The following is a 46329-nucleotide window of genomic DNA, read 5'->3' on the forward strand; positions in this document are numbered from 1 at the left end:
CCTCGACACGAGCTTCGGCGGACGAGGCACGCGCATGGCGATGAATGTTCGTCACCGCCTCGCGCAGGATGAGCGCAAGACCGGCTTCCAGGCGCTCGGGAAGCTCGGGCAGGTTGCTCACGTAATCGAACTGCACCATGGAAGCATTGAGCAACAAACGGGCGGAAGCGAGCTCACCAGCAAGACCCGTGGCGCGGATGCCCGTCACCGCCGAGCGCACTTCGGCAAGCGCATGCCGGGCCACGGATTCGGCCTCCTCCATTTCACGGCGCGCCGCATCCGTATCGCGATCGATCAGGCGGCGCGACAGCTCCAGCTTGAGCGTGATCAACGAAAGCGTATGGCCGAGAAGGTCGTGCAGATCGCGCCCGATGCGTTCGCGCTCGGCCATTGCCGCGAGTCGACGCACTTCGTCATGCGAAAGTTTGAGCTCGGCGTCACGCTGTGCATTGAAGCGGTAAATGACGTTGATCGAACCCACCGAGAGCGCGATGAAGCTGATCGTCGCCAGGATGGATGGCGGCCAGGTGTAAATGAATGTGCCCGCCAGGGCGAAGCCGCCGATCACGAACCCCATGCCGGTATAGCAGCGCTTGGGCGAACCCTCGAAACCCATGATCGCGCACGCATAGATCATGAAGCACGCGCCGCCGCTCGCGTTGATGCCCATGATCGAGTAAGCGAGCAGGGCGACGGCCGCGGCAAACCAGGGTGCCTGGCGAATCGGCCGGATATAGCTGATCGCATAGATGGCCAGGAAGGCGGGAAAAGCCATCAAGGTCGCCAGCCACCAGTGCGGGTTGAGTTTCTGCGCGAAGACCAGGTCGCCGAAGACATAGACTGTCCACACCAGGTTGAACAGGCTGGCCACGCGCAACCGAGGCTTCTCGCGGAAGCGGTTCCACAGCGAATCCGGTGTCGGCTGAAACCACGAGCGGGCCATGCGGGTATCCGAGGAAAGGCGTGCGTTCATGCTACTTCAACCGTAGCGACGCAGGCGGCGCGCGGCGAGCAGGAGGAAGGCCGTGGTGAAGCCGAGCAGCACGAGCACGTGGATCAGGATGCCGCCCTGCCCGAGCCCCACGACCGACAGCGCCAGCTGGTCGAGGTGGTAGGCCGGCCAGATCGGGGCGATCGACTGTATGAAGGACGGCATGATCGACAGCGGAAACCACAGCCCGGACAGGAAGGCCATCGGCAGGTAGATCAGGTTGACCACCCCAGGGGCGCCCTGCCCCTTCACCAGCGTGCCGACCAGCAGGCCCAGCGCGCAGAACGGCAGGACGCCGAGTACTTCGAGCACGAAGAACGCGGCAAGTCGCGATGCCGGCAACGAGACACCCGCAAGGAACACCGCCATGCACATCAGGATGATCGAAACCGTTGCGGCCACCAGCATCGCCATGCACATCTTGCCCAGCAGGTAGGCGCCCGGCGGCATCGGCATGGCACGCTTGAGCGTGAGCAGACCTGTGTCCCGCTCGAGCGCGAGCGACACGCCGAAACCGAACAGCCCCGGCGCCATCACACCGAACGTACCGTACGAGGCGAGCAGGTAACGCGGCGCGTCCGCACTGTTCGAGTGGGCGAGGAAGATGCCGAACATGAGGTAGAACACGGAGGGAAACAGGAGCGTCGGCAGGAGAAAACCCGGATTACGCATGTAGCGCAGGCATTCCGACTTCGCTTCCTGCACATAAGCGTTGACCAGCCGGCCTGTGGTCATCACCGGCGTGGCGATGCTGTCGATGGTGTTCATGCGGCCTCCTGGGAAAGATCGGTCGACTCGGTTTCGCGGGTGATCTCGGTGAAGGCCTCGGCCAGGCCGGCACGCTGCACTTCGAGCTCGCTCAGGCTCGCGTCGGTGTCGAGCAGGCGACGCACCACGCTCTCGGCTTCGGCGGTGGCGATGGCCAGACGGCCTTGCACGCACTCCGCCGAAAGCACGTGCGGCCACGCGGCGACGGTTGCCGCGGCGGTCGACGTGATGCAACGGATGCGACGTACCGCAACATGCGCACGCAGGGCATCCACGGTGCCTTCGGAAACCACGCGTCCCTTGGCGATCACGCACACACGATCAGCCAGTGCCTCGGCTTCTTCGAGGTAGTGGGTGGTCAGGACCACGGCGCAGCCTGCGGCGACGGCTTTGCGCATCGCGGCCCACAGTGCCTGGCGCGCGACGATGTCCATGCCGACCGTCGGTTCGTCGAGGAAGAGGATTTCCGGTCGCCCCGCCAGCGCCATGGCGAACTGCACGCGACGCTGCTGGCCGCCGGAAAGCGTCGAATAGCGCCGGTCCAGGAGATCGCCGATGTCCGCAAACGCCGCGCACTCGGCCACCGTCCTCGGCGCCGGGTAATAACTGGCCGTGAGACTGATCAGCTCACCCACCTTGAGGGTCGGCGGCAAGGCGGCCGACTGCAGCATCACCCCGATGCGTCGGCGTGCCTCGATGTCCTGTGGATCGCGACCAAACAGGCTGACGCTACCGCTGTCCGCCCGGTGCAGGCCGAGCAGCAGGCCGATGCTGGTGCTCTTGCCAGCGCCGTTGGGGCCCAACAGCGCGAGCAGCTCGCCGCGGTGGATTTGCAGGTTGATGCCGTCCAGCGCGACGATGGCGCCGTAGCGCTTGCCGACCTGGTCCAGACGCGCAATGCAGGTGTCGTTGTTCATGGTGTCCTCCCTTGCGTCGCACCATATTCGGTCGCAACCCCTTGGCGGCAGTCGCTTGCGTCATTGTGCGGATGTGACAAGCGTCACCCGGGGGTTACGCGGCCAAAAACCGCGTGATATGCTGGGGAAATAATCCCTTTACATATAGATACTTAGCGGCGTCTTAAGGGATCGGTTCGAACAGTGCCGCGTCATTCGAAGTGAGGAGTGGGTTATGGACGTCATCGGTCTTCTGCGCGAGATGCGCGACTTTGGCGGTACGCCGCGTACGCACGGCCTGGCCGACGCCACGGTCGAGCGATTTGCCGGCATCGACCCCTCCCTGGTCCAGGCCATCGAAGAGGCTGTCGGCTATCACAAGGCGCTGCGCGCCGAGATGGGCGATTTCCTGCGCATGGACGAAGCCGCGCAGATCGACCACCTCCAGTGCGGCCTGGTGAACTTCTACCCCGACGACGGCGTGAACCCGTACGTGCCCGCCGCCGCGCGCGGTCCGTGGGTGGTCACGCTCAAGGGCGCCGTGATTCACGACAACGGCGGCTACGGCATGCTCGGCTTCGGGCACAACCCGCAGCACATCCTCGATGCCATGGCGCGCCCGCAGGTCATGGCCAACGTAATGACGGCGAACGTCTCGCAGGTGCGCCTGTGCGACGCGCTGAACAAGGAGCTCGGTCGCAACCGCGGCGGTAGCCCGTATTCGCACTTTCTTTGCCTGAACTCAGGCTCGGAGTCGGTGACCCTCGCCGGCCGCATCGCCGACGTCAATGCGCGCGTGATGACCGACCCGGGTGCACGCCACGCCGGTCGCACCATCAAGCGTCTCGCCGTGAAGGGCGCCTTCCACGGCCGCACCGAGCGTCCGGCGATTTACTCCGACTCGTCGCGCCGCAACTACCAGCAGCACCTGGCCAGCTTCCGCAACGAAGACACCCTGGTCACCGTCGAGCCGTACAACGTGGCCGCGCTGAAGGCCGCTTTCGCCGAAGCGGATCGCCAGGGCTGGTTCATCGAAGCGATGTTCCTCGAGCCGGTGATGGGCGAAGGCGATCCGGGCCGCGCGCTCACGCCGGAGTTCTACGCCGCCGCACGTGAACTCACGCGCGAGCACGGCACCCTGCTCCTGGTCGACTCGATCCAGGCCGGCCTGCGTGCGCATGGCGTGCTGTCCATCATCGACTACCCGGGCTTCGAAAACCTCGAAGCGCCGGACATGGAGACTTTCTCCAAGGCGCTCAACGCCGGCCAGTATCCACTGTCCGTGCTTGCCGTGACCGACCGCGTCGCCGGCCTGTATCGCAAGGGCATCTACGGCAACACGATGACCGCGAACCCGCGTGCCCTCGACGTGGCCGTTGCCACGCTGGCGGAGCTGACCGATGAAGTCCGCGCGAACATTCGTGACAAGGGCCAGGAATTCCTGCAGAAGCTGGAAGGCCTCAAGAGCGAACTCGGCGGCATGATCACCAAGGTCCAGGGCACCGGCCTGCTGTTCTCCTGCGAGCTGGCGACCGACTACAAGTGCTACGGCGAAGGCTCGACCGAGGAATACATGCGCGAGCGCGGCGTGGGCGTCATCCACGGCGGTGCCAACTCGCTGCGCTTCACGCCGCACTTCCGCGTGACGAGCGCCGAGGTGGACCTCATCGTCGAGGAAATCCGCCATGCATTGAAGGAAGGCCCGCGGCGTTCGGCCTCGTCGACCAAGGCGGCGTGAAGGCCTGAAGGCTGAGGACCGCTCTCTGTGGGCTGTCCTTTGTGGGCTGTCCTTTGTGGGCTGTCCTTTGTGGGAGCCGCTTCAGCGCGAAGGGTGCTCGCCAAAGCATCGCCGGCATAGCCGGCTCCCACACAAGGCCGGCATAGCCGGCTCCCACACAAGGCAGGCATAGCCTGCCCACACACAGCGGGGTAAGCTCAGACGCGCCGGATTCGCCCGGCGTCACGTAGGGGTTTGCCATGTGTATGCAGCTTCGTGTCCTTGCCGTTGCTTCCCTGCTCGCCTTTTCCGCTAGTGCGATGGCCGCACCACAGGCCGCCAAGAAAGAACTGACGCCGCAGCAACAGCGCATGTCGACATGCAATACACAGGCGACAGGCAAGAAAGGCGACGAGCGCAAGACCTTCATGAGCAGTTGCCTGAAGGGCGATACCGCAGCGCCGGCACCGGCCAAACAGACCCAGCAGCAGAAGATGACCTCCTGCAACAAGGACGCCTCGGCCAAGACCCTGAAGGGTGACGAGCGCAAGACCTTCATGAGCACTTGCCTCAAAGGCTGAGCGATCTGTGGGAGCTTTAATAGGGGCTTTAATAGGGGCTTTATGTGGGAGCCGCTTCAGCGGCGATGCCTTGGCTAGCACCCATCGCCGCTGAAGCGGCTCCCACACACATCTCGCATGCGACAATCGGCGGATCCTGCCATCGACTGCATGCCCATGAAAATCGTCGAAGTCCGCCACCCCCTCATCCAGCACAAACTCGGCCTCATGCGTCGGGCCGGCATCAGCACGAAGGAGTTCCGCGAACTCGCTTCCGAAGTCGCCGCCCTGCTCACCTATGAAGCCACGGCCGACATGGAAACCGAGTGCAAGATGATCGAGGGCTGGGCCGGTCCGGTCGAAGTCACGCACATCAAGGGCAAGAAGGTCACCATCGTGCCGATTCTGCGTGCTGGCCTGGGCATGCTCACGGGTGTGCTGGAAATGATTCCCGCGGCCAAGGTGAGCGTCGTCGGGCTGCAGCGTGACGAAGAAACGCTCGAGCCGGTCGCCTATTACGAAAAGCTCAGCGGCGGCATGGACGAGCGCACGGCGATCATCGTCGACCCCATGCTCGCCACGGCCGGCACCCTGGTCGCCACGGTGGACATGCTCAAGGCGGCCGGTGCAAAGAAGATCAAGGGCCTGTTCCTGGTGGCGGCGCCCGAAGGCCTCAAACGCATCGAAGCCGCGCACCCGGATATCGAAATCTACGTCGCCTGCATCGACGACCATCTCAACGAGCTCGGCTACATCCTCCCCGGCCTGGGCGATGCCGGCGACAAGATCTTCGGGACCAAGCAGAAACCTTCCTGAGTCGTCGGGTGTGTCACATCCCCCTGTCATAAAATCGCGGCACACTCTGCCGGCGGACTCGACAGGGGGAACGCCACGCAGGGGATTGCGCGGTGCTTCGGGTCGCATACAACTCAACGACTCGAGGGGATATTCGAATGCGTTTGACTACATCACGGCGCGCCCTATGGGCGGCGCTGGCAGGCCTGATGGCCGTTCTCCCGCTGCAGGCAGCGGACCTCACCCTGACCCAGTTCCGCGTCCGCGGACCCGCTGGCGGCAACGACGAATTCGTCGAAGTGCAGAACACCGGCACGGCTGCACTGGACGTTTCCGGCTACAAACTCAACGCGTCCAACACGGCGGGTACCACCGGGACACGCTTCACCTTCCCGGCCGGCACCTCCGTGGCGCCGGGCTGCTTCCTGCTCCTGGCAAATACGGCTGCCTCCGGTTACTCCGGCAGCGTGACACCCGACCTGAAGTATTCGACCGGCATTACGGATGATGGTGGCCTCGCCCTGCTCAATGCCTCCGGCGCGCTGATCGACCAGGTCGGCCTGAGCGCCGGCTCGGCCTACAAGCTGGGCACGCCACTTACCAGCCTCGGCAGCACCAACGCCGATCAGGGCTATGGCCGCAAGACGAACACGGCCGGTTTCCCGCAGTCCAGCGGCGACAATTCGGCGGACTGGGTCAAGGTGGCACCGACTGCTCCGCGCGCCAGCACCTCAGCGTGTGTCGCGCAGGGGCCGAGCCTTTCCATCGCCGACGCCACAGTGAGCCTGCGTAACGGCGACGACGTAACGATGCCTTTCACCGTCACGCTCAGCCAGCCGGTCACCACCGAGGTGACCGTGCACGCCGCCACGGCAGACGACACCGCCACGGTTTCCGCCGGCGACTACGACGCCGTCGACACCACGCTGACGATTCCGGCGGGTGGCAACAGCAGCACGCTCAACGTGACCGTGCACGGCGCGAAAGCAGCTGGTCCCGACAAGGCGTTCCGCGTCAACCTGAGCGACGCCACGGGCAATGTCACTATCGCCAAGGGCGCGGCGGTGGGTGCGATCCTCAACGAGATCCCGGTCGCCGCCGAGATCTGGCAGGTCACCGGCACCGGCCAGGTCTCACCGTTGGTCGGCAAACGTGTCGCGACGCACGCGAACGTCGTCACGGCCGTCGGTCCGGCCGGGTTCACCATCCAGACGCCGGATAACCGCGCCGACGCCGATCCGCTCACCTCGAACGGCATCTATGTGTTCACCAGCACTGCGCCGACGGTGAAGTCGGGCGACGTGGTCGACGTCGAAGCAACGGTGGACAATTACTTCAGCCTGCCGGAACTGAAGAACGCCACGATCACCACGAGCATGCACGGTGCGCACCTGCCGAAGGCCGTGGCGTTCGGCAACAGCACTCCGTCGACCGATCCGAACGCGCTCTCCTGCGGTACGACGAACTACCAATGCTATGTGGGCATGCGCGTCACGATCGACAACGGCATGATCACCACGGGCAACCTGCGCTTCAGCAACGAGCCTTTCGCCGAGGTTTACATCACCGCGAACGGCACGCGTTCGCTACGCAAGCCGGGCGTGCGTTACACCGTGCCCGTGCCCGACGGCGTGAACCTGCCGAACTGGTCGGGCAACCCCGAAGTATTCAAGATGAATACGGCCGACTTCGGCGCAGTCGCGGCGAACACCCCGTTCAACGCCGGCACGACCTTCAAGGCCGAAGGCGTGATGTCCTACGCGTTCGGCATGTACACCTTCATTCCAACGAAGATCACGATCAAGAAGACCGCCACGTTGCCGCGCGCCGTGGACTCGCGTCCGTTCTATGCAACGCGCGTGGGCGCGTTCAATATGGAGCGTTTCTGCGATTCGGACTTCAATACGGTCTTCACCTGCAGCGGGGGCGACACCGAGCCGACGCCGGATCAGGTCAAGCTGAAAACGCAGCGTCTGTCGGCGTACATCGGTAGCGTGCTCAAGCTGCCGGACATTCTCTCGGTCGAGGAAGTGAAGAGCCTGGCAGTGTTGCAGGGTCTGGCCAAGCAGCTGGGTGACGACTACCCGGCGCAGTACGAGGCCATTCTCCAGCCGGGCCATGATCCGAGCGGTATCAACGTCGGCTTCCTGGTTCGTACGGACCGTGTGCGGGTACTCGACGTACGTCAGCTGGGTGCGGACGAAACCTGGGACGACGAGGGCTCCGTCTCGTTCCTGCACGACCATCCGCCGCTCCTGCTCACGGCCGAGGTCCCGTCGATCATCGGCCGCATGCGCGTCAACGTGATCGCCGTGCACCCGAAGGCCCGCCAGAACGTGGACAAGACCGGCGACGCCGCCGATCGCGACCGCGAGAAGCGCTTCCTCCAGGCCAAGTCGCTGGCTACCCAGGTGCAGGCGATCCAGACGGACCGGAAGAACCTGCTCGCGCCGCTGCTCGTGGTGGGTGACTTCAACTCCTACCAGTTCAGTGATGGCTTCACCGACGTGGTCGGCCTGATCGCCGGCCGTTACGACGACAGCCAGAACCTGCTGAAGCTGGGCAATAACCTGGTCAAGCCGACGCTGTGGAATGCCGTGGATTCGGTGCCCGAGCAGGACCGCTACTCGTTCCTGTTCACCGAGAACTTCGGCAACATCCAGGGCCAGGCCCCGCGCCAGGTGCCGACCCATCAGGTGCTCGACAACGCCCTGCTCAATACCGTGGCGCGTGGGCTGTTCCTGAAGATGCAGTACGGTCGCGGCAACCTCGACGCACCGGTGCAGACGCTGGACGATTCGGCCACGGCCACCGACGCGAAGAAGGCGATCGGTTCGTCCGACCACGATGGTTTCGTGGTGGATATGCTGACGCTGCCGCTGGGGTTGTTTTGAGGTAGGCGGGCGTTTGTTGATGTCAGGTGTCCGGCTTCGGCCGGGCGCCTATCGCCGATGAATCGGCTCCCACAAACAGCCGCTTCTTCGATGCGGGCCGGCTGTTTGTGGGAGCCGATTCATCGGCGATGCTTCTTCTTACCCGGTGAAATGGTCCGTAGCCCGCACCAGCTCCCGCACGATCCCCGGCTCGAACGCCGAATGCCCCGCGTCCTGCACGATCCGAAGATCGGCTTCCGGGAACGCGCGATGCAGATCCCACGCGCTGCGCACAGGACAGACCACGTCGTAACGCCCCTGCACGATCACCGTCGGAATGTGGCGAATCTTGTCCACATCACGCAGTAGCTGGCCGTCGACTTCGAAGAAGCCCGCGTTGACGAAGTAGTGGCACTCGATACGCGCGAACGCCAGCGCGAACTCGTCCTCGCCACTGGACGCGATATGGCCTTCGTCCTGGTAGAGGTAGCTGGTGGCACCTTCCCACACCGACCAGGCGCGTGCAGCCGCGACGCGAACCTTAGGATCGTTGCTGGTCAGACGGCGATGGTAAGCGCTGATCAGGTCGCCGTGTTCGGCCTGCGGAATAGCGGAGAGATAGGTCTCCCACGCGTCCGGATAGAGCATGTCGCAGCCGCCCTGGTAGAACCATTCGAGCTCCGAACGACGCAGCATGAAGATGCCACGCAGCACGAGTTCGCTGACGCGCGTCGGATGCGTTTCCGCATAGGCGAGCGCGAGCGTCGAGCCCCACGAGCCGCCGAACACCTGCCACTTGTTGATGCCGAGGTGCTCACGCAGGCGCTCGATGTCGGCGACCAGATCCCAGGTGGTGTTGTCGGTCAGTTCGGCATGCGGTGTGGACTTGCCGCAGCCGCGCTGATCGAACAACACGATGCGGTACTCCTTCGGGTCGAAGAATCGACGGCAGCGCGGGTTGGTGCCGCCACCGGGGCCGCCATGGAGAAAGACCACCGGCTTGCCCTTGGGATTGCCACTCTCTTCAAAATAGAGCGTGTGCAGTGGCGAGACCTTGAGCGTGCCGCTGTTGTAAGGCTCGATCGGCGGGTAGAGATCGGGGGAGTCCAGGGCCATGGGGGTGGTCTTTGATGTCGGGGAGATGACAAGGCTAATGGGGAGTCCTGCCAGACGCCACACCCATGTGGGAGCCGCTTCAGCGGCGATGTGGGAGCCGCTTCAGCGGCGATGTGGGAGCCGCTTCAGCGGCGATGTGGGAGCCGCTTCAGCGGCGATCCCGCGGCAGCGGGCCAGGTTGAGGCAAGCTCCCATCGCCGATGAATCGGCTCCCACAGGAATCGGCTCCCACAGGAAGCTGCTGCTCCCACAGGAATCGGCTCCCACAGAAAGCTGCAGCGGGGCGGTTACAGGAGCTTGCCGGGATTCATGATGCCGTTCGGATCCCAGACGGCCTTGATGCCACGCATCAGCGCAATTTCCGCCTCGCTGCGCACGCTGCCCAACCACGGCTTCTTCACCAGCCCGATGCCGTGCTCGGCGGAGATGCTGCCGCCGTGGCGTTGCAGGGTGTCGACGAGCAGCGAGGTGACGTGTTCGCACTGCTCGACGAATACGGCGTTGTCGAGATCGGCCGGCTTCAACACATTGATGTGCAGGTTGCCGTCGCCGATGTGGCCGAACCAGACCACGTCGACATGCGGGTACTCCGCCGACAGCAGGGCCTGCATCTCGGCCATGAAGGCCGGCACGGCCGAAATCCGCACGGAAACATCATTTTTATAGGGCTTATGCGGCGCGAGGCTTTCGGTGATGCCTTCGCGCAGGCGCCAGAGCGCGGCAGCCTGGGCCTCACTTGAACTGATCGCCCCGTCCACCACCCAACCTTCGTTGAGGCAATGTTCGAAGAAGGAAAGCGCGGCGGCCTCGGCATTCTCGTCGGCCGCGTCAAATTCGGTGACGACATAGAACGGATGCGTCTCACCGAACGGTCGTTGTGCCCCGTGGGCCAGCACATGATGCAAGGCACGATCGGTGAAGAACTCGAAGGCGCCGAGCGTCAGGCGGCGCCGCGCCTCGGCAAACACCTTCATCAATGCATCCATCGCCGGCACGGCCAGCAACATGACCTGGGAGGGCGGCGGTGGCGAGGTGAGGCTGAGCGTGGCTTCGACGACGATACCGAGGGTGCCCTCGGAGCCGATGACGAGATGGCGCAGATCGTAGCCGGAGGCGTTCTTGACCAGACCCCGGTTGAGATCGAGCAAGTCACCGGTGCCCGTGACGACCTTGAGCCCGGCGATCCACTGGCGCGTGTTGCCGTAGCGGATGACGCGGATGCCACCGGCATTCGTCGCGATGTTGCCGCCGATCTGGCAGGAGCCCCGGGCGGCGAAGTCCACGGGATAGAGCAGGCCGCGCTCGCGGGCCGCGTTGTGCACGGCCTCTAGGGCGATGCCCGGTTGCACGGTCAACGTGCGGTCGATCGGATCGAAGTCGAGCACGCGGTTCATCCGGTCCAGGCTGACCACAATCTCACCATGTGCCGCGACCGCGCCGCCCGATAGCCCGGTCCGGCCGCCTGACGGAACGACGGCCACGCCTTCGCGGTTTGCCCAGCGGACAATGCCCTGCACCTCTTCGACCGAGGCCGGAAAGGCGATCGCCAGGGGCGCGGGCGTCCAGCGCCGGGTCCAGTCGCGACCGTGATGCTCGAGGTCGCCGGCATCGGTGGAGAGCTTCAGCCCGGGCAGCAGGCGGGCAAGGTCGGACAGGCGCAGGTCGGTCATGGGGCTCTCGCTCGGGTGTCCTGGCAGGGTGCCAGCGCGGCGACCATGCGTCCACTGCGCTGCAACATGAACGCCTTACTCTGGCATAGTGAGCGTCTCGCCTACGGATCTGAAGCCCGGCCATGAAGCGCACGTCGTACCCGAAAGAAGACATCAAGGTCCTGCTGCTCGAAGGCGTGAGCCGCAGCGCACTGGACACCTTCCGCCAGGCCGGATACTCGCAGATCGAGTTCCATGAGAAGTCGCTCTCCGAGGACGATCTCAAGGAACGCATCGCCGACGCGCACATCGTGGGCATTCGCTCGCGCACCCACCTCACAGCCGACGTACTGGCCGAAGCACGCCGCCTGATTGCCGTCGGCTGCTTCTGCATCGGCACCAACCAGGTCGACACCGCGGAAGCCGAGCGCCTGGGAGTACCGGTGTTCAATGCGCCCTACTCCAATACGCGCAGCGTGGCCGAGCTGGTCATCGCCGAGACGATCATGCTGGTGCGCCGCATTCCGGAGAAGAACGCCGAGTGCCACCGCGGTGGCTGGTCGAAATCGGCAGCCGGCAGCTTCGAGGTTCGCGACAAGGTGCTCGGCATCGTCGGTTACGGCCACATCGGCACCCAGGTCGGCGTTCTTGCCGAATCGCTCGGCATGCGCGTGATCTTCCACGACGTGGAAGCCAAGCTATCGCTCGGCAACGCCCGCCCGGCTTCCAGCCTCGAAGACCTCCTCGAGCGCGCCGACGTGGTCACCCTGCACGTGCCTGAAACCGCACAGACGAAGAACATGATCGGCGCGGCCGAAATCGCCCGCATGCGCCCTGGCTCGATGCTGGTCAACGCCTCGCGCGGCACCGTCGTCGACATCGATGCGCTCGCCGCCGCCCTGCGTTCGAAGCACCTCGCCGGAGCGGCCATCGACGTCTTCCCCGTGGAACCCAAGGGCAATACCGATCCCTTCATCTCACCACTGGTCGGCATGGACAACGTCATCCTCACCCCGCACGTCGGCGGCAGCACTGCCGAGGCGCAGGAGAATATCGGCATCGAGGTCGCGTCGAAGCTGGTGCGTTACAGCGACAACGGCAGCACGCTTTCCGCGGTGAACTTCCCGGAAGTGTCCTTGCCCGGCCACCCGACCAGCCGTCGCCTGCTGCACATTCACCGGAATATTCCGGGCGTGCTGTCACGCGTGAATGAGGTGTTCTCGCGCGCTGCCGTGAACATCGACGGCCAGTATCTGCAGACGTCCGGCCAGGTGGGCTACGTGGTGATCGACGTCACCACGACCGAAGAACACGCCGCCTCGCTACGCAACGAGCTGGCGGCGATCGATGGCACGCTGAAGGCACGCGCGCTTTACTGAGGGCGCCGGGACTCGATCATCTTCCAGCCGTTGCCCGAGGGGTCGCGGAAGTTGGCGTCCACGGCACCGTAGCGTTCTTCCGGCGCCTGTGTGAACTCGACGCCGCGGGCGCGCATGCGCTCGTAGGCGTCGCGGCAATCGTCCACGTTGAGCACCAGCGGTGGCATGGCGCCCTTCGCCACCACTTCGCTCATGGTCTGCGCCGTGGCCTCGTCGAGCACCGGCGCCTGCGGCTTGAACAGACCCAGCTGCAGCGAAGGCTGGTCCGGATGCTGCACGGTGAGCCAACGGAAGTCGCCGTTCTGCGCGTCGGTATGGACGCGAAAGCCCAGCTTTCCGACATAGAAATCGAGCGCTTCGTCCTGATCGCGAACGTACAGCCCGACTACTCCGATACCCTGACTCATAAGAACTCCGGTTTGTTGGGAGCCTCTTTTTTACCAGCCTGTTCCCGGCGTCGCTTCTCCGAAACTGCGGTTGTCATGCCCGGCCGGTAGGCGGCACTGACGAAACAGTGCGGCACCGTGGCCAGTTCGTGCCTGGCGGCCTGCTCGAAGGCGCGCCAATCGCTGGGGCTCTTGCCGGTTACGTCGCGGAACACCCGACCGAAGGTGCCCAGGCTGTTCCAGCCGGTTTGCAGGGCGATCTCGAGAATCGGCAGCTCGGTGTCGCGAAGCAAGGCCTTGGCGCGCTCCAGTCGACGGGTAAGCAGATAGCGGTGCGGAGGCAGGCCGAAGGCTTGTTTGAAGGATCGCGCGAAATGCGCCTCTGAGACGTGGCTTACGCGCGCCAGTTGCTCGACCGGCCAGGCCTCGTTGGAGGCTGCATCCATTCGGTCTTTGGCGCGTAGCAGGCGGCGCAGCAGCTCCGGGTCCACCTTCTCACCCTCGATGTGGGAGCCGCTTCAGCGGCGATTGCTAACTGTGTCGCGAGCACCCATCGCCGATGAATCGGCTCCCACATGTATCTATTCGCCGATGAATCGGCTCCTACCAAGCCGGAGCCGGTCAGTCGCCGCCCTCGGCGACGACGCGCGCGCGGCCGCGTTGCTTGGCCAGGTAGAGGCGACGGTCTGCTACGGCAATCGCCGGCAGGATGTCGTCGCCTTCCCTGGGCACTAGTGTATGTACACCCGCACTCAGGGTCACGCGCTTGCCGGGGCCGAGCCCGCCGTGCGGAATCGTCGCCTTCTCGACCAGGTCGAGGCAACGCCAGGCCAGGGCCAGGGCAGTGGCCTCGTCGGTATCCTGCAACAACAGCACGAACTCCTCGCCACCGAAGCGGCACAGCAGGTCGTCCGGGTTTCGCACGATGTTCGAGAGCGCCGAGGCGACGCGCTTAAGGCATTCGTCTCCTTCCAGGTGACCGTAGTGGTCGTTGTACTGCTTGAAGAAATCGATATCCAGGACAACCAGCGACAGGGTCTGGCGGCTCTCCCGCGCTTCTCGCCACGCCATTTCCATGACCATGTCGAAGCGACGACGGTTGGCGACGCCGGTGAGGCCGTCCTTGAAGGACAGCTCCTCCAGCTCACGCTGCATGTCCAGCAGCTTCTCTTCGGTTCGCTTGCGTTCGCTGATGTCGAACATGAAGCCAATGAGCGCATTCGGCGAGCCGTCCGGATTGCGCACGACATGGACCACATCGCGAATCCAGACGTATTCGCCGGTCTTGGTCAGCGCGCGATAGTCGGCTTCGTGGTCGACGCCGGCCATGGACTGCGAGACGCAGAAGTCGAAGACCCACGCGCGATCTTCGGGATGCATGCGATCGGCCCAGTCCTGTACGGTCGCCCAGGATTGCGGCGCCCAACCCAGTAGTTCTTCAATCTGGGGGCCGATGTAGGCGAAATTCAGCGTCGCCCATTCAATTTTCCAGGGAATCGCTCGTGTGGATTCGAGAAGGGTCTTGTAGACCCCGATGTCTTCCTCACCAATGACGTCTTCGATACTCATGGCCTGCCCTATCCCCCCACTGACGGCTTCGACAGTGTAGCGGCGGAACGGAAAAAAGCTTGAGTCGCATCACCCCGGAGACTACGCCGGCTCTCCAGAAGAGACATCCGCGGTCTTTACCAGCTCCGCCAAAGCTCGGCCGTACAGAGCCATGACCTGCTCCGGCTCGTCGTAATCGATACGCAGGCCGCGACGGAGTTCCCGGCGCATCAGGCGAATCATCATGGTGATCACATCGTCGGCATATGCCTCCGGCAGCTTGCCGCTCACCTCGGCAAGCCGGCCACGCACGGCTTCGACATCGCTCACGACAGGACAGATGCGATAGCGATAGACGCCGCCGATGCGGTCCGGCGGCAGATCCATGAAACGGTCGGGGCGTTGACGGAACGCACCCAGCGACAGACGGTAGGCGTTGTGACCGAAGATGGGGAGGTCGTCGGGCACGGGGCCCGCCTCGTCCAGTACCTGCAGCTGCGTGGCCAGCGGCAGGAGTTCGTCCATGCGGTAAGTATTTGCGACCCCGGCGTTACCGGTCCTCACCAGATTGGCCAGCAACTCGCCGAGGGAGGCATGGCCGATGACGGCGGCACGCTTCGGCAACCCACCCCAGGCACCGTCGGCACCGTTGAGCAGCGCTTCGATCATGGAGGCGTTCTCGAAGCCCGCGCCAGAGTGGATATGCATCAGCAGTTTCATGGACGGCGGCAGGATCGCTCGCGCGGCAGCAACGTAGGCCCCCACCTGGAAAGGCATATAGGTGCCGCGGTCGTCCTCCATGGTGACGCCCTCGAGCGGCAGGCCGGCGAGCAGCTCCATGATTTCGAAGGTAGCGTCGCTGGCCTCGGCGAAGGCATCGCAGCCGTCGACGATGTTGATGAAGATTCGCGGCGCGCCACCGTCCTCGCCCTTGATGTTCTCGCTCAGCCACTGCACGCTCGCAGGCAGGCTGCGCTTGAGCGTCGGGATGTCGTACATCCCCTGCATGCCGAACGAACTGAGGTAGATCTCGCTCACCGTATTCGGCACGCGATAGTCGCGCAGCTTCAGCTGCGAGGGATCAGGCGTGAACATGCCGTCGGGCGAGGCGATGCCCATCGCAGTGAAGGCGAAGCAGCCGGTCATGTCCGCGCCGGTATCGCGCAGGTGGATCATGAAGTCGTCGTCCACTTCCAGTTCGTCGGGCATCGCATAGTCCAGCGTGCCCAGCGAGATGTTGCGGAAGCCGAACTCGCGCAGCCTTGGCAGGATCGCGAGCTTTTCGTCAAGGGTCTGGCCGACGCGCGAGCCCACGGGGTTCTCGCGCAGGGACAGATCGATCATGAAAGGCTCGATGCCGGCAAGGCGGCTAGCCTTTACCTTGGCGTCGTTCAATGCGGCGCGTGCGCGCTCGCGAGCTTCCAGCGTCATCGTCTTCCCCTTTGATGGCCGCGGGCGGCGGACACAATGGCTTTCGGCGGATAACTGGCGATCTTGAGGGTTCCGGCCCTGGGCTCGCCCTGAGGCTCGGCCGTACTTCCGCGAAAATCACGGTGCGCAGGCTGCTTACGGCAATCGACGACGTCTGCGACACCGGCAAGATCGGCGACAAGCTCACTTCCGAAGGCATCGATCCGGACTCGGTGACGATCCCGGGCTGCGTCATCTTCAACCCGGGCCTCTTAAGAACAACATCCCAGGGATGGGAACCAACAAGCTGATCCCCAGATCGCCGCCTGCTCCCACAGGCGGCATTTTTTTGTCCGCGGTGAAACTTTTTGGGGGGTCAACCTAATTTCCTGCCCCACGTTGGACATTCCATACCCAAGGCCAGGACGAACTCGATGCCCCGTTGCTATTCCACCGTGGCCCTGCGTGGCTTGACGATAGCCTGCATCGGCGCGCTCGCCGCCTGCGCCAGTGCCGGTATCAGGCTGGCCGCCGCCCCCGACCATCCGCGCTCGTTCGACGGCCACTGGGTCGTCGACGTTTCCCACAGCGAGGATCCCGATGCCGCGCCGGCGGCCGGCGGATCCGGTCGCAGCGGCGGCATGGGTGGCGGCCACGGTCACGGCGGTGGTGGCGGCATGGGGGGAGGTGGCATGGGTGGCATGGGTGGCGGCGGCCGACATGGCGGTGCTGACGCGAGCAGCGGCGCCGCTAGCACTCGCAGCGATGCCAGTGACAGCGAAAACGGCGACATGATGCGCCGCGCCCTCCTGCTTCCCAACACGCTGGACATCGCCATGCAGCCGGGCAATCTCTTGATCACGCCGGACGGCCATCCGCGGAGCGTCCCAATGGTCACCGGCAAGGACACCGGCGGCGACGTCACACGGGCCGGCTGGGATGGCGACAGCCTGGTGGTGGTGATCCACATCGACGACAAGCGCGGGGACATCGTGCAGCACTACGACGTCGCGGCCGATCATTCGCGCCTGGTGGTCACGACCGAGTTCAAGAGGAAGTCCAGGAAGGTTTCCGTGGTAAGGGAATTTACGGCGGCGGCAACGGGACGGTGAACCACCCCATGCACGCCACCCCGCTGACCTTCATCGGTGCATCGGTGAGCTGGGGAAAGCTTAGGTCCGCCGTGACGACATGGCAGCCACTGGGGGTCGTCAGCACGATTTCGGTGCGAGCTCCCTTCCTGAATACCATCAGGCTATCTTCAAGCATCCACCACACTGAAGAAACTGACGTGGCAGCAATAGATCTTGACGAAGCGAACCTCATTCTCGACATCCTGCATCGGTTCCAAGAAGAGCTGGGAGCGATCTCGGACGCAGGAGACAGACTCAAGCAGTCGCGCTCCCCAGAAGTTGATGAGTACCGGCGCCGGCTAGTGAACGTGAAGGGCGAACTCAAAAATGCTGCCAAGAGCGGGACGCTTGACGGGGTAAAGCGTCCACAGACAGAACTGGAGCGATGCTTTTACGGCCCAGCGGTCCAGCATGCGGCTGCACACTTCCGTCTTCGAACTGACGCACCGCCAAGTATGTGGCTATCAGGCCTGTACGACCCGGCCGGCGACGTCTCTTATTACACGCATGGACTGCGGAAGCTCGTCGATGAGGGTCAGATCATTTAGCTCTTCTGTGCTGTTCCAGATCGCCGGGCGTGCACTTCGCTGGGTGCACCACCAACCTGGGTCGGGGCAGGTATTTGTACGTAGCGTGCTTGAGCTTGAAAAAATTCCTAACTGCAGACCCGTCGGGCGCCACATCTATGGAGTGCCCGGCCTCGCGGGCACATGGGAGAAATGTCATGACAACGAATTAAGAGTGGCAATGGCTCGAAGGGACTGACGGACTATCGTGCTTCTGGCACCGGGAAGTTTGTTGCACCCGGTACCGCGAAGAGCAATCCGAAGGGAACGGAAGCGGAGAACAACCGCACGCCTCCGAAAAAGAAGTAACTGCGCCCGTCGGGTGAGTCGGGCGTGCATGGGACCTTCCGCCAGAAGCATGGGCGGTAGCTCCCGCTAAGAAGTGCGGCGGCATGACGAAGAAAACCTAGACGCGTGTAATAAATCTGGTGAGGAACGGCCTCAACTGGCTCACCTGATAGGACGCCAGTGCCATCGTCCGGCTGCTCATCTCCGAGTTGCCGAAACACGTCATCGCCTGGCTGCCACAGATCTCCTCCAAACAACCAGTTCGTGCACCGAGCTATTACTGCGAATCTTCTAGAGTTGGTCATGACCTTAGTTCCCGGAGACAAGCGTCACGGACGTGGTGGGGCCGTATGGGGAGCAACCAACCGCGTTGCAGGCGCGAACGGAGTAACGCAACGTTCCGGTCCAGTACATAAGGGAGCTCATCGTCGTACCGCTACCGCCCCAGATGTTTTCGGAGTAACCGTACTGATTGGTCGTCTGCACATCGTATGTTGTGGCGTAGGCTGCCGCCGCCCAAGAGGCATGTACCACCGGTTTGGCCGAGGACCCCGTTTGCGACAGCGTCGGGCGCCCTGGCGTTATGGGGAGTAGTGTCACATTCACGGTGGTTGTCCCGCTCCACGGGCCGCAGCCCCCGCATGTTGGCCTACGAAGATATCGAAGGACGCTATGTCGCATGTGAGAAGGGAGCCGACTCGCTCAATCTCGACGGTGAAGCGAGAGCCGCCTACATTGCCGAGTGCAAGAAGGTCTTCGCCACTGGTATCAAACGGGCACCCGGCAATGTAGGTACGATCTTCGCTTGCAATGCCGACTTCGAAAAGTGCGCAAACGAGCCTCCCGGTTATCCGATCGACCGGCCTGCGGATATCAAGTGCGTGGTTGACCATCTCCAGTGCCTCAAGAAGGAGTACCAGAAATGAAGACCTTCCTTCTGCTATTCGCCGGGTTTCTACTCGGAACTACCGCCATGGGAGCGCTCGACCGCTACGCGTCTCGGGTTTACGCCGAGGCCATGGCAATGCAATCCGCTCAGGTCATGACCGACAACGCCGTTCATGCATATGGCGAGGGAAAGCTTGAGCAAGCCGCCGCGTTTGCGCAGGCGTCAAATGCCATCGCGCTTATCAGCAGGCAGCCTTGGGATGTCGACTGGCCTTTCCAGGTCGCACGATGGACGCTGGACGGCCGGGACAAGACCCGGCTCGATGCCAACTACAACGCCTACCTGACGGCGTACTTATTTAGCAACATCGGCGACAGCAAGACAGCCGATGCCTACTACAAGCTTTTCGAACGGACGCCATGGACGCGGGAGCGCCTGGACGCGTCGGCCAAACGCTACCTGGATACGTCATGGCAGGCCATTCGCGAGAGCGAACCTCAAGAGAAATCGAAGTAATTCAAGACCGATTGCATGCGCGGGGTGAGGCTGTGGACGAACTCGCGTCCGACGGTAATGCTCGGATCGGTGCCAGTATCTGTGTGGTGTCCAGCCGCTCATGGCCGAGCAGCTCCTGAGAAAGGAAGCGCGCTGGTCGGGAGGTACGATCAACGCTCTCAAGCAATAGCCAGGGGTCCGTCAAGGCGCACGAGAGTGAAGACGAAGCCCTCGAAGTCGGGCTCTGGTCCGGTATCCGAGTGCGAGAACCTCGACTCCTCAGCCCTTAAGGCCGCGCGCGGACGGCAGCACCCCAACGCGAACGGCCATCCGCATGGATGGCCGTTTTGACGATGACTTTCTCTTCAATCAACTAGTTGAGCTTGGGGCATCTGCTACCAAATAGCGATGACAACGAAAAAAGGCGCCCCAAACGGGACGCCTTTTCGAATAATGGTCGGGGTGGCGAGATTCGAACTCGCGACCACTACACCCCCAGCGTAGTGCGCTACCAGGCTGCGCTACACCCCGACAAGCAAACGATTGTAGCAGCAACGCCGCGACCTGCGGAAGCCGGTCAGCGACGAAGGAGGGTCAGTACTTCTTCCAGTTCGAGGCGCACCTGACGAACGATCTGGTGCGACATGCTCGCTTCCATACGAGCCTGCGGGCCTTCCAGACGGGCGCGAGCACCCGTGATGGTGAAACCCTCGTCGTAAAGCAAAGAGCGGATCTGGCGGATCATGAGCACGTCGTGGCGCTGGTAGTAGCGACGGTTGCCGCGACGCTTGACGGGCTTGAGGGCCGGAAACTCCTGCTCCCAATAGCGAAGGACGTGTGGCTTGACGCCGCAAAGCTCACTGACTTCACCAATGGTGAAGTAGCGCTTCGCCGGGATTGCCGGAAGTTCGGTGTTATTCCCTGGATCCAGCATAGCCCTCCACTCTTACCTTGAGTTTCTGACCAGGACGGAAGGTGACAACCCGCCGGGCCGAGATGGGAATTTCCTCACCGGTCTTGGGATTACGACCGGGCCGCTGATTCTTCTGCCGCAGGTCGAAATTACCGAAGCCGGACAATTTGACCTGCTCGCCTCGCTCCAGTGCCTCGCGCACGACCTCGAAATACGCGTCCACGAATTCCTTGGCCTCACGCTTGTTGAGGCCCACGTCGAGGAAAAGCCGCTCGGCCATCTCCGCCTTGGTCAGCGCCATCTTATCCTCGCAGTCTTGCCTTGCATGTCTTCTCCAATGCCCCCACCGCTTCTGCCACGCGAGCGTCGGCATCTTCGTCGGTAAGGGTGCGTGAAGCGTCCTGCAAAATCAAGCCCATAGCGAGACTCTTTCGTCCTTCGTCGATCCCCTTCCCGGCGTACCGATCGAACAGCCGGATCTCCCTGAGGACCTCGCCGAGTGCTCCGCGGACGGCGGCCTCGACGGCGGCCCAGGACACCTCTTCCGGCAATTCCACGGCGATATCGCGACGAACCGCAGGGAACCGCGCCACACGGCCGGCGCTGGGAAGACGGCGGGCGAGGATCGGCTCGAGCGCCAGCTCCATCACATGGACGTCGGACCCGAGGTCCAGCGCCTTGGCCAGCGCAGGGTGCAGCGCCCCGAGGAAGCCGGCCGGCTGGCCATCGCGGAGCACGCGCGCAGCGCGGCCCGGGTGCAGCCAGGACGGCAACTCATGGGAATCGACCGACCAGCGCTGCGGCTCACCCGTGTGGGCGACCAGCGCATCGAGGTCGCCCTTCAGGTCGAAGAAGTCGACCGGACGGGTCGGCTCGCCCCACTGCTCGGCGCGGGCGGCGCCACTGGCAACGAGCGCCACGCGACCCACCTCGTCGGGCGCGCCACCGGTCGCATGGAAGCTGCGGGCCAGCTCGAACAGGCGGACGCGCTCTTGCTGGCGTGCGCGGTTATGACGCAGCGCTTCGATCAGGCCCGGCAGCAGCGAGGTGCGCATGACGGCCAGATCCGCCGAGAGCGGGTTGGCCAGCGGCACCCAGCCCTTGTCCACGCCCCAGGTAGTGAGCAGGTCGGCGTTGACGAAGGAAAGCGTCACCGCTTCAAAATAGCCGCGTGCAGCGATCTGGTCGCGCAGGGCCATCTCGCCCAGGCGCGCTTCCGGCTCAGCCTGCAGGGCAATCTGCCCGGCCGGAATGTGGGTAGGGATGCGGTCGTAACCATGGATGCGCGCGACCTCCTCGATCAGGTCCTCTTCGCGCTCGATGTCGAAGCGGCTGCTCGGCGGGGTAACTTCCCAGCCGTCCGCTACCTCGTTCACGTGCATGCCCAGGGCGATGAAGATGCGGCTGACCTCGCTGCCGGCCACCTCGATACCAAGCAGGCGGCGCAGGCGGGCGTGGCGCAGCATCACCGGCGGATGCTCGGGCAGGTCTTCCCGGCGCTCGGCCACCGTGAGCGGGCCGGCACTGCCGCCGGCGATCTGCAGCAGCAGTTCGGTCGCGCGCTCGATGGCACGCTGCGGAAGTGCCGGATCGACGCCGCGCTCGTAGCGATGCGAGGCATCCGTATGCATGCCGAGCTTGCGGGCGCGACCCATGATCGCGGCCGGCGCGAAGTGTGCGGCTTCAAGGAAGACGGTGCGCGTGGTGTCGGTCACGCGCGAGTCGAAGCCACCCATGATGCCGCCCAGGGCAAGCGCCTTCGCCTCGTCAGCGATAACGACGAATGAGGGATCGAGATTGACGTCGCGGCCATCGAGCAGCTTGAGGACTTCACCCTGCCCCGCGTGACGCACGATGACGGCACCGGAGAGCGTGTCGTTGTCGAACGCGTGCAGCGGGTGGCCGAGTTCGAGCATCACGTACTGCGTGATATCCACGATCGCGCTGATCGGTCGGATGCCGGCGCGACGCAGGCGCTCGGCCATCCACAGCGGTGACGGCAGGCTGGCGTTGACGCCCTCGATGATGCGACCGATGTAGCGCGGCGCGTCGGCGCCCGCTTCCAGACGGACTTCGCGGGCCGCGCTGGCGGTGACGGGCGCACTGGCGGCGCCGATGGCCTTCACGCGGCTACCGAACAGCGCGGCCACGTCGTGCGCGAGGCCGTTGAGGCCGAGCACGTCCGGGCGATTCGGCGTGATCTTCAGTTCGATGCTGGCATCGGGCAGGCCGAGGTAATCGGCGAGCGGTGTACCGACCGGCGCATCCAACGGCAGCTCAAGCAGGCCAGACGCATCGGCATCGATGTCGAGCTCCTTTGCCGAGCAGAGCATGCCGAACGACTCGACGCCACGCAGCTTCGCAGCCTTGATGTCGATATGATTGGGAAGCTTCGCGCCGACCTTGGCCAGTGGCACACGAATGCCTACGCGCGCATTCGGCGCACCGCAGACGATCTGCAGGAACTCGCCCTGCCCCGCGTCCACCTTGCATACCTGCAAGCGGTCGGCTTCGGGGTGCTTCACCGTCTCGACGATCTCGCCGACGACGACGCCGTCGAGGTGCCCACCCAACGGGGTGACCTCTTCGACTTCCAGACCGGCCATGGTCAGCGCGTGAACCAGCGTCGCGCGATCCGCGTCGATGGCAACCAGTTCACGCAGCCAGTTTTCGGAGAATTTCATGGGAGCGACTCGTTAACGTGGGATCGACGGCAATCAGGCGAACTGGCGCAGGAAGCGCAGGTCGTTCTCGAAGAAGGCGCGCAGGTCGCCCACGCCGTAACGCAACATGGCGAAACGCTCCACGCCGAGGCCGAAAGCGAAGCCCGTATAACGCTCCGGATCGATGCCGCAGTTCTTCAGCACGGTCGGGTGGACCATGCCGCAGCCGAGCACTTCGAGCCAGCGTTCGGTACCGTCTTCGGCATCCCAGCGGATGTCGACTTCGGCCGAGGGCTCGGTGAACGGGAAATAGCTCGGCCGGAAACGCATCTCGAAGTCGCGCTCGAAGAACGCGCGGATGAATTCCGCCAGCGTGCCCTTCAGGTCGGCGAAGCTCGAGGTCTCGTCGACCAGCAGGCCTTCGATCTGGTGGAACATCGGCGAATGCGTCTGGTCCGAATCGCTGCGATAGACCTTGCCCGGCGCGATGATGCGGATCGGCGGCTGCCGGCCCTGCATCGAACGGATCTGCACCGGCGAAGTGTGGGTACGCAGCAGGCGTCCGTCACCGAAATAAAAGGTGTCGTGCATGGCACGCGCCGGATGGTGCGGCGGGAAGTTGAGCGCCTCGAAGTTGTGCCAGTCGTCCTCGATTTCGGGACCGTCGGCACGCTGGTAACCGAGACGGCCGAAGATATCGGCGATGCGCTCGAGGGCGCGGGTAATCGGGTGGATGCCACCGTATTCACCGTCGCGGCCCGGCAGGGTCACGTCGATGCGCTCCGAAGCGAGACGGCGATCCAGCTCGGCTTGTTCGAGGGACTGCTTGCGCGCCGCGATGGCGTCGGTCAGGCGTTCCTTGACGCGGTTGACCTCCGCGCCGCGCGCCTTGCGCTCGTCACCCGACAGCTGGCCCAGCGCCTTGAGCGCTGCAGTCACCGCACCGTTCTTGCCGAGCAGACTGACGCGAACGGCGTCGAGTGCCTCGAGCGAGGTGGCGGCTTCGATGTCGCGCAGGGACGCGTCGATATGCTCGATCGATTCCATCGGTTTTCCTGACTTTCCTGGCTCGGAAAAAAAATGGGGAGAAGGCCAGGCCTTCTCCCCACGTTATCCATCATCGCGCGGTATTCCTACCACGCGTGGTAAAGCGGATTACGCAGCCAGATGGGCCTTGGCCTTCTCTGCGATCACGCCAAATGCCTTGATGTCGCGCACGGCGAGGTCGGCGAGGACCTTGCGGTCGATCGCGATCTCAGCCTTGGCCAGGCCATTGATCAGGCGGCTGTACGACAGACCGAACTGACGAGCGGCAGCATTGATACGGACGATCCACAGGGCGCGGAACTGGCGCTTGCGCTGCTTACGACCGATATAGGCGTACTGACCAGCCTTGATGACGGCCTGGTTGGCTACGCGGAAGACCTTGCGACGGGCGTTGTAATAACCCTTTGCACGGCCGATGACTTTCTTATGACGACGACGGGCGGTAACGCCACGCTTAACACGAGCCATGGTTCAACCCTCCCTTAAAGATACGGCAGCATGCGAGCCACACTCTTGGTGTCGCAGGCTTTCACGTGATTGGGAGCGCGCAGGCCGCGCTTACGCTTGGTCGACTTCTTCGTCAGGATGTGCGACTTGAAGGCGTGACCAGCCTTGAACTTGCCCGACGCGGTCTTGCGAAAACGCTTCGCTGCCGCCCGGTTGGTCTTGATCTTGGGCATCGGAATGCTCCGTATTCGGGTTGCTGACTGTTCCGGCGGCGAGCCCAGGGGCAACGCACTTTCCTTCCTGCCGGGTACGGTGGTTCGGCCCATCCATACGGGCCGAGCCGGCGATGATACCGAATCGTGAAGGCCCGCGCCACCACCCTGTGGGAGCCGCTCCTGTGGGAGCCGCTTCAGCGGCGAAGGGGCTGGCCTCGGGGAGGAATCGCCGCTGAAGCGGCTCCCACAAGGGACCAGGGGCATCGCCGCGGAAGCGGCTCCCACAAGGGACCAGGGGTATCGCCGCGGAAGCGGCTCCCACAAGGGACCAGGGGTATCGCCGCGGAAGCGGCTCCCACAAGGGGCGCCGCTTCCGGGGGATCAGATTTTCTTCTTCGGGCCGATCATCATGACCATCTGGCGGCCTTCGAGACGGGGGAAGGACTCCACCACGCCGTCTTCACCGATATCGCCCTGAACCCGGCGGGCCAGGTTCTGGCCGAGGTCCTGGTGGGACATTTCGCGGCCGCGGAAGCGGATCGTGACCTTGACCTTGTCGCCTTCCTCAAGGAACTCGCGCATCTTGCGGAGTTTGATCTGGTAGTCGCCTTCGTCGGTGACGGGGCGGAACTTCACTTCCTTGATTTCGACCTGCTTCTGCTTCTTCTTGGCAGCCGAGGCCTTCTTCTGGGCTTCGAACTTGAACTTGCCGTAATCCATGATCTTGCAGACCGGCGGATCGCCGTTCGGCTGGATTTCGACCAGGTCCATGCCGAGGTCTTCAGCGGCCTTAATGGCGTCACGGGTTTCCATGATGCCCATCTGCTCGCCTTCGGCGCCCAGCACGCGAACCCGCGGAACGCGGATCTCGAGGTTCTTGCGATTGCCCTTGTTATCGGTCGTAGCGATACCGCTATCCTCCAGAAGATTGAACCATGTGCCGGACGCGAGCGATCAGCGCTGCGTCTCGGCCTTCAGCTTTTCGACGAACTGGGCCACCGGCATGCTGCCGAGGTCCTCTCCGCCACGGGTACGTACGGAAATGGCTCCCGTTTCCTTCTCGCGGTCGCCGACCACGATGAGATAGGGCACCTTCTGCAACGTATGCTCCCTGATTTTATAACCGACTTTCTCGTTGCGCAAATCGGCCTCTACCCTGAAGCCTTGTCCGACAAGGGTTTCGGTGACCTCACGCACGTAATCGGCCTGTGCGTCGGTGATGCTGAACACCACTGCCTGAATGGGGGCAAGCCAGGGCGGAAGCAAGCCCGCGTGGTGTTCGATCAGGATCCCGATGAAACGCTCCATCGAGCCGACGATGGCCCGGTGCAGCATGACAGGATGCTGGCGCTGTGAGTTCTCGTCCACGTACTCGGCACCAAGGCGCTCGGGCATCATGAAGTCGACCTGCATGGTACCGACCTGCCAGGCACGGCCGATCGAGTCCTTCATATGGTATTCGATCTTCGGACCATAGAAGGCGCCCTCGCCCGGCAGCTCCTCCCATGCCACGCCGGCCGCCGACAGGGCGGCGCGCAGGGCGTGCTCGGCCTTGTCCCAGACATCATCCGCGCCGATGCGCTTTTCGGGGCGCAGGGCGATCTTCAGGGCGATGTCGTCAAAACCGAAGTCGGTATAGACCTTCATGGCCTGGGCATGGAACGCCGCGACCTCGCCTTCGATCTGCGCCGGCGTGCAGAAGATATGGCCGTCGTCCTGGGTGAACGCGCGCACTCGCATGATGCCGTGCAGCGCGCCCGAAGGCTCGTTGCGGTGGCAACCGCCGAACTCGCCGTAGCGCACCGGCAGGTCGCGATAGCTGTGCAGGTGGGTGTTGAAGATCTGGATGTGGCCGGGGCAGTTCATCGGCTTGAGCGCGTAGGTGCGCTTCTCCGACTCCGTGAAGAACATGTTCTCCTGGTAGTTATCCCAGTGACCGGACTTCTTCCACAGGCTGACATCCATGATCTGCGGACCACGGACTTCCTTATAGCCGCTGCTGCGATAGACGCCGCGCACGTACTGCTCAACGGCCTGCCAGATGGCCCAGCCCTTTGGGTGCCAGAACACCATGCCCGGCGCTTCTTCCTGCATATGGAACAGGTCGAGCTGCTTGCCGATACGGCGGTGATCGCGCTTTTCTGCCTCCTCGAGCTGCAGGAGGTAGGCCTTGAGGTCCTTGTCGTTCAGCCAGGACGTGCCGTAGATGCGGGTCAGCATCTCGTTGTTGGAATCGCCGCGCCAGTAGGCGCCAGCCACCTTCATCAGCTTGAACGCGCGCAGCTTGCCCGTGTTGGACACGTGCGGGCCACGACACAGATCGGTGAACTCGCCCTGGGTGTAGAGCGAAAGCTCCTCGTTCGCGGGGATGCCTTCGATGATCTGGGCCTTGTACTCCTCGCCGAGCCCACGGAAGAAGGTGATCGCGTCGTCGCGGCTCTTCACCGAGCGCGTGACCGGGATCTGTTCCTTGACGATCTTCTCCATCTCGGCCTCGATGGCGACGAGGTCGTCCGGCGTGAACGGCCGTTCGTAGGCGAAATCGTAGAAGAAGCCGTTGTCGATCACCGGGCCGATGGTCACCTGGGCGCCCGGAAACAGGCGCTGCACGGCCTGGCCGAGCAGGTGGGCCGTGGAGTGGCGAAGGATATCCAGCGCCTCGGGGCTCTTCTCGGTGACGATTTCGAGCGCGGCGTCGTGGTCGATCGTGTAGCCGGCGTCGACCAGCTTGCCATCGACCTTGCCGGCCAGGGTGGCCTTGGCGAGGCCGGCACCGATCGAGGCGGCGACGTCCTGCACGGAAACGGGGTGTTCGAACGGGCGCTGGCTGCCGTCGGGTAGCGTGATCTGGATCATGGTTACAAATTCCGGACAAACAAAAAGGGCGCCATACGCCCTTCGGTGACGACGAAGACGTGGCGTGGGATCAGGTTGGGAGGCGCGTAGTCCGCATGTCGCACTCTCGGCCAGCGTTACCGCAGGCCACCTTCGTCGCGTGGATATCGGGCAAAAGCTAGATCAGCCGTGCTGCCGTGTCAAATCGGTCGTCCGTTAGACTAGCCGAATCGATCCACGGCAGAACCTTCCATGCGCATCCTGGTTACCGGCAGCGCCGGCTTCGTCGGCTCCCATCTCACCGAGCGCCTGCTCGCACGGGGCGACACCGTGCTGGGCTTCGACAACCACAACGACTACTACGACCCGGCCCTTAAAGAGGCCCGCGTGGCGCGTTTCTCGGACCACCCGAACTACTCGCACGTGCGGGGCGACCTTGCGGAGCAGGCCGCCCTCGACGCCGCGTTCGACGCCTTCCAGCCCGAGCGCGTCGCGCATCTCGCCGCCCAGGCCGGCGTGCGCTATTCGCTCAGTCACCCCCACGCCTACGTACAAAGCAATCTGGTGGGCTTCGTGAACATTCTGGAGGCCTGTCGCCGGCATGCCGTAGGGCACCTCGTTTACGCGTCGTCGAGCTCGGTCTACGGAGCGAACCGCAAGATGCCGTTCGCCGTGGAAGACGCCGTGGACCACCCGGTGAGCCTTTACGCGGCGACGAAAAAGTCCAACGAGCTGATGGCCCACACGTACAGCCACCTGTTCGAGCTGCCGACCACGGGGCTACGCTTCTTCACCGTGTATGGCCCCTGGGGCCGGCCGGACATGTCGCCGATCCTGTTCGCCAGGCGGATCATGAAGGGTGAGGCCATCGACGTGTACAACCACGGCAACCACAGCCGTGACTTCACCTATGTGGACGATGTGGTCGAAGGCGTGATCCGCACACTCGACCACCCCGCCCGGCCGGATCCGTCATACGACCCGGTCGCGCCGAATGCCGGCAGCTCTTCCGCGCCCTACCGCGTGTACAACCTCGGCAACGATGAGCCGGTGCAGTTGCTGGATTTCATCGGCCTGCTGGAGAAGCATCTCGGCCGCACGGTGGAGAAGCGCCTGCTGCCGATGCAGCCAGGCGACGTGCCGGATACCTGGGCGGATGTGTCAGCGCTGCGGCGTGATGTGGGGTATGCGCCATCGACGTCGATCGATGAGGGGCTGGGGAAGTTTGCGGCCTGGTTTAAGGAATATTACGGGGTGGGTTGAGGGGGAGAGCATCGCCGCTGAAGCGGCTCCCACAAGGAGCCCGCACCCCTCCTGCACCCCTGTGGGAGCCGATTCATCGGCGAAGCTCTTGCCCCTGTGGGAGCCGATTTATCGGCGATGGGTGCTTGCCTCAAACCAACCGCCGCAGCAACCCAGACGCCCGACGCGTCTTCCGCGACACCGCATAACCCAGAATGTCCGGCGCAGCCAACAGCGTGAAGTGGCTCCTCGCACGGGTAACGCCGGTATAAACCAGCTCCCGAGTCAGCACCGGCGACGGCTCCGGCGGCAGCGCGAGCGCCGTGTGCTCGAACTCCGAGCCCTGCGACTTATGCACCGTCATCGCATACACGGTATCCACCGCGGACAGTCGACTGGGCACGACGAAGCGCACGCGCTCGCCGCCCCGCTCGTCCATCACCGCGAAGGCGACACGCAGGGCCATCCCGCCCTGCCCGTCGGGTACCCATAGCGTTACGCCAACATCGCCGTTCATCAGGCCCAGCGCGTAATCGTTGCGCGTAACCATGACGGGACGCCCCTCATACCATCCCGACACGGCATCGATCAGCCCCCGCTCGAGCAAGCCCTGGGCGATGCGTTCGTTCTGCTTGTCCACGCCGGCTTCGCCATGGCGCGTGGCACAGAGCAGCTGAAACCGAGCGTACGCCACAAGAGCGCTCGCACCCCAGCGTTCGAATTTATCGAACGAGGCATCGATAGCGGGACGCTCGCGCTCGATCCAGTCCAGATAATCGCGATGACCCGGCGCACCCTCACGGCCGTCGATGGCGAGCGCAGCGATGGACGCTGGCGTCGGCGTTACGACGGCGATGTCACCCTGGGTGTGTGCGAAGGCTCGCGTCACGGCAGCCGCCTCGCCGGCGTTGATCGCCTGCGCCAGGGCACCGATGCCGCTTCCTTCACCGAAGCGTCGGCTTCGACGCAGCATGACGACACGCTGGTCCAGCGGGCGTGCATCGAGCGGATTGGTCCACGCGCCCACGTCAACACCGCAGACGGCGGTGAGCCAGTCACGCGTGGCAAGGTCGTAGTGACCGGCGTCCGCTCGCGCGCAAAGGTCGCCCAGCACCGCGCCGGCTTCGACCGATGACAGCTGGTCCTTGTCGCCGAGAAGAATCAGTCGCGCGTCGCGCGGCAGCGCATCGAGCGTCGCCGCCATCATCTCGAGGTCGATCATCGATGCCTCGTCGATGACGAGGACGTCCAGATGCAGGGGATTGTCCCGGTCGTGCCTGAAAGCCCGTGTATCCGGACGGCTGCCGAGCAACCGATGCAGTGTCGTGACTTCAGCGGGAATCGCCTGCTTCACAGCGACGTCCACATCGAGTCGCTCGATCTGCCCGGCAATCGACGCGTTCAGGCGCGCTGCGGCCTTGCCGGTCGGCGCAGCGAGACGGATGCGCAGGCGAGGCTCGTTGCGCTTGTGCGCCAGGGTCTGCAACAGGCCGAGCAAGCGCACCACCGTGGTCGTCTTGCCCGTGCCCGGGCCGCCGGTGATGACGGCGAACGAACCGCGTGCCGCCACGGCACAGGCCACCTTCTGCCAGTTGAGGTCGTCGGCCTCGGCGGGAAAGAGACGATCCAGCTCCAGCGCAAGGTCGGCGGGCATCTGGGCCGAACCCAGTCGCGACACGATGGCATCGGCTACACGCGCTTCATCGCGCCAGAAGCGACGCAGGTAGAGCAAACCACCGTCCAGTACGAGCGGCGTCCGGGGATCGCCATTGGCCGAGCCCACCAATGACGATGTCGGCAACCAGGATTCCGCCTCAGCCAGCATCGGCTCGGCGGCAGCGAGCAGCTCGGTGTCGACACAGATATGACCCTCGCCCAGCTCACGACTGACCAGCGCTGCCGCCATCAGCACGCGCGCGTCCCCACCCTCGTCAAGACTCGCGAGGAAACGCGCGAACGCGCGATCGACCGGACGTAGTCTCGCCTCGAGGACGCCGCGATCAAGCCAGGCCACCACCTGCGGGTTCATGCCGCTATTCCTTCGAAAAGCGCGTCGAGCGCATCGATCATGGCGCGCGTGGGCCGCTCGACATGCACGCCGTGGCCATGGCCGTCGACGCCACGCAGGTAGATATAGATCGCGCCTCCCACGTGGGTGTCGTAGTCGTAGGCATCGCCCAGTCGCGCGCGCAGCTGGCGATGCAGGGCAAGCAGGTAAAGGGCGTACTGGAGCTCATAGCGGGAATCGAGAATCGAACGGCGCATCGCTGCCGGCGTATAGGCCAGCTCGTCCGTGCCGAGCCAGTTCGATTTGTAGTCGGCCACATACCAGCGACCCTCGTGTTCGACGATAAGATCGATGAAGCCCTTGAGCATGCCGTTGACACGATCCGCCGTGAGGGCCGGACGCGGCGCGCCGTCCAGCGTGTGCTCGCGAACGATGCGGTCCAGCGCCAGCGTGTCCACGCGACGCGCCTCAAAAAGGAACTCCAGTTCGGCACGATAGTGCGAAGGGTCCGCCAGCGAGCCCAGTGCGAACGAGCCCCCATCGGGAAGGGGCAATGATGTGCGCAGCAGCACCTGTAGCCAGTCCGTGAGCAGGTCGATGGAGGCTTCCCATCCGCGACGTTCGCAGCGCCGTGCCACCGTGTCACGCAGGCGGACGGGGTCCGCGGCGACCGACGCGAAGCCCTCTTCGGCGATCCATTCCAGCAGGTCGTGGAGAAAGGTGCCTGCCTCGGCACCTCGCTCGAAGGCGTGGATCGTCGCGGCGTCGACGGGCACGGCGACCCCTTCGCTCGCATACTCGATGATGACATCGTCCGTCGCTGTCTCCGGTGCGGCCGCCTCGCTATCCGCGTAGCGCAAGGCACTGTAGCTCGCGATCCACCAGGGCTCGGCCTTCGCCAGATGCGCCACGCGCGCAGGCAGCGGCCGCTCGTCGCGCAACGGTGCCACGTAACTCAGGTCGTCCGGTGCCGGCATGTAATCGACACTGATCGCCGGCTCCGCCTGCGCCAGGACGCGCAAGAGGCCTTCGATGGCGCCGTTGTCGATCTCCTGGCCACCGCTCAACAGATGTCCGAACGCGGAGCGATGTACTTGCGGCTTTTTCGCCGCGTTGTAGCAGACGGGTGCCACGCCCAGCCAGCTGGCGTGCCGAGCGCGCGTCATGGCCACGTAGAGCAGACGGAGGTCCTCCTGCAGCGACGCTCGCTCCGCGGCGTCCTTTGCCTCCCGCACCGATTCGCCGGCCGCCTCGTGGCCCGACGAGAGCAGTTCGAGTTGGGCGCCGGTGCCGTCGTGGTAACGATAGCCCTGCCCTGGCCGCGTACCACCGCTCGCACAGACGAAAGGCAGAAATACCAGCGGATACTCCAGGCCTTTCGACTTGTGAATGGTCACGACCTTGACCAGGTCGTCATCGCTTTCCAGACGGACGATCTGGTCTTCACCGGTGTGGCTCGCCGTATCGGCGATACGCTCGGCGAGGTGGCGGATCAGCGCTTGTTCGCCTTCGATGGTCGAGGCAGCCTGCTGCATCAGTTCGGCAAGGTGAAGAAGGTTGGTCAGGGCCCGCTCGCCACCGGCTTGCGCAAGCAGGCGCGCCGGCAGGTCGAACACGTGCAGGAAGCGATGAAGCATGGCCAGCACGCCGGCGCGACGCCAGGTTTCACGCAGGTCGAAAAGCTGCTGGCCCCGGCGCTCCCAATGCTGCTCATCGACATTCAGACGCTCCAGTTCGCCATAGCCCAGGAAAAGCGTACGCGTCGCGAGCGCCGCGCGCATGGCGGTATCCGACGACGGTTCGGCGACGGCACGCAGCCAGAGCAGCACATCGTGCGCTTCCATGCTCTCGAGCACCGAATCCCGGTCGGAGAGAAACACGCTGCGCACGCGACGCGCCGATAGCGCCGAGCGAATCTCCGATGCCTCGTTATGGCTACGCACCAGCACGGCGATGTCAGCAGGCTTCAGTGGCGTGACCATGCCGTCCCGCGAGAATCCCGTGCTACCTTTTTTTGCCGCCTCGAGGAGGCGAACGATCTCCGTCGCACAAGCCTGCGCCATCTGCTCGCGGTAAACGCGCACGCCGACGGGAACCTCGTCGTCGAGAAGCCAGATGTGCAGGGCGGGCTGATCAGCACCGTCGACGACGAAACGTTCGGCACGCCCGCGCGCCTGGACGCGGTTAAACGGCAAGCCCTGGTCGGCGAAGTGGAACGCGCCGGTCGGATGCGCTTCCGCATGCGCGAACATCGCATTGACCGCGGCGACCATGCCCTCGCTCGACCGGTGATTGGTATCGAGGCTGTAGTGCGGCGCCTCGGCTTCGCCCCGCGCGGAAAGATACGTATGGATATCCGCGCCACGAAACGCGTAGATCGCCTGTTTCGGATCGCCGATGAGCAGCAGGCCCACATCCGGGCTGTTCGCGTACACCGCACGGAAGATGCGGTATTGCAGTGGGTCGGTGTCCTGGAATTCGTCGATCAGGGCAAGCGGATACTGCTGACGGATGGTCTCCGCAAGCTCGCCGCCCGATGCCGACGCAAGCGCCCGGTCGAGCCGCACCAGCAGGTCATCGAAGCCGATCTGCGCACGCCGGCGTTTCTGCGCGGCGAAGCGTTCGCGTACGCGCTCCACGGCGTCAGCCAGGATCGCAAACCGGATTGCTGGCTTGCCCGCCTGCCACTCGCTCCAGTGTTCGACAGCGCCAAAGGCGGGATGCTCGGGCCGGGTGTTGCCTTTGCTGACCGCCCCGTCCAGCCGCGATGAGCCATAACGAGCGACATCGACGGTGCCACTCTCTCCGGTCTCGAGCCAATGGCGCACACCGGCGAGATGCCGTTCGAGCGACGCCGGTTGATGGATGTTGTTCTTCAGGGCCTTGCTGCCCACGGCATCGCGTAGAAGCGTTTCGACGCGTTCGACGTCGCCCATCCACGCCTCGCGCACCATAGCCAGCCGGCGAGCGTCCTCGTCCTCCCAGTCACGCAGACCAGCGAACAAGACACCCACGTCAGTGGTGGCCAGCGCCTGGCCGTTGACCCGCAAGGTGGTCTCGCCGCCGAAGAGCAGCGGACGCAGGGTCTGGATCAGGGCATCGGGTGTCTTCCACTCCGCCAGCACCGCGGCCACCTGGCGCGTGTCGAGCGGGTAGAACGCCTGGCGCCAGTAGTCGCGTACGCAATCGGCAAGCAGCTCACTTTCGTCCGGCTCGAGCGTCTGGACGAAGGCATGACCACTGCCGAATGCGTGCTGGGTCAGCATGCGCTGGCTCCAGCCATGGATCGTGAAGATGGCGGCCTCGTCCATCCATTGCGCCGCCAGCTCGACGCGCCGCGCGCATGCCGCATGCGCAGAAGCCGGGTACGCACCGAGCAACTCGGCCAGAAAGCTGTCGCCTGATTCACCCGAGCGGAAGGCGCGCGCCGCATCGACCAGACGCGCGCGGATCCGCTCACGCAGTTCCTGCGTCGCGGCCTCGGTGAACGTCACGACGAGGATGTTCGGTGGCAGCAGTGGCTGGGCCACGCCGTGACCGAGCACGGCACGCACGTAGAGTGCTGCGATGGTCCAGGTCTTGCCGGTGCCCGCGCTGGCCTCGATCAGCCGAATGCCGGCGAGCGGCATCGCCAGCGGTCGCAGCGGCTCGATCGCCAGGCTCATGCCACCTCCACGTGCAAGGCGCCGAGGAAGTCACGGTAGGGCGTGAGACAGTCGGCGAAACCGGCCTCGATCAGCGCGGCGAAGCCGGGGAAGGCGCGAAGCAGGTAGGGGTCGCCATCGAGCTCGCCGTGGGAACGTTCGTGCGCGGGCTCATACGCGGCGCGTGCCGCCTGTGGCGCTTCTTCGGGGGAGCGCGCGCGGAGCCAGGCGAGCGCCGTTTTCACCGCCACCGGCCTCGGTTTCTCCATGCCTTCGCACCATGCGCGCACCAGGGTGGCCAACATGCCCATGGCGTCGTCCGCCGCAAGCGGCTCGAGAACGATGGTGGCGTCCGGGCCGATGTAACGCGTGACCAGGGCCAGGCCAGCTGCCTGCGCCACGAGGTGATCGACCCACGGCATGACCAGGCGGTGCGCGCGGGGTATGCCTTCGGCGTCGAGCACATTGGACGGAGACAGCAGGAAGGCGGCCAGGCGCCCCTCATCGTCGGCGCGCAGGTCGGCGAGCCAGTCTTCGATGGTGATGCCATCGAGTTCGATGCGAACCTCACGCTTGCCCGCCTCGTGTGGCCACGCGCGCCGCTCGGTGACGAAGCGCCCGTAAACCGCACTCGCCACGGCTTCGATATCGACGCGCACCGGCGCCGCGAATCCACCCATCGGCAAGGCACCGCTGCGCTGCAGCTTCGCCGCCGCGTCGTCGATCGCCTGGGTCGCGCCGCCCTCGCTGCGTAGCGCGGCGCGCAAAAGTGTATCGGCCATGGCGAAGCGGCCCAGGCTGTCCACTGCAAATGGTTCGCGCTCTTCACCGCCCACATCCGCCAGGTCGAAGCGCACACCCAATCGCGCCTGGAAGAACTCGCGTACCGGGTGGCGCAGAAAGCGGCGCAGGACGCCGAGACCGATGGGGCGATCCACGACGATCGGCGCCAGGTCGACATCGGCGATGCGCTCGACCCCGTCGTGAGCCTGCCGCCATTCGCTCGCATAGGTGAACAGGCGCGCATCGTCGGCGTGGAAATATGCGCGACTGAACGGCTGCAGCGGATGTTCGACTGTCAGCGTACGCAGGAGGTCGGCACCGCCTTGCCCTTGCCAGGCGGCAGCGAGGTAATCGCGCAATTGCCCCACGAGTACCGACGGGGCGCGCTCGCCGTTATCGCGGGCACTTCGCCCTACCCAGCCGATATGCAGCGCGTCGCGTGCAGAAAGCAATGCTTCGAGAAACAGGTAGCGATCGTCTTCGCGACGCGAGCGATCGCCAGGACGCCACGCGCCCTGCCTCGACATCAGGTCGAAGTCCATGGGCGGACGCGCCCGCGGGTAATCGCCGTCGTTCATGCCAAGCAGGCAGACCACCCGGAACGGAATGGCGCGCATGGGCATCAACGTGCCGAAGCTCACCGCACCGGCCAGAAACCGCTTGGAAAGGCCACCCTGGTCGAACTGGCCGAGCCACGCTTCGCGCACGACGTCAATCGGCATGGCATCGTCGAACGCCGCCTCCACGCAGGCGCGCTCCCAGGCATCGAGCGCATCGAGCAGGCGTTCGATGCGCATGCCGTCATCGGCTTCCGTCGCTTCGAAGAAGTCGCGTAGCAGGCGCCGCAGCCGCCCGCCCCACTCCGTCGCCGAGGCCGGCTCGCGCATGGCGTGCCAGTGCTCACCGAGGCGTTCGAGCAGTTCGGCCAGCGGCCCGACCAGGCTGGCGTCGAGTCCGCCGACCTCCGGGTAAGGCTCGATATCGCCCCAGGCCTCGCCCGCTCCGACGGCGTAGCCGAGCAGCATGCGGCGCAGCCCGAAGGCCCAGGTGTTCTGCTCCAGCGCCGGCAGGTCGAGCGAAGCGCGCTGGGCCGCGTCGAGCCCCCAGCGAATACCTGCCCCTTCCACCCAGCGATGCAGCAGGGGCAGATCGTCTTCGGCCAGGCCAAAGCGCGCGCGCACGGCCGGCACATCGAGCAGGTCGGCCATCTCGCCGGCGCCGAAACGCGACTCCGTCATGCCGAGCAGGACATCGAGCGCCATGACGACCGGCACCGTGCCACGGGCCGCGCGGTCGGCCACGCTGTAAGGAATGAAGCGGGGATCGTCGCGCGGCACGCGGCCGAAGACAGCGTCGATATGCGGGCCGTAGGTTTCGATGTCCGGCACCATGACGATGACATCGCGCGGCAGGATGGGATCGCCCCCCTGCGCTGATGCCTCGAATCGGGCCAGCAACTGGTCGTGCAGTATCTCGACTTCGCGCTGCGGTCCGTGGGCAACGTGGAACGCGATCGATGTATCGCCGTTTTCGATCGGTCGGGGCGCGGTCGGCAGCGGCTCGAGATCGAGGATGGCCGACTGGACGTGCCCGAGCAGTTGGGTCGACGTGGGCTCCGCAAACAGATCGATGCGCTGGTCCCACGCGTTGAAACGTTCGCGATAGCTCTCGGGATGGTCGAACTCGTCAAGCAGACGGATGTAGTCGCGGCCCTGCTTACCCCAGGCCGCGAGGAGCGGATTCGCGTGCAGATGCATGTCGTCGTCAGACAGCTCGGCCGGCATCCCCGGCTTTGCCGCCTGCCGGCGACGTTCGGCGCGCAGCAGCTCGCGGTCGTCGACGATATCCGCCCAGTAGTGCCTGCAGGGATTCATCACCACCAGCACCACCTGCGACCAGCGCGCCAGCGCGGACAAGGCCTCCAGGGTCTGCCGGGGCAGCGACGACATGCCGAAGACGACGATCCGGCGAGGCAGCGCCATCGGGCGCTCCGTAGCCTCGTTGACGGCGCGCAGGAAGCGTGCGTGAACAGCCGCTCGATGCCCATCGGCTTCGTCGGCGCCGACATCGTCCAGAAGACGGCGCCAGAGCGCCGCCTGCCAGCGATCTGTCGTGACCATGGCCGGCGCGCCCCCTCGGGCATCGCGAAGAACGTCGCGACCTTCGGCCCAGTCATCGAGCCAGTCCGCGCGGTACACCTGGTACTGGTCGTAGAGGTCGGCCAGGCGCTCGGCCAGCTGGTGACATTTTCGCGCATCGCCATCCGTGCCAAGAAAGGCGGCCAGCGGCTCGAACACGGGCTCGTGCGCCACCGAAGGCAATAGACGCATCAGGCGCCAGACCAGACGGGATTTGTCGAAAGGCGACTCAGGGGGCACGGCGTCGCGCCCGAGTACTGCGCGGTAAGCCACCCACAGGAAACGACCCGGTAACTCGACCTTGACCGCCGCCGCGATGCCCAGCCCACCGTCCTCGACGGCGCGCGCAAGCGCCAGACGGAACCATTGCGCGATGCCGTTGGACTGGACCAGCACCCATTCGTCTTCAAGGGGCTTCAGCGGCGCCCGACGCAACCACGCGACAAGAACGTCCCGCAGCTCTTCAAGCCGGTTGCCGTGCAGCACCATGAGGCCTGGCGCGATGTCGCTCCCGTCGCTCAACCGGCAATTCCTGCGTTCGTGAGGTCAGCGTCGATCATGGACGAACCGGGTCGCACGAGGCGAGACCTCAGAACGGTTTGGCGACAACGAGAAAGACAATGGCCAGCAGCACCAGCACGGGCAGTTCGTTGCAGATACGTAGTGTCTTCGCCGAAGGCAGCGCCCCGCCGGCCATGCTGCGCTTGAGCAGCCGCCCCGACCAGATGTAGTAAGCGAGCATCACTGCCACCAGGGCCAGCTTGGCGTGCAGCCAGCCGCCGCTGATGTGGAAGTAAAACCAGAGGATGAGCCCGAAGATGAGCGCCAGGCCGAACATGTTGTGGCCGAACTTGTAGAGCCGGCGCCCCATGAGCTCGAGCCGCGCCTTCACCGCCGGTTCGTTGCCCGCTTCGGCGATATTCACCAGGATTCGCGGCAGGTAGAACACCGTCGCCATCCAGGCAATGACGAAGACGATGTGCAGGGATTTGATCAGTAGATAGGCCACGCACGCCGCTCCGTCGGGAAAGGCGTGAGTGTAGCCGCTCGGGGCACCGCCAACCCGCGACAGGGAACCTCGGATCAGGGTGAAATCACTCCCATCCACTTCGGAAGGGCCTGGGCGAGGAGGCTTACCAGAGCCAAAAGGCCGCTACTCGCAATCACAACCCCGGCAACCCGGTGTTTCCAGTCGGTCAGGTTTTCCACTCTCGATTCAAGCTTCTCGAAGCGGGCATCCACCTTTTCGAAGCGGGCATCGACTTGCTTGAAGCGGGCGTCGACTTGCTCGAAACGGGCATCGACTTGCTCGAAACGGGCATCGATCTGCTCGAAACGGGCGTCGATCTGCTCGAAACGGGCATCGACTTTTTGAAAGCGAGCGTCCACGCTCACCTCGAATCTGTCGAGGCGACGATCGAGTCCATCGACCCGATCCACGATCGCGATGGTCCGCTCGTCGAGCCGCGCGAGCTGCCCTTGCATATCCCGCATCGTGCCTTGCATGTCATGCATCGTGCCTTGCATGTCATGCATCGTGCCTTGGATGCCCTGCAGGACAACAAGCAGAGAAGCCCCAGATAGAGCCTCATCCTGGCGCGCAGAGACCGCATAGATGGGCTGATAGGCTTGGTAACGTTGACGAGGACCGCGTTTACGCACTGGCTGCTCCATGGATTCGATTCCTGCTGGACGAGAATGTCTTAGCCAGGTATCTGGCTAGCCTGCGCCACGGCCGTATGTCGAATCATGAGAATTCAGACCGATGTCGTTGGCGTTCGTCAGCAGCGTGACGCGTTCGCATCAACGACGTTATCCGCGCAGGGCGATGAGCTTCGTGGGCGCTGTTCAAAGCCTCGCAAGGGCGAGGCCGCGAGCCGGCGTTCATTTCGCGGACAATAAAAAAGGAGCCTCGGTGGGCTCCTTAGTCTTTATCTTCAAGCCACTTTGCGCCATTTGCGAAAGTGGTGGGCGGTACAAGGATCGAACTTGTGACCCCTACCATGTCAAGGTAGTGCTCTACCGCTGAGCTAACCGCCCGAAGAGCTGCGCAGTTTACCGGCGCCCGACGGGCTCTGCAAGAGGCCCAGGCAGATTTTTTTCCGCCACGGCCCGCCGTGGGTCTAGCGCAGGGCGCTTTCCCTCAACCGGTGGATCTCGTCGCGGATCTTGCCCGCCTCCTCGAACTCGAGATTCTGGGCATGCTTGTACATCCGCGTTTCGAGCTTCTTGATGGCCGAGCCGGCCTGCTCTGGCGTGAGTGCGCTGTAGTCCGACGCCTCTTCCGCCACCTTCTTCGCCTCCTTGCCACGCTTGCCCTTGCCGCGCGAGCCGAAGTCGGAGCGGGCGCCCTCCATGATGTCGGCGATACGCCGCACGATCGTCGTCGGCGTGATCCCGTTGGCCGCGTTGTACAGGATCTGCTTCTCGCGGCGGCGCGCCGTCTCTTCCATCGCGATCTTCATCGAGCCCGTGATCTCGTCGGCATAGAGAATGGCCTTGCCGCGGACGTTACGCGCCGCGCGACCGATCGTCTGGATCAGCGAGCGGTTCGAGCGCAGGAAACCTTCCTTGTCCGCATCCAGGATCGCCACGAGCGAAACCTCGGGCATGTCCAGGCCTTCGCGCAGCAGGTTGATACCCACCAGCACGTCGAACTCACCCAGGCGCAGGTCGCGAATGATCTCCGTGCGTTCGACGGTCTCGATATCCGAGTGCAGATAGCGCACCTTCACATCGTGCTCGGACAGATAGTCCGTCAGGTTCTCGGACATCCGCTTGGTCAGCGTCGTCACGAGCACGCGATCACCCATCGCCACGCGCAGGCGAATCTCGCCAAGAAGATCATCCACCTGGGTGCGAACCGGACGCACTTCGACTTCCGGGTCGATCAGGCCGGTGGGACGAACCACTAGTTCCACGACGTTGTCGTCGGCGCGTTCGAGCTCATATTTTGCCGGCGTCGCCGACACGTAGATGGCACGCGGTGCGCGCCGCTCCCACTCCTCGAAGCGCAGCGGCCGGTTGTCCATCGCCGACGGCAGACGGAAGCCGAACTCCACGAGCGTCTCCTTGCGTGAGCGATCGCCTTTGTACATGGCACCGAGCTGCGGCACCGTCACGTGCGATTCGTCCACCACCATCAAGGCATCGGGCGGCAGATAATCGAACAGTGTCGGCGGCGGCTCGCCAGGGCCACGTCGCGTCATGTGCCGCGAGTAGTTCTCGATGCCCTGGCAGAAGCCCACCTCGGCCATCATTTCCAGATCGAAACGCGTGCGCTGCTCGAGGCGCTGCGCTTCCACCAGCTTGTTGTCCCGATACAGCTGCTCGAGTCGCTCGGAGAGCTCGACCTTGATCGTCTCCATCGCATTGAGCACGCTCTGGCGTGTGCTGGCGTAGTGCGTCTTCGGGTACACGGTATACCGCGGCACCTTGCGTAGCACCTCGCCGGTGAGTGGATCGAAGATGGAGAGATTTTCCACGTCGCCGTCGAAGAGTTCGATGCGCAGCGCCTCGGCTTCCGACTCCGCCGGGAACACATCCACGATCTCACCGCGCACGCGGTAGGTACCGCGGCGAAGCTCCATTTCGTTGCGCACGTATTGCAGCTCGGTGAGCTGCTTGATCAGGGCGCGCTGCTCGATATGCTCGCCGCGCGAGAGGATCAGGCGGAGGCTCATGTAGTCCTCCGGATCGCCCAGTCCGTAAATCGCCGACACCGTCGCCACGATCAGCGAATCGCGCCGCGACAGCAACGCCTTGGTCGCCGCCAGGCGCATCTGCTCGATATGGTCGTTGATGCTCGAATCCTTCTCGATGAAGGTATCCGACGCGACGACATACGCTTCCGGCTGGTAGTAGTCGTAGTAGCTGACGAAGTACTCAACCGCGTTATGCGGGAAGAACTCCTTGAACTCGCCATACAGCTGCGCCGCCAGCGTCTTGTTCGGTGCCAGCACGATGGTCGGCTTCTGGATCCGCTCGATCACATTGGCAATGGTGAAGGTCTTGCCGGAACCGGTCACACCGAGGAGGGTCTGCGCCGCCAGACCGGCGTCGAAGCCCTCGGTAAGACGACGGATGGCCTCGGGCTGGTCGCCGGAGGGTGCGAACGGGGAGACGAGCTGAAAGCGATCTGTCATGGCCGACGATATGCTGGTTCGGACCCCGAGTTTAAAGCGCTGGTGCCTACGCGGTGTGAGGCAGCGCACCCACAGACGACCCTGCGCGACCGAGGGCACGATCACAGCCTCCCTCTCGGGTCGCCGCCTTGCCCCGCCTCAGCTCGCCGGGTTTCACCTGGCTCGAAATCCTCATGGTCCTGGCCATTACCGCCGTCCTGGCCGCCATCGCGGTCCCGACCCTGTCAGACGCCATCGCTCGCCACCGGCTCCAGGCGGCCGTGACGGCCCTGACGGACACCCTCCAGCACGCGCGTGAGGCGGCGCTGCATCGAACCGGAGGAACGTTCGTCTGTCCCAGCGAGAACGGGCACACATGCTCGGGGCGAACCGACTGGGGCGTCGGCTGGATCAGCCGCGACGGGGACACGAAAGACGTCCTGTCGGTCGAAGACGCCCTGGACTCGCGCCTGACTGCCGTTTCAACGGGCATCCGGACCAGAATCGACTTCCTGCATCCCGACGAAAACGGGGACGCTTCACCCACCAACCAGACGCTCGCGCTATGTCTGCACGGCAAGCCCGCGACCACGATGACCCTGGTCGTAGCCAAAAGCGGCCATAGCCACATCGAGCCGCCATCGGCCGAGGTCGCGCGCGCCTGCGGCGCACGCCATTCACGAAATCGTTAAGACCCGCTTGACAGCCCCACCCCACATCAAGACAATACGCAGCTCCCCGCCCGAATAGCTCAGCCGGTTAGAGCACTTGACTGTTAATCAGGGGGTCGTTGGTTCGAGTCCAACTTCGGGCGCCAGGTTTTGAAAGGCCGTGCAGTGATGCGCGGCCTTTTTCTTTGCGCGAATTCCGGCGTGAATCAAAACGGCACTAGCACCCAGCCGCCGGATACGCGCTCGCGCAACACTTCGACGGCGCGGCCCTTGCCCTTCATGGCCGACGCGCGCGTCAGTGCAAATTCGACTGCCGTGCCCTCGGTCTGGAAAACATGCTTGGTCGCACCAGGCAGCAAGACCGTCCACGTATGAAGATTCATCGACGGATAGAAAACGAAAACGCGCAAGGGGCGAACGACACCGTCCATCAGCGACGACGTCGCAGTTCGGCGCGCACGTCGGAGGCCTGGCCACCCACGCGGCTCACGGCATCGCGCAGCGATGTCTCGGACACTCCGAGCACGCGCGTCCAGTAGTTCATATCGGTTCGCAGCTCAAGGTCGACCTTGGTGGCGTCGGCCGGGCCGACAACCTGCTTTTGTGTATCCATGACGTGCCCTCGCTGTCAGTCCACGTTTGCCACGTGGGGGGTTACGTCGGTGTTACGGCAATCGTGCTGCCGGGCCCACCACGTTACACCCATCTAACAACTGAAAGCGCATGTTGGATGACCCGGGCTTCGTTTGGCCGGATCCCTCCCCGGCTGCTATGGCCGGGGCTCGTCCCGCCCAACTCAGACGATGGTCATGCCGCCCAAGAAACCAGTCACCCAGTCCGTGGACACGCCACCGCCGGATCGTTCGTCCGCCGCATTCATTTCCTACGTGTATTCGCACAACCGCCGCGCGCCTCTCCCGGAGACGCCGCGCAGCACGCCCCTTAAGGGGCCGAAGAAAACCGCAAGCTGATTCCGTGGTGAAAGGTGGTCCCGCCAGGTCGGGATCACCTCTCCGCCGACCGTGAGGTCAGCTGTCGATTTGCGTGATCGAGCGCACGCGCCCGTTGACCACCTCGACCTGTACCGACTTCCCTTTCTGGAAGTACTCCAGGCGGTAACCCTCCAGGCCACCACCCCGGGACTCTATCGGCGTCTCGCGATCAGGTTTGCCTGCGATCTCGCGAAGGCGGCCTTCGCTGTCTCCCGTGGTGACGACCTGCGAGCCCACACGGAAAGTGTCGGCAGCAGCCACGCCGCAGGATAGGGCGGCGGCGAAAATGGCGGCGACGATACGCTTCATACAGAACTCCCTGTCGATGTCTTCACGCAGGCTATCCCTGCCCGACGGCAAAGCCAAGGGCCGAACGGTATGTTGTCGCCGGCATTCAGGGCCTGGATACGTGGGGATTCCCCGCGACCAGCCAGCGCCATAGCAGGTCTGTTCCCTCGCGAATGCCGATTCGCGCCGAGCCAGGCACGTTCTCCGGAACTGGCGTGCCGTCGTCCAGCACGGTGTAGCCGTCGCGGGCGCGCACGAGGTCGATACCGTTCTGCTCACCGGTAATGCTCATGGCCTGCGCCAGCCGTGCAGGCCCGCTGCACAGCTCACGATCACGCTTCACGCGCGGGCGCGCTTCACGCATCCGTTCGATGCCGGCGAGGGGCTCCAATGCCCGGATAAGTACGCCGGACCCTTCGCCCACATCGCCGCAGACGGTGTTGGCACACCAGTGCATTCCGTAAGTGAAGTAGACATACATGTGCCCGGGCGGCCCGAACATGACTGCATTACGTGGGGTCTTGCCGCGAAAGGTGTGCGCGGCCGGATCGATGGCGCCCACATAGGCTTCGACCTCGACGATCCGCCCTGCCCGCCCGTCGGCGCAGGCCAGAACCTTGTTGAGGAGAGCCGGGGCGACCTCACGGGCGTCGCGATGAAAGAACGAGCGCGGCAGGATCTCGCCCGGCCAGCGCGGTCGACGCGTCGCCATCAGGTCTCCAGGGGCTCGCCATCGGTGTCCGGATCGGGGCCGGGCCGCTCGACCGGTTCATGGTCGTAGGGCGGCGGAGAGGTACCAGGAAGAGTCTTGTCGGTATCAGGGACGGGACGGAGCGGTCGGGACATGGCTTCCTCCAACGGCGTCGGGGCGTCGACCGCCCCGACGCCGGGGGATCAGAAGACGCCGAGCAGCCAGCAAACCAGGATGATCGCGAGGATAACGCCGATGCCGCCGCTCGGACCATAACCCCAGGAGCGCGAATAACCCCAGGTCGGCAAGCCGCCGACGAGGGCAAGAATGAGGATGACGAGAAGGATGGTAACGAGCATGGGATATCTCCGGCAGTGGACTCGGAGTGCATCGTTGCGCAGAGGGTCGTCTAGGACGTGTGACGCGCACGGCGGCGCCCGATGTCCCGTTCAGGAATTGGGAAAGCGGCGCCGCGAAGTGCGCGGCGCCGCTAAGTAGTTTTACGTACGTACCACGTAGCAGGGCTCATACGCCGTGCCGCCGGGCAGCTTCATGCGGTGCTGCTCGACGAATGCTTTGAGCAGGTCGTCCAGTGCACGCATGATCTCCGGCTCGCCGTCGATGACGAACGGGCCGAACTGCTCGATGGCGCGCACGCCCTCTTCCTTGACGTTGCCGGCGACGATGCCGGAGAACGCACGACGCAGGTCGGCCGCGAGCTCGTGGCGTGGACGGTCGCGATGCAGGGCCAGGCCCGCCATCGCCTCATGGGTGGGGCGGAACGGCTGCTGGAACGGCAGTGGGATATCCAGCGCCCAGTTGAAGAAGAACGCGTCCTTGTTGTCCAGGCGATGGTTACGCACCTTGTCGATGCCCGTGACCATCGCATGGGCCACGGCCGCCGGGTCGTCGATGATGATCTTGTAGTGCGTGGCGATCTCGTCGCCGAGGGCCAGGCGCAGGAAGCGATCGATCTGCTCGAAGTACGAGGCCGAGTTCTTCGGTCCGGTAAAGATCAGCGGGAACGGAATGCCCTTGTTCTTCGGCAACAGCAGGATGCCGAGCATGTAGAGGATTTCCTCCGCCGTGCCGACGCCACCCGGGAACACGATGATGCCGTGACCGAGACGGACAAACGCTTCGAGGCGCTTCTCGATGTCCGGCATGATCACCAGGTTGTTGACGATCGGGTTGGGCGACTCGGCGGCGATGATGCCCGGCTCGGTCACGCCGATGTAGCGGTTACCCTTGCGACGCTGCTTGGCGTGCGCGATGGTCGCGCCCTTCATCGGACCCTTCATCGCGCCCGGGCCGCAGCCCGTGCAGATGTCCATGGCGCGCAGGCCGAGCTGGTAGCCAACCCGTTTGGTGTATTCGTACTCGTCGCGCGAAATCGAATGACCGCCCCAGCACACGACCAGGTTCGGATCGATCTGCGGACGCAGGATGCGCGAATTGCGCAGGATTTCGAATACGGCATGCGTGATGCCCACGCTGTCGTCCAGATCGAACGCGCCGGCGGCCAGCTGCGTCGACACATAGACGATGTCGCGGACGACGGCGACCAGCAGTTCGTTGATGCCGCGGATGATGCGGCCGTCGACGAACGCCTGCTCCGGTGCATTCTTCAGCTCGATCTTGATGCCGCGATCTTCCTGCAGCACCTGGATGTCGAAGTCAGGATAGTTTCCGAACATGGTGTCCGGATCGTCCGAAAGGTTGCCCGACGTCAGTACCGCCAGCGCGCAGCCGCGCAGCAGCTGGTGCAACCCGGACCCGCTGGCATCGCGCAGGCGCGCGACCTCATTGCGGGAAAGGATATCGAGGCCGCCGGCCGGCGAAACGCGGGCGCTGACCGTCTTGCCGGATACCGGCTCCCCGAACTGAATGGCATTCATGGTGTGACTCGTCCTTCTGACCGCGAATTAGCGGCGAACCCCGCTCCGGATCGGGAGCGGACCGCCTAGGATCACGCGTGGCGGGCGCGGGGGTCAAGACGTCGCGGCGCAGAGCCTTCGGTTCGGTGACGTCGCGGCGCAGAGCCTGACGTCGCGGAGCAGAGCCTTCGGTGCCCTGAGGTGGTCAAGTATTTCTAGACACTCGATAGGGCGTTTTTTCGGACCGTCAGCATCTCGTGGATGGCTGGCGGGACCTGTCCGTTGGCCGCAT

The 46329-nt window shown here is 64.3% G+C and carries 42 protein-coding genes and 3 tRNA genes (1 of these 45 only partly in view); 13 read left to right on the forward strand and 32 right to left on the reverse strand.

Annotated elements, in window-relative coordinates; all coding sequences use genetic code 11:
- The 3 genes in view from C8J98_RS11815 to C8J98_RS11825 are tightly spaced (at most 6 nt apart) and all read right to left on the reverse strand, a layout consistent with a single transcriptional unit that may run on beyond the window.
- A protein-coding gene (locus tag C8J98_RS11815; RefSeq protein ID WP_233260205.1) for a sensor histidine kinase crosses the window boundary here: on the reverse strand, positions 1 to 973 show its 5' portion. It extends 245 nt beyond the left edge of the window; 973 of the gene's 1218 nt are visible here — the first part of the coding sequence; the start codon lies at positions 971 to 973; the stop codon falls past the left edge of the window.
- Between the two features lie 6 nt (positions 974 to 979).
- Positions 980 to 1759 carry an ABC transporter permease gene (locus C8J98_RS11820; RefSeq protein WP_107913380.1) on the reverse strand — a complete coding sequence of 260 codons (780 nt, stop codon included), beginning with the start codon at positions 1757 to 1759 and terminating at the stop codon, positions 980 to 982.
- Positions 1756 to 2676, reverse strand: a complete 921-nt coding sequence (locus C8J98_RS11825; protein ID WP_107913381.1) for an ABC transporter ATP-binding protein — start codon at positions 2674 to 2676, stop codon at positions 1756 to 1758. The genes C8J98_RS11820 and C8J98_RS11825 overlap by 4 nt, the downstream gene beginning before the upstream one ends.
- Before the next feature lie 214 nt (positions 2677 to 2890).
- Here C8J98_RS11825 and C8J98_RS11830 point away from each other — a divergent pair, with 214 nt between their 5' ends.
- From C8J98_RS11830 to C8J98_RS11845, 4 genes are all read left to right on the forward strand, one after another.
- Positions 2891 to 4393: an aminotransferase class III-fold pyridoxal phosphate-dependent enzyme gene (locus C8J98_RS11830; RefSeq protein ID WP_107913382.1), complete on the forward strand. Its 1503-nt coding sequence runs from the start codon at positions 2891 to 2893 to the stop codon at positions 4391 to 4393.
- A gap of 299 nt (positions 4394 to 4692) precedes the next feature.
- Positions 4693 to 4953 (forward strand): PsiF family protein, encoded by a 261-nt coding sequence (locus tag C8J98_RS11835; protein WP_233260211.1) that lies wholly within the window; start codon positions 4693 to 4695, stop codon positions 4951 to 4953.
- A gap of 156 nt (positions 4954 to 5109) precedes the next feature.
- Complete coding sequence (gene upp, locus C8J98_RS11840; protein WP_107913445.1) at positions 5110 to 5748, forward strand: uracil phosphoribosyltransferase; 639 nt, start codon at positions 5110 to 5112, stop codon at positions 5746 to 5748.
- Positions 5749 to 5885: 137 nt separating this feature from the next.
- The gene (locus C8J98_RS11845) at positions 5886 to 8621 is read left to right on the forward strand and encodes a lamin tail domain-containing protein (RefSeq protein WP_107913384.1); all 2736 of its coding nucleotides are present in this window, start codon (positions 5886 to 5888) and stop codon (positions 8619 to 8621) included.
- A gap of 138 nt (positions 8622 to 8759) precedes the next feature.
- Here the strand turns inward: C8J98_RS11845 and pip are convergent, their stop codons facing one another.
- Together pip and C8J98_RS11855 are read right to left on the reverse strand one after the other, a co-directional pair.
- Positions 8760 to 9716, reverse strand: a complete 957-nt coding sequence (pip, locus tag C8J98_RS11850) for a prolyl aminopeptidase (RefSeq protein ID WP_107913385.1) — start codon at positions 9714 to 9716, stop codon at positions 8760 to 8762.
- A 287-nt stretch (positions 9717 to 10003) separates the two neighbouring features.
- On the reverse strand, positions 10004 to 11386 hold the full coding sequence (locus C8J98_RS11855; RefSeq protein ID WP_107913386.1) for an FAD-binding oxidoreductase: 1383 nt from the start codon (positions 11384 to 11386) through the stop codon (positions 10004 to 10006).
- Positions 11387 to 11508: 122 nt separating this feature from the next.
- On the opposite strand from C8J98_RS11855, the gene serA reads away from it, so the two are divergent.
- The gene (serA, locus tag C8J98_RS11860; RefSeq protein WP_107913387.1) at positions 11509 to 12744 is read left to right on the forward strand and encodes a phosphoglycerate dehydrogenase; all 1236 of its coding nucleotides are present in this window, start codon (positions 11509 to 11511) and stop codon (positions 12742 to 12744) included.
- On the opposite strand, the gene C8J98_RS11865 is transcribed toward serA, so the two are convergent.
- The 4 genes from C8J98_RS11865 to C8J98_RS11880 form a co-directional block, all read right to left on the reverse strand.
- Positions 12738 to 13151, reverse strand: a complete 414-nt coding sequence (locus tag C8J98_RS11865) for a VOC family protein (RefSeq protein ID WP_107913388.1) — start codon at positions 13149 to 13151, stop codon at positions 12738 to 12740. The two genes, serA and C8J98_RS11865, sit on opposite strands and share 7 nt — an antisense overlap.
- Positions 13148 to 13576, reverse strand: a complete 429-nt coding sequence (locus C8J98_RS11870; RefSeq protein ID WP_107913446.1) for a helix-turn-helix transcriptional regulator — start codon at positions 13574 to 13576, stop codon at positions 13148 to 13150. Before C8J98_RS11870 ends, C8J98_RS11865 begins: the two co-directional genes overlap by 4 nt.
- Positions 13577 to 13751: 175 nt before the next feature.
- Positions 13752 to 14699 carry a sensor domain-containing diguanylate cyclase gene (locus tag C8J98_RS11875; protein ID WP_107913389.1) on the reverse strand — a complete coding sequence of 316 codons (948 nt, stop codon included), beginning with the start codon at positions 14697 to 14699 and terminating at the stop codon, positions 13752 to 13754.
- A gap of 81 nt (positions 14700 to 14780) precedes the next feature.
- Complete coding sequence (locus C8J98_RS11880) at positions 14781 to 16109, reverse strand: homocitrate synthase (RefSeq protein WP_199229891.1); 1329 nt, start codon at positions 16107 to 16109, stop codon at positions 14781 to 14783.
- 122 nt (positions 16110 to 16231) lie between these two features.
- Between C8J98_RS11880 and C8J98_RS22165 the strand changes: the two genes are divergently transcribed.
- The 5 genes from C8J98_RS22165 to C8J98_RS11915 all read left to right on the forward strand — a co-directional run bounded on the left by C8J98_RS22165 (position 16232) and on the right by C8J98_RS11915 (position 19480).
- The gene (locus C8J98_RS22165) at positions 16232 to 16399 is read left to right on the forward strand and encodes a hypothetical protein (protein WP_199229892.1); all 168 of its coding nucleotides are present in this window, start codon (positions 16232 to 16234) and stop codon (positions 16397 to 16399) included.
- Positions 16400 to 16522: 123 nt separating this feature from the next.
- Complete coding sequence (locus C8J98_RS22045; protein WP_158272687.1) at positions 16523 to 17200, forward strand: hypothetical protein; 678 nt, start codon at positions 16523 to 16525, stop codon at positions 17198 to 17200.
- Between the two features lie 8 nt (positions 17201 to 17208).
- Positions 17209 to 17769: a hypothetical protein gene (locus C8J98_RS11900; protein ID WP_107913393.1), complete on the forward strand. Its 561-nt coding sequence runs from the start codon at positions 17209 to 17211 to the stop codon at positions 17767 to 17769.
- Positions 17770 to 18716: 947 nt separating this feature from the next.
- Positions 18717 to 19001, forward strand: a complete 285-nt coding sequence (locus tag C8J98_RS11910) for a hypothetical protein (RefSeq protein WP_107913394.1) — start codon at positions 18717 to 18719, stop codon at positions 18999 to 19001.
- Complete coding sequence (locus C8J98_RS11915; RefSeq protein ID WP_107913395.1) at positions 18998 to 19480, forward strand: hypothetical protein; 483 nt, start codon at positions 18998 to 19000, stop codon at positions 19478 to 19480. Before C8J98_RS11910 ends, C8J98_RS11915 begins: the two co-directional genes overlap by 4 nt.
- A 433-nt stretch (positions 19481 to 19913) precedes the next feature.
- On the opposite strand, the gene C8J98_RS11920 is transcribed toward C8J98_RS11915, so the two are convergent.
- From C8J98_RS11920 to thrS, 9 genes are all read right to left on the reverse strand, one after another.
- Positions 19914 to 19990 (reverse strand) — tRNA-Pro (locus tag C8J98_RS11920).
- Positions 19991 to 20036: 46 nt separating this feature from the next.
- On the reverse strand, positions 20037 to 20393 hold the full coding sequence (locus tag C8J98_RS11925) for a MerR family transcriptional regulator (protein WP_036114913.1): 357 nt from the start codon (positions 20391 to 20393) through the stop codon (positions 20037 to 20039).
- Positions 20374 to 20673 (reverse strand): integration host factor subunit alpha, encoded by a 300-nt coding sequence (gene ihfA, locus C8J98_RS11930; protein WP_036114917.1) that lies wholly within the window; start codon positions 20671 to 20673, stop codon positions 20374 to 20376. The genes C8J98_RS11925 and ihfA overlap by 20 nt, the downstream gene beginning before the upstream one ends.
- Before the next feature lies 1 nt (position 20674).
- Entirely contained in the window at positions 20675 to 23056 is a 2382-nt protein-coding gene (pheT, locus tag C8J98_RS11935) for a phenylalanine--tRNA ligase subunit beta (protein WP_107913396.1), read from the reverse strand.
- A 33-nt stretch (positions 23057 to 23089) separates the two neighbouring features.
- The gene (pheS, locus tag C8J98_RS11940; protein WP_107913397.1) at positions 23090 to 24082 is read right to left on the reverse strand and encodes a phenylalanine--tRNA ligase subunit alpha; all 993 of its coding nucleotides are present in this window, start codon (positions 24080 to 24082) and stop codon (positions 23090 to 23092) included.
- A gap of 108 nt (positions 24083 to 24190) precedes the next feature.
- On the reverse strand, positions 24191 to 24550 hold the full coding sequence (gene rplT / locus C8J98_RS11945) for a 50S ribosomal protein L20 (protein ID WP_107913398.1): 360 nt from the start codon (positions 24548 to 24550) through the stop codon (positions 24191 to 24193).
- A gap of 14 nt (positions 24551 to 24564) precedes the next feature.
- Positions 24565 to 24762, reverse strand: a complete 198-nt coding sequence (rpmI, locus tag C8J98_RS11950; RefSeq protein ID WP_046966439.1) for a 50S ribosomal protein L35 — start codon at positions 24760 to 24762, stop codon at positions 24565 to 24567.
- Between the two features lie 363 nt (positions 24763 to 25125).
- A complete protein-coding gene (infC, locus tag C8J98_RS11955; RefSeq protein ID WP_107913399.1) occupies positions 25126 to 25668 on the reverse strand; it encodes a translation initiation factor IF-3 in 543 nt (180 codons plus the stop codon).
- Positions 25669 to 25698: 30 nt separating this feature from the next.
- Entirely contained in the window at positions 25699 to 27600 is a 1902-nt protein-coding gene (gene thrS / locus C8J98_RS11960; RefSeq protein ID WP_107913400.1) for a threonine--tRNA ligase, read from the reverse strand.
- A gap of 231 nt (positions 27601 to 27831) precedes the next feature.
- Here thrS and C8J98_RS11965 point away from each other — a divergent pair, with 231 nt between their 5' ends.
- Positions 27832 to 28842, forward strand: a complete 1011-nt coding sequence (locus C8J98_RS11965; protein WP_107913401.1) for an NAD-dependent epimerase — start codon at positions 27832 to 27834, stop codon at positions 28840 to 28842.
- 130 nt (positions 28843 to 28972) lie between these two features.
- Here the strand turns inward: C8J98_RS11965 and recD are convergent, their stop codons facing one another.
- The 7 genes from recD to uvrB all read right to left on the reverse strand — a co-directional run bounded on the left by recD (position 28973) and on the right by uvrB (position 41539).
- Positions 28973 to 30850, reverse strand: coding sequence for an exodeoxyribonuclease V subunit alpha (gene recD / locus C8J98_RS11970; RefSeq protein WP_107913402.1), 1878 nt, complete (start codon positions 30848 to 30850; stop codon positions 28973 to 28975).
- Positions 30847 to 34494 (reverse strand): exodeoxyribonuclease V subunit beta, encoded by a 3648-nt coding sequence (recB, locus tag C8J98_RS11975; protein ID WP_107913403.1) that lies wholly within the window; start codon positions 34492 to 34494, stop codon positions 30847 to 30849. Before recB ends, recD begins: the two co-directional genes overlap by 4 nt.
- Positions 34491 to 37916: an exodeoxyribonuclease V subunit gamma gene (gene recC, locus C8J98_RS11980; RefSeq protein WP_107913404.1), complete on the reverse strand. Its 3426-nt coding sequence runs from the start codon at positions 37914 to 37916 to the stop codon at positions 34491 to 34493. The genes recB and recC overlap by 4 nt, the downstream gene beginning before the upstream one ends.
- A 67-nt stretch (positions 37917 to 37983) precedes the next feature.
- Complete coding sequence (locus C8J98_RS11985; protein ID WP_107913405.1) at positions 37984 to 38403, reverse strand: CopD family protein; 420 nt, start codon at positions 38401 to 38403, stop codon at positions 37984 to 37986.
- A gap of 74 nt (positions 38404 to 38477) precedes the next feature.
- Positions 38478 to 39068, reverse strand: a complete 591-nt coding sequence (locus C8J98_RS11990; RefSeq protein ID WP_107913406.1) for a hypothetical protein — start codon at positions 39066 to 39068, stop codon at positions 38478 to 38480.
- 291 nt (positions 39069 to 39359) lie between these two features.
- A tRNA-Val gene (locus tag C8J98_RS11995) sits at positions 39360 to 39434 on the reverse strand.
- An 83-nt stretch (positions 39435 to 39517) separates the two neighbouring features.
- On the reverse strand, positions 39518 to 41539 hold the full coding sequence (gene uvrB / locus C8J98_RS12000) for an excinuclease ABC subunit UvrB (protein ID WP_107913407.1): 2022 nt from the start codon (positions 41537 to 41539) through the stop codon (positions 39518 to 39520).
- Positions 41540 to 41667: 128 nt separating this feature from the next.
- Here uvrB and C8J98_RS12005 point away from each other — a divergent pair, with 128 nt between their 5' ends.
- Positions 41668 to 42210 (forward strand): GspH/FimT family pseudopilin, encoded by a 543-nt coding sequence (locus tag C8J98_RS12005; RefSeq protein ID WP_107913408.1) that lies wholly within the window; start codon positions 41668 to 41670, stop codon positions 42208 to 42210.
- A gap of 48 nt (positions 42211 to 42258) precedes the next feature.
- Positions 42259 to 42335: transfer RNA gene (locus C8J98_RS12010), tRNA-Asn, on the forward strand.
- Positions 42336 to 42395: 60 nt separating this feature from the next.
- Here the strand turns inward: C8J98_RS12010 and C8J98_RS12015 are convergent.
- The 7 genes from C8J98_RS12015 to ppnN all read right to left on the reverse strand — a co-directional run bounded on the left by C8J98_RS12015 (position 42396) and on the right by ppnN (position 46058).
- On the reverse strand, positions 42396 to 42599 hold the full coding sequence (locus C8J98_RS12015; RefSeq protein WP_158272688.1) for a hypothetical protein: 204 nt from the start codon (positions 42597 to 42599) through the stop codon (positions 42396 to 42398).
- 20 nt (positions 42600 to 42619) lie between these two features.
- The gene (locus tag C8J98_RS12020; protein ID WP_107913410.1) at positions 42620 to 42802 is read right to left on the reverse strand and encodes a DUF3606 domain-containing protein; all 183 of its coding nucleotides are present in this window, start codon (positions 42800 to 42802) and stop codon (positions 42620 to 42622) included.
- Between the two features lie 415 nt (positions 42803 to 43217).
- Positions 43218 to 43490, reverse strand: coding sequence for a DUF2845 domain-containing protein (locus tag C8J98_RS12025; RefSeq protein WP_107913411.1), 273 nt, complete (start codon positions 43488 to 43490; stop codon positions 43218 to 43220).
- 85 nt (positions 43491 to 43575) lie between these two features.
- On the reverse strand, positions 43576 to 44181 hold the full coding sequence (locus C8J98_RS12030; RefSeq protein ID WP_199229893.1) for a DNA-3-methyladenine glycosylase: 606 nt from the start codon (positions 44179 to 44181) through the stop codon (positions 43576 to 43578).
- On the reverse strand, positions 44181 to 44315 hold the full coding sequence (locus C8J98_RS22490) for a hypothetical protein (RefSeq protein WP_255417738.1): 135 nt from the start codon (positions 44313 to 44315) through the stop codon (positions 44181 to 44183). Before C8J98_RS22490 ends, C8J98_RS12030 begins: the two co-directional genes overlap by 1 nt.
- Before the next feature lie 48 nt (positions 44316 to 44363).
- Positions 44364 to 44519 carry a DUF3309 family protein gene (locus tag C8J98_RS12035; RefSeq protein ID WP_082878993.1) on the reverse strand — a complete coding sequence of 52 codons (156 nt, stop codon included), beginning with the start codon at positions 44517 to 44519 and terminating at the stop codon, positions 44364 to 44366.
- 141 nt (positions 44520 to 44660) lie between these two features.
- A complete protein-coding gene (gene ppnN, locus C8J98_RS12040) occupies positions 44661 to 46058 on the reverse strand; it encodes a nucleotide 5'-monophosphate nucleosidase PpnN (RefSeq protein ID WP_107913413.1) in 1398 nt (465 codons plus the stop codon).
- Positions 46059 to 46329: the final 271 nt, after the last annotated feature.

Source organism: Luteibacter sp. OK325 (assembly GCF_003050935.1).
In the GTDB taxonomy this organism is placed as follows: Bacteria; Pseudomonadota; Gammaproteobacteria; order Xanthomonadales; family Rhodanobacteraceae; genus Luteibacter.

Excerpts from the sequence above, each read along its gene's own strand:
- C8J98_RS11820 (WP_107913380.1), bottom strand. The coding sequence starts at position 1,759 with ATGAACACCATCGACAGCATCGCCACGCCGGTGATGACCACAGGCCGG.
- C8J98_RS11825 (WP_107913381.1), bottom strand. The coding sequence starts at position 2,676 with ATGAACAACGACACCTGCATTGCGCGTCTGGACCAGGTCGGCAAGCGC.
- C8J98_RS11830 (WP_107913382.1), top strand. The coding sequence starts at position 2,891 with ATGGACGTCATCGGTCTTCTGCGCGAGATGCGCGACTTTGGCGGTACG.
- C8J98_RS11835 (WP_233260211.1), top strand. The coding sequence starts at position 4,693 with ATGGCCGCACCACAGGCCGCCAAGAAAGAACTGACGCCGCAGCAACAG.
- upp (WP_107913445.1), top strand. The coding sequence starts at position 5,110 with ATGAAAATCGTCGAAGTCCGCCACCCCCTCATCCAGCACAAACTCGGC.
- C8J98_RS11845 (WP_107913384.1), top strand. The coding sequence starts at position 5,886 with ATGCGTTTGACTACATCACGGCGCGCCCTATGGGCGGCGCTGGCAGGC.
- pip (WP_107913385.1), bottom strand. The coding sequence starts at position 9,716 with ATGGCCCTGGACTCCCCCGATCTCTACCCGCCGATCGAGCCTTACAAC.
- C8J98_RS11855 (WP_107913386.1), bottom strand. The coding sequence starts at position 11,386 with ATGACCGACCTGCGCCTGTCCGACCTTGCCCGCCTGCTGCCCGGGCTG.
- serA (WP_107913387.1), top strand. The coding sequence starts at position 11,509 with ATGAAGCGCACGTCGTACCCGAAAGAAGACATCAAGGTCCTGCTGCTC.
- C8J98_RS11865 (WP_107913388.1), bottom strand. The coding sequence starts at position 13,151 with ATGAGTCAGGGTATCGGAGTAGTCGGGCTGTACGTTCGCGATCAGGAC.
- C8J98_RS11870 (WP_107913446.1), bottom strand. The coding sequence starts at position 13,576 with ATGGATGCAGCCTCCAACGAGGCCTGGCCGGTCGAGCAACTGGCGCGC.
- C8J98_RS11875 (WP_107913389.1), bottom strand. The coding sequence starts at position 14,699 with ATGAGTATCGAAGACGTCATTGGTGAGGAAGACATCGGGGTCTACAAG.
- C8J98_RS11880 (WP_199229891.1), bottom strand. The coding sequence starts at position 16,109 with ATGACGCTGGAAGCTCGCGAGCGCGCACGCGCCGCATTGAACGACGCC.
- C8J98_RS22045 (WP_158272687.1), top strand. The coding sequence starts at position 16,523 with ATGCCCCGTTGCTATTCCACCGTGGCCCTGCGTGGCTTGACGATAGCC.
- C8J98_RS11900 (WP_107913393.1), top strand. The coding sequence starts at position 17,209 with ATGCACGCCACCCCGCTGACCTTCATCGGTGCATCGGTGAGCTGGGGA.
- C8J98_RS11910 (WP_107913394.1), top strand. The coding sequence starts at position 18,717 with ATGTTGGCCTACGAAGATATCGAAGGACGCTATGTCGCATGTGAGAAG.
- C8J98_RS11915 (WP_107913395.1), top strand. The coding sequence starts at position 18,998 with ATGAAGACCTTCCTTCTGCTATTCGCCGGGTTTCTACTCGGAACTACC.
- C8J98_RS11925 (WP_036114913.1), bottom strand. The coding sequence starts at position 20,393 with ATGCTGGATCCAGGGAATAACACCGAACTTCCGGCAATCCCGGCGAAG.
- ihfA (WP_036114917.1), bottom strand. The coding sequence starts at position 20,673 with ATGGCGCTGACCAAGGCGGAGATGGCCGAGCGGCTTTTCCTCGACGTG.
- pheT (WP_107913396.1), bottom strand. The coding sequence starts at position 23,056 with ATGAAATTCTCCGAAAACTGGCTGCGTGAACTGGTTGCCATCGACGCG.
- pheS (WP_107913397.1), bottom strand. The coding sequence starts at position 24,082 with ATGGAATCGATCGAGCATATCGACGCGTCCCTGCGCGACATCGAAGCC.
- rplT (WP_107913398.1), bottom strand. The coding sequence starts at position 24,550 with ATGGCTCGTGTTAAGCGTGGCGTTACCGCCCGTCGTCGTCATAAGAAA.
- rpmI (WP_046966439.1), bottom strand. The coding sequence starts at position 24,762 with ATGCCCAAGATCAAGACCAACCGGGCGGCAGCGAAGCGTTTTCGCAAG.
- thrS (WP_107913400.1), bottom strand. The coding sequence starts at position 27,600 with ATGATCCAGATCACGCTACCCGACGGCAGCCAGCGCCCGTTCGAACAC.
- C8J98_RS11965 (WP_107913401.1), top strand. The coding sequence starts at position 27,832 with ATGCGCATCCTGGTTACCGGCAGCGCCGGCTTCGTCGGCTCCCATCTC.
- recD (WP_107913402.1), bottom strand. The coding sequence starts at position 30,850 with ATGAACCCGCAGGTGGTGGCCTGGCTTGATCGCGGCGTCCTCGAGGCG.
- recB (WP_107913403.1), bottom strand. The coding sequence starts at position 34,494 with ATGAGCCTGGCGATCGAGCCGCTGCGACCGCTGGCGATGCCGCTCGCC.
- C8J98_RS11990 (WP_107913406.1), bottom strand. The coding sequence starts at position 39,068 with ATGGAGCAGCCAGTGCGTAAACGCGGTCCTCGTCAACGTTACCAAGCC.
- uvrB (WP_107913407.1), bottom strand. The coding sequence starts at position 41,539 with ATGACAGATCGCTTTCAGCTCGTCTCCCCGTTCGCACCCTCCGGCGAC.
- C8J98_RS12020 (WP_107913410.1), bottom strand. The coding sequence starts at position 42,802 with ATGGATACACAAAAGCAGGTTGTCGGCCCGGCCGACGCCACCAAGGTC.
- C8J98_RS12025 (WP_107913411.1), bottom strand. The coding sequence starts at position 43,490 with ATGAAGCGTATCGTCGCCGCCATTTTCGCCGCCGCCCTATCCTGCGGC.
- C8J98_RS12030 (WP_199229893.1), bottom strand. The coding sequence starts at position 44,181 with ATGGCGACGCGTCGACCGCGCTGGCCGGGCGAGATCCTGCCGCGCTCG.
- C8J98_RS22490 (WP_255417738.1), bottom strand. The coding sequence starts at position 44,315 with ATGTCCCGACCGCTCCGTCCCGTCCCTGATACCGACAAGACTCTTCCT.
- C8J98_RS12035 (WP_082878993.1), bottom strand. The coding sequence starts at position 44,519 with ATGCTCGTTACCATCCTTCTCGTCATCCTCATTCTTGCCCTCGTCGGC.
- ppnN (WP_107913413.1), bottom strand. The coding sequence starts at position 46,058 with ATGAATGCCATTCAGTTCGGGGAGCCGGTATCCGGCAAGACGGTCAGC.